General features: G+C 66.3%; 45 protein-coding genes, 1 tRNA gene and 3 pseudogenes (1 of these 49 only partly in view). 27 read left to right on the forward strand and 22 right to left on the reverse strand.

What is annotated here, in order from left to right; translation table 11 throughout:
- The 7 genes and pseudogenes from BWR19_05755 to BWR19_05785 all read right to left on the reverse strand — a co-directional run.
- On the reverse strand, positions 1–835 hold the 5' portion of the coding sequence (locus BWR19_05755) for a hypothetical protein (protein ID APX94914.1). It extends 815 nt beyond the left edge of the window; the window shows 835 of its 1,650 coding nt (coding positions 1–835); it begins with the start codon at positions 833–835; the stop codon falls past the left edge of the window.
- 18 nt (positions 836–853) lie between these two features.
- Positions 854–1,228: pseudogene (locus BWR19_05760) on the reverse strand (hypothetical protein).
- Between the two features lie 885 nt (positions 1,229–2,113).
- Positions 2,114–2,467: pseudogene (locus BWR19_05765) on the reverse strand (hypothetical protein).
- Positions 2,468–2,515: 48 nt separating this feature from the next.
- Positions 2,516–2,836: pseudogene (locus BWR19_05770) on the reverse strand (hypothetical protein).
- Positions 2,837–2,962: 126 nt separating this feature from the next.
- Positions 2,963–4,648 carry a hypothetical protein gene (locus BWR19_05775; GenBank protein APX92487.1) on the reverse strand — a complete coding sequence of 562 codons (1,686 nt, stop codon included), beginning with the start codon at positions 4,646–4,648 and terminating at the stop codon, positions 2,963–2,965.
- A gap of 594 nt (positions 4,649–5,242) precedes the next feature.
- Positions 5,243–5,319 (reverse strand) — tRNA-Arg (locus BWR19_05780).
- A gap of 49 nt (positions 5,320–5,368) precedes the next feature.
- Positions 5,369–7,444 carry a hypothetical protein gene (locus BWR19_05785; GenBank protein ID APX92488.1) on the reverse strand — a complete coding sequence of 692 codons (2,076 nt, stop codon included), beginning with the start codon at positions 7,442–7,444 and terminating at the stop codon, positions 5,369–5,371.
- A gap of 163 nt (positions 7,445–7,607) precedes the next feature.
- Here BWR19_05785 and BWR19_05790 point away from each other — a divergent pair, with 163 nt between their 5' ends.
- The 5 genes from BWR19_05790 to BWR19_05810 all read left to right on the forward strand — a co-directional run bounded on the left by BWR19_05790 (position 7,608) and on the right by BWR19_05810 (position 13,483).
- Positions 7,608–9,143 carry an amidase gene (locus BWR19_05790; GenBank protein ID APX92489.1) on the forward strand — a complete coding sequence of 512 codons (1,536 nt, stop codon included), beginning with the start codon at positions 7,608–7,610 and terminating at the stop codon, positions 9,141–9,143.
- A gap of 33 nt (positions 9,144–9,176) precedes the next feature.
- Complete coding sequence (locus BWR19_05795) at positions 9,177–10,001, forward strand: SAM-dependent methyltransferase (GenBank protein ID APX92490.1); 825 nt, start codon at positions 9,177–9,179, stop codon at positions 9,999–10,001.
- Positions 9,998–10,990, forward strand: coding sequence for a 16S rRNA methyltransferase (locus BWR19_05800; protein APX92491.1), 993 nt, complete (start codon positions 9,998–10,000; stop codon positions 10,988–10,990). The genes BWR19_05795 and BWR19_05800 overlap by 4 nt, the downstream gene beginning before the upstream one ends.
- Before the next feature lie 197 nt (positions 10,991–11,187).
- A complete protein-coding gene (locus BWR19_05805) occupies positions 11,188–12,033 on the forward strand; it encodes a hypothetical protein (GenBank protein APX92492.1) in 846 nt (281 codons plus the stop codon).
- Between the two features lie 43 nt (positions 12,034–12,076).
- Positions 12,077–13,483 (forward strand): hypothetical protein, encoded by a 1,407-nt coding sequence (locus tag BWR19_05810; protein APX92493.1) that lies wholly within the window; start codon positions 12,077–12,079, stop codon positions 13,481–13,483.
- A 12-nt stretch (positions 13,484–13,495) separates the two neighbouring features.
- Here the strand turns inward: BWR19_05810 and BWR19_05815 are convergent, their stop codons facing one another.
- The 4 genes from BWR19_05815 to BWR19_05830 are packed head-to-tail and all read right to left on the reverse strand — an operon-like array spanning position 13,496 to position 16,981.
- The gene (locus BWR19_05815; protein ID APX92494.1) at positions 13,496–14,908 is read right to left on the reverse strand and encodes a hypothetical protein; all 1,413 of its coding nucleotides are present in this window, start codon (positions 14,906–14,908) and stop codon (positions 13,496–13,498) included.
- Positions 14,905–15,132, reverse strand: coding sequence for a hypothetical protein (locus BWR19_05820; protein ID APX92495.1), 228 nt, complete (start codon positions 15,130–15,132; stop codon positions 14,905–14,907). The genes BWR19_05815 and BWR19_05820 overlap by 4 nt, the downstream gene beginning before the upstream one ends.
- 10 nt (positions 15,133–15,142) lie before the next feature.
- Complete coding sequence (locus tag BWR19_05825; protein ID APX92496.1) at positions 15,143–16,612, reverse strand: hypothetical protein; 1,470 nt, start codon at positions 16,610–16,612, stop codon at positions 15,143–15,145.
- Between the two features lie 21 nt (positions 16,613–16,633).
- Complete coding sequence (locus BWR19_05830; protein ID APX92497.1) at positions 16,634–16,981, reverse strand: hypothetical protein; 348 nt, start codon at positions 16,979–16,981, stop codon at positions 16,634–16,636.
- Positions 16,982–17,223: 242 nt separating this feature from the next.
- Between BWR19_05830 and BWR19_05835 the strand changes: the two genes are divergently transcribed.
- Genes BWR19_05835 through BWR19_05855 form a run of 5 tightly spaced genes read left to right on the forward strand, consistent with a single transcriptional unit; the run spans position 17,224 to position 23,304 of the window.
- Positions 17,224–19,032: a peroxidase gene (locus tag BWR19_05835; protein APX92498.1), complete on the forward strand. Its 1,809-nt coding sequence runs from the start codon at positions 17,224–17,226 to the stop codon at positions 19,030–19,032.
- 36 nt (positions 19,033–19,068) lie between these two features.
- Positions 19,069–19,977, forward strand: coding sequence for a hypothetical protein (locus tag BWR19_05840; protein ID APX92499.1), 909 nt, complete (start codon positions 19,069–19,071; stop codon positions 19,975–19,977).
- Positions 19,974–21,329, forward strand: a complete 1,356-nt coding sequence (locus tag BWR19_05845; GenBank protein APX92500.1) for an FMN reductase — start codon at positions 19,974–19,976, stop codon at positions 21,327–21,329. Before BWR19_05840 ends, BWR19_05845 begins: the two co-directional genes overlap by 4 nt.
- A 7-nt stretch (positions 21,330–21,336) precedes the next feature.
- Positions 21,337–22,887, forward strand: coding sequence for a hypothetical protein (locus tag BWR19_05850; GenBank protein APX92501.1), 1,551 nt, complete (start codon positions 21,337–21,339; stop codon positions 22,885–22,887).
- Positions 22,888–22,911: 24 nt separating this feature from the next.
- Positions 22,912–23,304 carry a hypothetical protein gene (locus tag BWR19_05855; protein APX92502.1) on the forward strand — a complete coding sequence of 131 codons (393 nt, stop codon included), beginning with the start codon at positions 22,912–22,914 and terminating at the stop codon, positions 23,302–23,304.
- A gap of 19 nt (positions 23,305–23,323) precedes the next feature.
- Here BWR19_05855 and BWR19_05860 read toward each other — a convergent pair whose 3' ends face one another.
- Positions 23,324–23,869: a transcription elongation factor GreB gene (locus tag BWR19_05860; protein APX92503.1), complete on the reverse strand. Its 546-nt coding sequence runs from the start codon at positions 23,867–23,869 to the stop codon at positions 23,324–23,326.
- A gap of 187 nt (positions 23,870–24,056) precedes the next feature.
- Between BWR19_05860 and BWR19_05865 the strand changes: the two genes are divergently transcribed.
- The 8 genes from BWR19_05865 to BWR19_05900 all read left to right on the forward strand — a co-directional run bounded on the left by BWR19_05865 (position 24,057) and on the right by BWR19_05900 (position 31,261).
- Complete coding sequence (locus tag BWR19_05865) at positions 24,057–24,698, forward strand: hypothetical protein (protein ID APX92504.1); 642 nt, start codon at positions 24,057–24,059, stop codon at positions 24,696–24,698.
- A gap of 78 nt (positions 24,699–24,776) precedes the next feature.
- Complete coding sequence (nudF, locus tag BWR19_05870; GenBank protein ID APX92505.1) at positions 24,777–25,433, forward strand: ADP-ribose diphosphatase; 657 nt, start codon at positions 24,777–24,779, stop codon at positions 25,431–25,433.
- Positions 25,434–25,437: 4 nt separating this feature from the next.
- Positions 25,438–25,884, forward strand: a complete 447-nt coding sequence (locus BWR19_05875) for a hypothetical protein (protein APX92506.1) — start codon at positions 25,438–25,440, stop codon at positions 25,882–25,884.
- Positions 25,885–25,914: 30 nt separating this feature from the next.
- On the forward strand, positions 25,915–26,655 hold the full coding sequence (locus BWR19_05880) for a metallophosphoesterase (protein ID APX92507.1): 741 nt from the start codon (positions 25,915–25,917) through the stop codon (positions 26,653–26,655).
- 141 nt (positions 26,656–26,796) lie between these two features.
- Positions 26,797–27,708: a sulfate adenylyltransferase small subunit gene (locus tag BWR19_05885; protein ID APX92508.1), complete on the forward strand. Its 912-nt coding sequence runs from the start codon at positions 26,797–26,799 to the stop codon at positions 27,706–27,708.
- A gap of 165 nt (positions 27,709–27,873) precedes the next feature.
- The gene (locus tag BWR19_05890) at positions 27,874–29,319 is read left to right on the forward strand and encodes a sulfate adenylyltransferase subunit CysN (protein APX92509.1); all 1,446 of its coding nucleotides are present in this window, start codon (positions 27,874–27,876) and stop codon (positions 29,317–29,319) included.
- A gap of 172 nt (positions 29,320–29,491) precedes the next feature.
- Positions 29,492–30,532, forward strand: coding sequence for a hypothetical protein (locus BWR19_05895; GenBank protein APX94915.1), 1,041 nt, complete (start codon positions 29,492–29,494; stop codon positions 30,530–30,532).
- Positions 30,533–30,586: 54 nt separating this feature from the next.
- Positions 30,587–31,261, forward strand: coding sequence for a peptidase (locus tag BWR19_05900; GenBank protein ID APX92510.1), 675 nt, complete (start codon positions 30,587–30,589; stop codon positions 31,259–31,261).
- Positions 31,262–31,505: 244 nt separating this feature from the next.
- Here the strand turns inward: BWR19_05900 and BWR19_05905 are convergent, their stop codons facing one another.
- From BWR19_05905 to BWR19_05915, 3 genes are read right to left on the reverse strand one after another with little or no spacing between them, the layout of a single operon-like run.
- Positions 31,506–32,492, reverse strand: a complete 987-nt coding sequence (locus tag BWR19_05905; GenBank protein APX92511.1) for a tRNA 5-methoxyuridine(34)/uridine 5-oxyacetic acid(34) synthase CmoB — start codon at positions 32,490–32,492, stop codon at positions 31,506–31,508.
- 23 nt (positions 32,493–32,515) lie between these two features.
- A complete protein-coding gene (locus BWR19_05910) occupies positions 32,516–33,946 on the reverse strand; it encodes a hypothetical protein (GenBank protein ID APX92512.1) in 1,431 nt (476 codons plus the stop codon).
- Positions 33,947–33,970: 24 nt separating this feature from the next.
- Positions 33,971–34,711: a carboxy-S-adenosyl-L-methionine synthase CmoA gene (locus tag BWR19_05915; protein ID APX92513.1), complete on the reverse strand. Its 741-nt coding sequence runs from the start codon at positions 34,709–34,711 to the stop codon at positions 33,971–33,973.
- Positions 34,712–34,816: 105 nt separating this feature from the next.
- Here BWR19_05915 and BWR19_05920 point away from each other — a divergent pair, with 105 nt between their 5' ends.
- The 9 genes from BWR19_05920 (at position 34,817) to BWR19_05960 (ending at position 47,860) form a co-directional block, all read left to right on the forward strand.
- A complete protein-coding gene (locus BWR19_05920) occupies positions 34,817–36,520 on the forward strand; it encodes a glucose-6-phosphate isomerase (GenBank protein ID APX92514.1) in 1,704 nt (567 codons plus the stop codon).
- A gap of 28 nt (positions 36,521–36,548) precedes the next feature.
- A complete protein-coding gene (locus BWR19_05925) occupies positions 36,549–37,169 on the forward strand; it encodes an esterase (GenBank protein ID APX92515.1) in 621 nt (206 codons plus the stop codon).
- A gap of 47 nt (positions 37,170–37,216) precedes the next feature.
- The gene (locus tag BWR19_05930; protein ID APX92516.1) at positions 37,217–39,097 is read left to right on the forward strand and encodes a DNA topoisomerase IV subunit B; all 1,881 of its coding nucleotides are present in this window, start codon (positions 37,217–37,219) and stop codon (positions 39,095–39,097) included.
- Positions 39,098–39,279: 182 nt separating this feature from the next.
- Positions 39,280–41,532, forward strand: a complete 2,253-nt coding sequence (locus tag BWR19_05935) for a DNA topoisomerase IV subunit A (GenBank protein ID APX92517.1) — start codon at positions 39,280–39,282, stop codon at positions 41,530–41,532.
- Positions 41,529–42,758 (forward strand): phosphoserine phosphatase SerB, encoded by a 1,230-nt coding sequence (locus tag BWR19_05940; GenBank protein APX92518.1) that lies wholly within the window; start codon positions 41,529–41,531, stop codon positions 42,756–42,758. Before BWR19_05935 ends, BWR19_05940 begins: the two co-directional genes overlap by 4 nt.
- 51 nt (positions 42,759–42,809) lie before the next feature.
- Complete coding sequence (locus tag BWR19_05945) at positions 42,810–43,058, forward strand: TIGR02647 family protein (protein ID APX92519.1); 249 nt, start codon at positions 42,810–42,812, stop codon at positions 43,056–43,058.
- A 108-nt stretch (positions 43,059–43,166) separates the two neighbouring features.
- Entirely contained in the window at positions 43,167–44,885 is a 1,719-nt protein-coding gene (locus tag BWR19_05950) for a hypothetical protein (protein APX92520.1), read from the forward strand.
- Between the two features lie 81 nt (positions 44,886–44,966).
- The gene (locus BWR19_05955) at positions 44,967–45,827 is read left to right on the forward strand and encodes a cation transporter (protein ID APX92521.1); all 861 of its coding nucleotides are present in this window, start codon (positions 44,967–44,969) and stop codon (positions 45,825–45,827) included.
- Between the two features lie 317 nt (positions 45,828–46,144).
- Positions 46,145–47,860: a 2-isopropylmalate synthase gene (locus BWR19_05960; GenBank protein APX92522.1), complete on the forward strand. Its 1,716-nt coding sequence runs from the start codon at positions 46,145–46,147 to the stop codon at positions 47,858–47,860.
- 80 nt (positions 47,861–47,940) lie between these two features.
- On the opposite strand, the gene BWR19_05965 is transcribed toward BWR19_05960, so the two are convergent.
- The 7 genes from BWR19_05965 to BWR19_05995 all read right to left on the reverse strand — a co-directional run bounded on the left by BWR19_05965 (position 47,941) and on the right by BWR19_05995 (position 57,602).
- A complete protein-coding gene (locus BWR19_05965; protein APX92523.1) occupies positions 47,941–49,752 on the reverse strand; it encodes an allophanate hydrolase in 1,812 nt (603 codons plus the stop codon).
- Positions 49,749–53,357 carry an urea carboxylase gene (locus BWR19_05970; protein APX92524.1) on the reverse strand — a complete coding sequence of 1,203 codons (3,609 nt, stop codon included), beginning with the start codon at positions 53,355–53,357 and terminating at the stop codon, positions 49,749–49,751. The genes BWR19_05965 and BWR19_05970 overlap by 4 nt, the downstream gene beginning before the upstream one ends.
- 87 nt (positions 53,358–53,444) lie before the next feature.
- Positions 53,445–54,083: an urea carboxylase gene (locus BWR19_05975; GenBank protein ID APX92525.1), complete on the reverse strand. Its 639-nt coding sequence runs from the start codon at positions 54,081–54,083 to the stop codon at positions 53,445–53,447.
- Between the two features lie 15 nt (positions 54,084–54,098).
- On the reverse strand, positions 54,099–54,836 hold the full coding sequence (locus BWR19_05980; protein APX92526.1) for an urea carboxylase: 738 nt from the start codon (positions 54,834–54,836) through the stop codon (positions 54,099–54,101).
- Positions 54,833–55,627, reverse strand: a complete 795-nt coding sequence (locus tag BWR19_05985) for a lauroyl acyltransferase (protein APX92527.1) — start codon at positions 55,625–55,627, stop codon at positions 54,833–54,835. Before BWR19_05985 ends, BWR19_05980 begins: the two co-directional genes overlap by 4 nt.
- Positions 55,624–56,451, reverse strand: a complete 828-nt coding sequence (locus BWR19_05990) for a lipid kinase (protein APX92528.1) — start codon at positions 56,449–56,451, stop codon at positions 55,624–55,626. The genes BWR19_05985 and BWR19_05990 overlap by 4 nt, the downstream gene beginning before the upstream one ends.
- A gap of 62 nt (positions 56,452–56,513) precedes the next feature.
- Complete coding sequence (locus BWR19_05995; protein APX92529.1) at positions 56,514–57,602, reverse strand: lipid kinase; 1,089 nt, start codon at positions 57,600–57,602, stop codon at positions 56,514–56,516.
- Positions 57,603–57,671: the final 69 nt, after the last annotated feature.

The following is a 57,671-nucleotide window of genomic DNA, read 5'->3' on the forward strand; positions in this document are numbered from 1 at the left end:
TCACTGCGTTGCGGCCGCGGTGCTTGACGTCATACAGAGCGAGGTCGAGACGCTTCATCACCTCTTCCGGGTGGTCGCCCCTCGGCTCCACCAGTGTGACGCCGATGCTGCAGGTACGCTGCATGCCAAGGTTCTCATCGGTGTAGGGCTCGCCGAGCATGGTGCGGACCCGGTCGGCAACACGCTGCAGCTCAAGAACGGCGTCTTCACGGGACGGGCCGAGATTCTGGATCAGCAGCGTGAACTCATCGCCTCCCAGGCGTGCGGCAAGCACCCCTTCTTCCTCTAGGGATTCTAGGCGACCGGCAACGGCTCGGAGCAGTTTGTCGCCTCGGCCATGACCCAGGGTGTCGTTCAGGACCTTGAAATGGTCGAGATCGATGAGCATCACCCCAGCGTATGTCAGGTGCTCTTTGCTGGCCTCAATGAGCTCGTCAAGGCGTTTCTGGAAGAGCCGTCTATTGGGGAGGTGCGTCAGGGAATCATGGTAGGCCAGGAACTCGATTTGATCGGCGCTTCTTTTTCGCTCTGTCACATCGCGGAAGTAGACAGCAAGGCCTTCATGGGACGGGTAGATGTGCATTTCAAACCAGGTGTCGAGAGACGCACAGAAGTACTCGAAGTGTCGAGTCGTGCGCTCGGCCATGGCCAGGCGATATTCTGCACCCGCGCTGGAGGCGATGGCTTCGGGAAACATCTTCCAGATGCTTTGCTCAAGGACAGTTTCTCTCGACTTGCGCAGCAGATGCTCCGCCTCGAGATTGAAATACCTGAAATGCCACTGCCGGTCCAGGGTAAAGAAACCGTCGGTGATGCTCTCCAGCGTCTGGCTCAGGGTTTTGGCCACCTGGGTAAGCTCTTCCTCCAATACCTTACGGTCCTGGATATCCAGCGCGCTGCCATACCATTTGTGTACCTGGCCTGCCTCATCGCGAACCGGCACGGCATTGGTGCGATACCAGCGGTAGTCGTTGTCGCGCTTATGATGTATTCGAAGGTCAATATCGTACGGTTGCTGACTGGCGACGGCATTACCCCATGTCTGCCTGCATCGATCGACGTCATCGGGATGCAGCGCCTTGATCCAGCCATCCTGAGGGAGCATATCATTGGTTATGCCGGTGACCTCGACAAAGCGTCGATTGGCATAGTCCAGTTGCCCCTGAGCGTCGGCCGTCCAGACGATAGTGGGCATGGCATCGGCGAGTTGCCGGAACTGCTCGTGACTATGAACCAGGCGCTGCTCGACGTTGCGCTGGACGGTGATGTCCTGAAAGGCGCCCTGAACCGTGAATGCCTCTCCGGGCGTTTCCTCGGCAGCGGCACCGATGACCCTGACCAGGCGGCGATTGCCTCTGGCAGTGAGTATCTCGGCTTCCTCGTCGAAGGGCGTGCCGGTGGTGGCGCAGGCGTCAACGCGTGACGCGATTCGCGCCCGATACTCAGGCAGATAGAAGGCAAGCCCCTCGTCGCCGGTCAATGCGTAGCCGGGAGGCAGTTCATGGATAGCGCAAACCTCGTCCGACCAGCGAACCTCCTTGCCCTGCGGGTCATAGCTCCAACTACCCAGGTGAGCCAGGCGTCCCGCGATTGAGCGCAGGTGAGCGTCATGCAGCCGCGCCCTGGCGTCATGCGCCTGACGGGTTGCAGAAGCCAAGGTATGGGCAAGGCTCGAAAGCCCTTGCAGCCACCCCTCACCGAGTGTCAGTTGGCCACATCGGAACACGTACAACAGGCCCCAGCAGCGGTCGGGTTCTTGTACTGGGACACACAGGGTCTGGATCGGTAACCCCTCGTGTTCCAGGGCTGCATGCAGCATGGGGGGGAACTCACCGATGACGATCTCTTTCGTCTCCACAGTACGTTCAGCCAGGGCGTCGCGACCCACCGGCAGGGAGTCGGGCCAGGCTATCTCCAGCGTGCTGCTGGTGGCGGCTACCACCTTACCTTGCTCGGGTGAGGGGAGCAGTTCGACCAACAAGCTCGCTTCGAAGCCGAAGGCCTCGATGGCAAGCGCCACGGTCTGTTGATAAAGCGTGTCAAGGGTCGCGCCCTGTAGTGCCGACTCCCCTATGGCTGCCAGACCGACCTGTAGTCGGGAGTGAAACGCCATTGCCTGTTCTGTTTGCTTACGCTCGCTGATGTCACTCACGGAGGCCAGAAAGTGTGTCACGCCCTCGATCACGACAGGGGCCAGGCCGACTTCCAGGGGAAATAGGCTGCCGTCCTGGCGCTTGCCTTGAAGTTCTCGTTCAGACCCCATTTGGCGGGTCGCTGGTGACTGTGCAAAGTCCCGTCGATGACGGGCGTGCGTCGCCCTCAGTTCGTCTGGCACCAGCGCGTCGATCGACTGTTCCCGGAGCTCACCCCGCGAGTAGCCGAAGATCTGCTCGGCGACGCAATTGGCGGTTTCGATGATGCCGCCGGGGCCCACCAGCATGATGCCTACCGGTGCTGCTTCGAGTATCGCTTGCATGTGTCGCAGGCGAGCCGAGTCCTGGTTGACGACGCGCTGGACGGAGACCAAGAGAACGGTGTCGCCGGCGTCATCCTTCACATGGGAGATGCTCCACTCGACCTGATACGGCGTGCCGTCCTTGCGATAATTGATGGTGGAACCGATAAAGGGCTCCTGACGCACGAGTGACTCGCGCATCGCTTGCAGGACGTTCGAGTCGGTATCTGGGCCCTGCAGAAGTCGAGGTGACTGCCCGAGAAGTTCCCCCTCGCGGTAGCCGGTCATGTTACAAAAAGCGGGATTGGCAAAGAGGATGCGTGGACCGGGCAGGTCCAGCTCGGCGGTGGTCACGATCACCGCATCGGGCGAGTCGCGCATGGCAGCTTCGAATAGCGAATTGCGACACGCATGGAGGGCAGGATCAACGGATATGTTCACGACAATTCCCTATGGGCTAAGAGAGCGGCGTGGCCAGCGTCGAAAACAAGGCCCGTGACAGACATATCAGCACTTCTCGTTAGTCGTAAAAGAGGACCACTCACCTGCGGCAGCGGAGGGCGCTGAGTGTGCCCGCAACGCCGGGTGTGACGTGGCCGAGGAGAGGTCGATTTCTGCTGACAGTTCCCTGCCGGATGGTTTGGTGCGGAACGCGCGTATCGCATTGACGAGCTGAATCGTTTGGCTTTCTAATGCTTGAGTTGCAGTGTTGGTTGACTGTAATTGCAGCGCATTGTGCTGAAGGCTCTGCTCCATCTGGTTGATGGCATCACCGATCTGTGAGATGCCATGGCTTTGTTCACGCGAGGCGGACGTGATCTCTTCCATGATGTCGTTGACCTGACGGCTTGCCGTCACCACTCGGTTGATGGCGGTCTCGGTTTCAGCCACTACCTTGGACCCTTTCTCGATCTCTTGATTGGATATGTTGATGAGCCGATGCACCTCCTTGGCCGCCTCTGAGGACCGGCTTGCCAGGTTCCGCACTTCGCCAGCGACGACGGCGAAACCGCGGCCTTGCTCTCCGGCACGGGCGGCCTCGACCGAGGCGTTAAGTGCGAGAATGTTAGTCTGAAAGGCAATGGCGTCTATCACCGACACCATGTCGGCCATCTGCTTGGCGCTAGCGGTAATCGCTGACATACGTTGAACGACGTGATTCATGGCCTCGCCCGCGGACTCGACCTCCTGGACATTGGAGAGTGACAGGCCACTGGCTTGATGCGCATTATCAGAATTTTGCCTCACGGTTGCCGTCAGTTCTTCGCTGCTGGCAGCGGTCTGCTGAACGGATGCCGCCAGGTCATCACTTCGCCTGCCGATTTCCTCGTTGCTGATTCGAATATCCGATACTGCTGGCCGCACCCTGTCGATACCGGCATTCACGTCATCGACGATGCCACCCAGCCCCTTTTTCATGGCAGACAGCGCCTCCATCAACTCACCGATGGCGTCATGATCATGATCAGGCACCTTTACCGTGAGGTTGCCGGCAGCCACTTGCAGCACGAAACGCCGCGACTCGCTCATGGCCTTCGACACCCGTCGTTGCTGGGTAACACCGAGCAAAATGACGCCAATGATCGCCATGCCGGCCAGGGCGCGGATAGCAAGTTCGTACTCTTGCAAGCCATGTGGGATGGCCAGGGCCATAATGCTGGCGACGGAAAACGCGAGCAGCCAATAGATATGGGCCTTGGTAGACCCCCAGTTGACACGCCAGATGGCGGGCAGTAGGCCTCGACGCAGTATGTGGCCGCGTTGAAGCCTATACCGCTTACCGGCTCCCTCACGCCATTCCCTATATACACGTTCCGCCTGTTCTACTTCCCGACGCTCTGGGCGAGCCCTGAGGGAGGCGTAGCCAATAACTTTCCCATCCTCTTGGATAGGCACTACATTGGCGCGCACCCAGTAATGGTCGCCGTTCTTGCAACGGTTCTTGACCAGTCCATTCCAAACCCGACCCTGTTTGATGGTGCTCCAGAAATCCGCGAAGGCGGCAGGGGGCATGTCGGGATGGCGAACCAGGTTGTGGTCGGCATTGATCAACTCATCCAAAGTGAAACCACTTATCCTAACAAAGGCTGGATTGGCATAAGTAATCTTGCCTTGAAGATTGGTTCGCGAAATAAGTAAGTCAGAGTCGCTCAGTTGTAGTTCTTTCTGCGTGACGGGGAGGTTGTTTCTCATATCAGACCCTTACTTTTTAGCTGCATATTCTAAAGGGATGGTTTTTGGTTTTTTAAGTCATGTAATACTTTCAGGTGAGACGCCTAGCCAATCTACTTTGTAGATAAGCATTAAAGCTTGTCCTGGGTCAAGAAAATAGAATATTAACGACTCATGTTTCAAATGGGCTGAATGTAAGGTGGGCTTTGTCACATGCGAATATGAGCTGACACGTAGTCGTCGTATTTGTATTGTAATAGTACATATGGCCTTTGAATTGCAGTATTTACCATGTCCGGGGCCTTCTGTTGGCCCACATGGGTCATGATTCACAAACTGTCCAGGTGAGAAATAACCTAATATTCAATGAATTAGCCATAAGGGCGGCTGCTTTGGATGTCGATGTCGCCTTGTGGCCCAGGAATCAAAAAATTGGTCTTGGCGAATGACTTGCAGGTGAGCTTAACAGGTATTGTTAGGGCGTATGAAGAATGGCTGTGAGGGTAGGCGAGTGTGTGTCGGACGCGATTTGGATCGAAGATGTAACCTGTTGAGTTTTACAACATATTGTAAAAATCTATGAGGCTGGAATTAAAGCCAAATTTGAGAAATAACTGGCGCCCCCTTCAGGATTCGAACCTGAGACCTATCCCTTAGGAGGGGATTGCTCTATCCAGCTGAGCTAAGGGGGCGTGGACGCGCATTATAAGCCTCTGATGCTGCAAGATAAACCCATGCCGTTCAGCGCTTGAGGGAAAACGTCGGCGATGCGGGCTCATCGAGGTAGCGGGCGTACATCGCCGCCTCGTCCATGGGCCTGCCGATATGGAAGCCTTGACCGAGGTCGCAGCCCATGGCGCTCAAGGCCTCGAGCTGGGTCTGGCTCTCGATGCCTTCGGCCAGCACGCTGCGCTGCATGGCGTGCCCCATGTGGATGATGCCGCTGATGAACTGCTGGCGGTCCTGGCGGACCTCGACGTGGCGGGTGGCCATGCGGTCGATCTTGATGGTGGTCAGCGGCAGCTGGCTGGCGTAGGTGATCGATGAGATACCGGTGCCGAAATCGTCGAGGGCGATCTTGGCGCCCATCCCGCGGGCTTCCTGCAGCAGGCTACTGGCCAGTTCCAGTTCGTGGAACTGGGTCGACTCGAGCACCTCGGCGACCAGGAAGGGCTCATCGAGGGCATACTTGGCGCGGGCCGCCGACAGCGCCTCGAGAAAGGCCCCGGTCTCGATCTGGTCCTGTGACAGGTTGACGGCGATCATCACCCGATGGCCGGCATCGCGGAAACGCCGCGCGACGCGTCCGGCCTGGTCGACCAGCCAGCGGCCGAAAGGCAGGCTCAGCGACGACTGGGTGATCACATCGATGAAGTGCTCGGGGCCGAGCACGCCCTTGACGGGATGCTGCCAGCGCGCCAGTGCCTCGAAGCCGACGATCTCGAGGCGCTTCAGGTCGAGTATCGGCTGGAAGTGGAGCACGATCTCGTCGGCCTCGAACGCCGCCTTGACCCGCGAATAGGCATCCTGAGTGGTGTGGATGCTGTCGACGCTCTCGGCGAAGGCGATGCGGTTCTTGCCCAGCTGCTTGGCGTCGTACATGGCGGCGTCGGCCGCGTCGAGCAGAGCGCTGCAGCTCAACTGATGATCGGTGGTGAAGGCGATGCCGATCGAGGCCGAGATCTCGACCCGCTGGCCGTTGTCGAGTTCGAATACCTGGGTCAGGTCGTCGAGCACTTTTTCCGCCACCTTGCCGGCCTTGGCCTGGGTGCCGAGCCCGCCCAGCGCAATCACGAACTCGTCGCCGCCGAAGCGCGCGGTGAGGTCGTTGGCACGCATCAGGCGCTTCAGGCGTCGGCTGATCTCTACCAGCAGCTCGTCGCCGCTTGCGTGGCCGAAGGTGTCGTTGATCGGCTTGAAGTCGTCGAGGTCGAGGAACAGCACCGCCAGGCCGCTCTGGGTGAACTCCAGGCTGGCCAGCTGACGCTCGAGTAGCGTATTGAAGTGCTCGCGGTTGAACAGGCCGGTGAGCGGGTCGTAGCTGGCCATGCGCTCGAGCCGAGCCTGATTGAGCCGCCGCTGGGTGATGTCGCGAAACACGCCGATGTAGTTGACGATCTCGCCGCTCTCGTCGCGGATCGCCGAGATCGTGGTGTTCTCGATCAGCTGGCTGCCATCCTTGCGGGTGTTCCAGATATCGCCGGTCCAGTAGCCGCGCTCTGCCACGGCGGCGAACATGCTCTGATAGAACCCCGAGTCGTGCTTGCCCGACGACAGCAGGTTGGGCTTCTTGCCCAGCACCTCCTCCTGACGGTAGCCGGTCAGCTCGCTGAACGCGGGGTTGGTGTCGATGATGCGCTTGTCGGCATCGGTGACCAGGATGCCGTCATGGGTATTGCGAAACACCGCATCGGCGAGCTTCATGCGCCGATGCGCGTGCTCACGCTCGGTGACGTCGCGCTGAATGCCGACCAGATAGCGGCGCCCGCCCTGGCTGAACAGCGGCGCTAGGCTGAGCTCGTTCCAGAACGCCGTGCCGTCCTTGCGACGATTCTCGACGGTCACCGTCACCGGCCGATCCTCGTCCATGGCGCGGCGAATCGCGGCGAGTGCCGCGGGGTCGGTACTATGGCTCTGCAGCATGCGGCACGACTGGCCGATGACCTCTTCGTAGCGATAGCCGGTGAGGCGTTCGAACTCGCGATTGACGAACAGTAGCGGGCATTCGCGACGTTCGCCGTCGGCGATGGAGATGGCCAGCCCCGGGATATCGAGCAGACTGGCAAGAGAGGCAGGCAAGGCGGCAGGGTGGCCCAATAGTGTGTCCTAGTCCAAGCGTAAGTAATTGTAGTGAGTTCTTATGTAATCAGGGTGTTGCGCGCCGCGCATGGTAAAACATTACGGCCGTTGGATGAAGGCGTTGCCCCGCTGTATATGATCCATGTCATGCTTTGGCATTGCGGCAGCATCGGGAGGAGCTATGCAACAGGACGACTACCAGCGCTACGACGCCACCGGCTTGAGTGAGCTGATTCGCCGCAGAGAGGTTAGCCGCGAGGAGGTGATCTCGGCCGCCAGCACGCTGATCGAGGCCGCCAACCCGAGCCTTGGTGCAGTGGTGCGCACGCGCTTCGACAAGGCCCGCGAAGAGCTTGCGCGGGTTCCCGTCGAGGCGCCGTTTGCCGGCGTGCCGCTGTTCACCAAGGATCTGCTGATGGCGATCCAGGGCGAACCCATGGCCTGCGGCTCCGCGGCACTGCGCGAGTGGCGCGCCGCCGAGGATTCGACCCTGGTCAGCCGGCTGCGTCAGGCGGGGTTTGCCATCCTCGGTCAGACCGCGACCCCGGAGCTGGGCCTGATGGGCATTACCGAGCCCAAGGCCTTCCCCCATCCGCGCAATCCCTGGGATCCCGAGCGCTCGCCGGGCGGCTCCAGCGGCGGGGCTGCCGCCGCGGTGGCCGCCGGGCTGGTGCCGCTGGCCATGGCCGGCGACGGCGGCGGTTCGATCCGCATTCCGGCCAGCTACTGCGGCCTGTTCGGCTTCAAACCGTCGCGCGGGCGCGTGCCGCTGGGGCCGATGTACGCCGAGGTGTGGGAGGGCGCGGTGGTTGAGCACGCCGTGACCCGCAGCGTGCGCGACAGCGCTGCGCTGCTCGATCATATCAACGGCATGGACAGCGGGGCGCCCATGCCGCTGGTGCATGAGTCGGGGTTTCTCGACGCGACCCGTCGGCCACCCGCACGCTTGCGTATTGCGGTCTCGCTGGGTGAGCCGCTGGGTCGCTCGTTGGGCAGCGTGCTCGATCCTCAGGTCAGGCAGGCCATCGAGGCCACTGCCGAACGACTCGAGGGGCTCGGCCACCACGTCGAGTGGTGCGACCCGCCGGTGGATGGCGAGGCGCTGGCCGACAGCTACCTGACCCTTTATCTCGGCCATCTGGCGGCGGACCTGGCCTGGATCGCTGAGCAGACCGGCGTGGCGGTGGGCAAGCTCGATATCGAGCCCTCGACCCGCGCCGTTGGCCGCCTGGGGCGCCAGCTCAAGGCTCGCGACTATGTGCTCGGCAAGCGCCACTGGAACCGCGTTGCACGGGACATGGGCGACTTCCACCAGCGCTATGACCTGCTGCTGATGCCGGTGGCCGCGGGTACGGCGCCGCGTCTCGGCGAGCTCTATCCCACGCCAGATCGCGAGCGGGTGATGTCGCTGCTGGCCCTGCCGGGCGTGCCCCAGTTGGCGCTCAAGCTCGGTCTGCTCAAGCGCCTGGCCAGCGATGCCCTGCGCCATACGCCCTATACCCAGCTCGCCAATCTCACCGGCCAGCCGGCGATGTCGCTGCCGCTACACGTCACCCCCGGTGGCCTGCCAGTCGGCGTGCAGGTGCTGGGCGCGATGGGCGACGACCGTCGCCTGCTGCAGCTGGCGGCGCAGCTCGAGGGTGAGGTTCGCTGGGCCGAGCGGCTGCCGCGGCCGTGGCCGCCTGGCGCGGATGACCCAGCCCCGGCGGAGGGCTAGAATGCGCTCTCCACGCCTCTACCCGGACCTTTGATGGCCTCTCGACTCACCGGCCCCGCGCCTGCGCCGCTCTCCGCCCACGGCGACCGCCACTTCGACGGCCTGGCCGAGAAGTTCGCCGCCAGCCTCTATGGCCATCCGCGGGGCGAGCTGCGCCTGACGCTGCTCGATCATCTGCTGCCCGAGCTGCTGGATCTGGAGCGGCAGCCGGTGCTCGACGTCGGCGCCGGGCTCGGCCAGATGGGCGCCTGGTTCGCGCGCCGCGGCCACGCCGTGACGCTCAGCGAGCCAGCCACCGAGATGCTCGACGCGGCGCGCCGGCTGCTGGGTGAAGAGACGCTTGCCCCGGCCCCACGGTTTATGGCGCTGCCGCTGCAGGCACTGCCCGAGCAGGCCCCTGGGCCCTGGCCGCTGATCGTCTGCCACGCGGTACTCGAGTGGCTGGGCGACCCGCGCCGGGCGCTGCATACCCTGAGCGGTCTGCTGGCGCCGGGCGGTCAACTCAGCCTGATGGTGTTCAATCGCGATGCGCTGCGGCTGTCGAACATCGTCAAGGGCAATCTCGACAAGGCGCTGGCCGACCGGCTGGCCGGTACCGGTCAGCGCCAGCGGCTGACGCCGATCTCGCCCATCGCCCACGCTGAGGTGGTCGAGTGGGCGGGGGAGTGCGGCCTCGACGTCGAAGGCACCGCCGGAATTCGCGTCTTCCACGATTATCTGCGCCAGCGCGACCCCGATCCCGAGACGCTGGCCAAGCTCACCGCCCTGGAGCTGCGCCACTGCCGTGATGACGCCTACTGGCGGCTGGGGCGCTATCTGCTCTACACCCTGCGTAAGCCCGAGGAGCCCACTGCATGACCGCCGAGACCCCCGTCTGCCAGCTGCTGGCACGCCAGGATCACGACTACCGCGACTGGCTGTGGGTGGCGCCGCCGCGTGACGCCTGGCTGGAGAGCGGCAGCGGCCGGCTGCTCTCCGCCGACCACGGCGTGCTGGCCGCCTGGCGAACACAGGGGCGACCGGCCTGTGGCCCCTTCGACGCCTGGGGTGAGCCGCCGGGCGCGGTGCTGTTCTGGCCCAAGAGCCACGCGCTGGGCGAGTGGTGGCTGCTGGCGCTGTGCCAGCAGCTGCCGGCGGGCACGCCGCTGCAGGTGGTGGGCGAGAACAGTGGCGGCGTGAAGCGTGCCCTCAAGGTGCTGGCGGCGCTGGGCCTGGGCTGCCGCAAGCGCGACAGTGCGCGGCGCTGCACCCTGTTCGAAACCCGCCTGGGGGCTGTCTCGCTGGACCCCGAGCTCGCCTGGCAGCGTTTCGCGGCGGCGGGGCTCACCCTGGTCAGCCACCCCGGGGTGTTTGGCCACGGCAAGCTCGACGACGGCACCCGGCTGCTGCTCGAGGTTCTCGAGCAGCAGCCCGACTGGGCCGCCCGGCGAGTCCTCGACGTGGGCTGCGGCGACGGCATTCTCGCCGCCTGGCTGGCCAGCCGCGGCGCCGAGGTGCGCGCGGTGGATATCAATGCCTTCGCGGTGGAGGCCGCGCGTCGCTCCCTGGCCGCCAACCAACTGATCGGTGAGGTCATCGGCAGCGACGTCTACGATGCCCTGCCCGACACTTCGCGCTTCGATGCGATCGTCAGCAACCCGCCGTTTCATCAGGAGCGCGACATCGACTATGGCCCGGCGGCGCGGCTGATCGGCGAGGCCCCGGTGCGCCTCACGGCGGGCGGCAGCCTGACCCTGGTGGCCAACGCTTTCCTGCCCTATCCGGCGCTTCTCGAACGGGCCTTCGGCAGCTTCGAGATCCTCGCCGATGATCGACGCTTTCGGGTCTATCGGGCTACCCAACGCTAGGGAAATACGTCATCAGGGATGTCTGGGACAGGCCCATGAGGAGGTTTCGAAGCCGAATCGTTGGCATCTCTGTATGCTGACCCATAGACAGCATTCCTGCCGCCGGGATGAGGTTTCTGGTCTACGCTGATCAGTGCGACCCGACAGGCTCCTGGGCGAGTGGATATTGTCAATGGGGCCTCTGATTGGAGGCTGTCATGTCGATTCGACTAACCGACTCCCTGCGCCGCGAGTACGAGCAGCTTTTCGAGAGTTGCGAGATCCTTGCCAAGCGCCAGGCCGAGGTAGAGCGCTGCGTCGACCGGCTGCTATCCCACCGCGACCGCTACCGGGCGGTGACCGAGCGGCGCGGGGTGCCCTGGCACTTCGTGGCGCTGGTGCATAGCATGGAATCCGACAGCAGTTTTCGCTGCCATCTGCACAACGGTGACCCGCTCACAGCGCGCACCGTTCGGGTGCCCGCTGGCCGGCCGAAACGCGGTAGCCCGCCTTTTGAGTGGGAGGTGAGCGCCGCCGATGCCATGGCCCTGAAGCGTCTGGATGGCGACACCGACTGGAGCCTGGCCGGCACCCTCTACCAGCTCGAGCGCTACAACGGCTGGGGCTATCGGCTCTACCACCCGCATGTGCTGTCGCCCTACCTGTGGAGTTTCTCGACGCACTACACCAGCGGCCGCTACGTGGCCGATGGTCGCTGGTCCGACAGTGCCGTCTCGCGGCAGTGCGGTGCCGCGGTGATGCTGCGGCGACTGGTCGAGCGTGGCGAGACGGACCTGGCCGACCAGCCGGCGGCGACGCTTTACGCCGAGCTGGACGCCAAGCCAGCCACTGACAAGGGCAGCCAGCGCCCCCTGGTGTCTCGCCACCGCATGCGGCGCAGCCGCCGCGACGCCGAGACCGAGAAGGCTCAGCGGCTGCAGCGCTGGCTGACCAGCTTCCCAGGCATCTTCCTCAAGGCCGATGGGATCCCCGGGGATCGCACCTCCGACGCCTACTGCCTGGTGACCGGGCACTACTTGCCCGGCGATCCGCGCGCTGAGTGAGTCGCCGGATCGCGCCGAAATACAAAAATAGTGAGGCCGTGTCATGAGCCATCGTCCCCTGGTACTGCTGCATGGCTGGAACGACGAGGGCAGTTCCTTCGAAAGGCTGGTCGGGCATCTGCGCAAGCGGCTGGGTCCCGGGCGTATTCGACGCATCGCCATCGGTGATTATCTCTCCAAGGATGACGCCCTGCGCTTCGATGATCTGCAGGCGGCTCTGGATCGCGCCTGGACCGCCCATGGCCTGCCGCGGGACGTGGCCAGCGTTGACCTCATCGTACACTCCACCGGGGGGCTGGTGATCCGTGACTGGCTGGTGCGTCACTTCGCCCCCGATGCCGTCCCGGTCAAGCATCTGGTGATGCTCGCGCCGGCCAACTTCGGCTCGCCGCTGGCCCACATGGGCCGTTCGATGCTGGGGCGTATCACCAATGGCTTCTTCAGCCGTCAGGCGGGGCAGGCGGTGTTGGAGACCGGGGCCAATATCCTGCGCGGCCTGGAGCTGGCCAGCCCCTTCAGCTGGGCATTGGCCATGCAGGATCGTTTCGCCGAGGGCGAGGGCATGTATGTCCCCGGTCGGATCCTGTGCACCGTGCTGTGCGGCAATACCGGCTACGGCGGCATCCGCTCATTGGCCAACGAGGAGGGCGGCGACGGCACCGTCCGGCTGGCCACGGCGAACCTCAACTGCGGTCATATGCAAATCGCCTTCCGCGAAAAGCAGCGCGACAGTGGCCGAGTCACCGTGCCCGAGGTGGTCGACTACCGGCCGTCCAGCGGACGCTGTGCCTTTCGGATTCTCGATGGCCTGGATCACTCGGCGATCAAGCTCGACGCCGCCGAAAGCCGACTGAGCGGTGGCCAGAAGGAGACTCTGGCGCTGATCGAGCGCGCCCTGACCATCGATGACGATGCCTTCGACGCCTTCTGTGATGAGTGCGAGGCGGCCAACCAGCAGCTGACCCGCCAGCCGGGGGACAGGCGCGGCAAACCGGGCTTCCAGAATACCGTGGTTCGCGTGCGCGACCAGTTCGACGTGCCGGTGGTGGACTATCTGATCGAGTTCTACGACCCTCGCCGCCCCGACGGCGGCGGGCTGGCGCGAACCATTCACGAGTCGGCGATTCGCAAGGTGCACAACTACCGGGCAGACCCCTCGCTGCGTAGCCTGTATATCGACACAAACCGACTGTGTGAGACCGTCGAGCGAGCCGATACTCGGCTGGGCATGTCGATCACCGCCGAGCCGATGCTGGATGAGGACGAGCACAATGCCCGTTACACCCCGGTGGGGTTTCGCACCCTGGCCGACGAGGACATCGAAGATCTCTGCCTGGACGTCGACCAGCTGAGAGCACTGTTCCAGCCTCATCGCACTCTGCTGGTGGATATCTGCCTACACCGTTCCCAGGCCGACAACGTGTTCCGACTGAACGATCCGCAAGACTGACTGGCTGGGGCTTCAATGGCTACAGAGGCGCCCGCCTGAGCCCTCTCGCTGGCCCACCAGCTGCTGGAAGCAGGGCGACTGCTCCAGCAGCTCGGCGCCGATTTGGCGCAGCGCATCCACCTCCTCGCTGGGTAGCCGGAAACGGGTGGGGATGCGCTGGAAGCGCTCCCGTGTGGCGTCGTCGGTCAACTGATCGAAGCCCACGTAGATATAGTAGAGATCGATCTGGTGCATCCCGGTGCCGGCGTCCAGGGATAGACGCTGGGCGTCCTCGCGGTCGCGCAGCGCCTCCCTGAGCAGCTCGACCGTATCGAAGGAGTAGTTGGCCAGCGGCGTGGTGGAGATGGTGTTGATCACCTGCCTGGGGCCGGGAGAGTGGGGCGAGGTGTCGAAGTCTGCCGCCAGGTCTTCCGACTTGGCGTCGACCACGATCACCACCAGCTTGTCGACGATTTCCCGGTTCATCTTGTTCAGCACGCTCCACTCCACTTCCTGCAGGGTAGGGGCGCGCAGGGCATCGAGGGCCGGGCGCAGGCCGATATTATCCGAGACACCACCGTCGAGGAGGTGCACGTAGTCGCGCTCGGGCTCCTGGTAGCGCTGCCAGTGGCGGGCGCGATAGTAGCGGCGCGGGTTGGTATTCAGGCCTTCCAGGGCATTGGCCACCCAGGGCGGCTCCTGGTAGCCGCAGCGTCCGGGATAGCTGTTGAGCGTCAGCGGCGTGAAGGCGATGGGAAAGTTGGAGGAGGCCGCCACGGCGCGGGACACTGGGATGCTGTCGAGATCGACGCACATCGGGTCCAGCTGCGACTGCACGAAGGTGAACTGGGATCCCTTGTCCATGTCGGTGGCATTGATCAGCAAGAATGGCTTGCGGCCGTCGTCCGCCAGGTCGGCGAAGCTGGCCTGGCCGAACAGCCGCTCCTGGTAGACCTCCTCGGCGAGCTCGATGCGCCCGAAGGTGGGCGAGGCCAGCCTGACCCAGTTGAAAGGGCTCAGCAGCCGGCGCTTGAGGTCCGACTCGACGTTGCGGTAGAGGAACTCGCGCTGGAATCTGCCGCCCTCCTCGAAGATGGCGTCGCGCCGCAGCCCGTAGTAGGCCGCCGTAAAGCTGCCGCCGGAGACCGACGAGATGACGTCCACCTCGTCCAGCAGGTTGCGCGACTCCCCGTCCATCTCTACCCAGCTGTCGCGCAGCTTCTCAAGCACGCCGTAGGCAAGGGCGGCGGCCCGGGTGCCGCCACCGGAGAAGCTGAGGATCACGAACAGCTCCTCGCTGTTTTCCGCACCCTCGAGGTTGGCATAGCGGTAGCCGCTGCTGGTATCGACCTGATCCAGGGGCTGGGCCTCGGGGAACGCCGCGCAGCCGGCCAGCAGCGCCAGCGCCGTGAGCGGGCCGATCAGCCGTCCGGCGACGGAGCTCACCGACCCGACTCCTTGAGGGTGAACTCGACCACCAGCGGCGCCGAGGGCAGGGTATCGACGATCTCTACCCGCTGGCTCTCGGGGGCGAAGTCCTGCGGTGGGGCCAGCGTCAGCGTGTACCAGCCGGCGTCGACCTGGCACACCGACTGGGTCCAGGCGGCGGGCTCGCCGTCGATCCAGACTTCGCGGCGCTGGGGGAAGACGACCTTCAGATACTCGGCCATGGTATGTCTCCTATAGCGTTTTGAGGTATTCGATCAGCGCCGCCTTGTCATCGTCGTCGAGCTGGGTGCCGAAGGCTGCGCCGTCGTGCCCCTGGTTGCTATTGCCCGGCTCGGCGGTGTCGTACAGGAAGCCGTGGCGCTCGGCGGCCTCGCCGTCATGGATGAAGCCCAGGCGCTCGGGGTGGTAGACGTCGTAGCCGCGGTAGAAGCGCTCGGGGCGCTGCTCGGCGGGCTGCAGCAGGTCTTCAAGGGTGGGGACCGAGCCGTTGTGCAGGTAGGGCGCGCGCAGCCAGATACCGGTGAGCGGCTTGGCCACATAGCCGTCTGTCTTGACGAAGGCGTTGAAGTCCCAGGGGTACTCCTCGGCGTAGGCGTTGTAGCGCTCGGCGGCCTCGGCGGTCCACATCGCCAGGCGGTGGGGGTCGGTGCCGACCTCCGGCTGGGGGATTACCGTGCCGATGCGCGCACCCTCTAGGCCGTGGCAGCCAGCGCAGGTCTGCTGGAACACCGCTTCGCCCTCGGCGGCCAGCGCGGCGTCGAGATCGTCGAGGAAGGGGTAGGGCGGCGGACGCTTGGTCAGCAGGTACGCTTCCAGGTCGGCGAGGTCTTCCATGGGTAGTGAATCGGGGCGGGCACCGTCGCCGATGGCACCGCTCAGCACCACCTCGGTCAAGGAGTCGTTGAGGCCGTCCCAGTGCAGGGCGAAGCCCGCCTGCTCGTCCATCGCCCACAGCGGCATGATGTCGGAGTTGCCGATGGTGTCGTCCTCGGCGGGGTCGAGTGCCAGCAGGTCGGGGTGAAACTTGACCGGGTTGAAAGGGTCGATGCGCCCCGGCCCCCACCGCGGGCGCTCGTCGGTCCAGGTGAAGCGGGCGGCCTGCTCCTGGAGCCCGTCCCGGGTTCGCGGAATGATCAGGAAGCGGTAGAGCAAGCGGTCGAGCCAGGAGAGGTCGGTCTCCTCCTCGATGGCCGAGAGCAGGGTGGTGGCGGTGAAGTCCGGGTCATTGGCGGCATTCCCCAGGAAGGTCAGGTAGGCCTGGGGATCGAAGGTCTGGTGGGGGCCGGTGGGGACGATCTGACGTTCGGCGTCTTCAGCGATGCGATAGCTGGCGGTGTGGCAGGCCGCGCAGTTGATGGCGATGCGCGGAAAGCCGATGGTCTTCTTGGAAAAGCCGGCCGGCGTCGACTCGCCCTCCTCCCAGAGCATGCCAAGGCTGGCATAGCCGTCTTCCCCGGGCAGGTGCTGGGGGAAGACATCCGGCAGCACGCGCCAGATCCAGTAGGGAATGCCCTCTTCCTGCTCGGCGCCGATGGAGCCGTACAGGTAATAAGCCTCGACGCTATCGAAGCGCTGCGGCTCCTCGCGGAACAGCTGGTACCAGCCAACGACGGCAATCGCCCCGCCGGCGATCAGCAGCAGGAGCAGCCATGCCCACCAGCGCCGCGAGGTCCTTGAAGTGTCTCGGTGTGTGGATGCCATGGCTGTCTCTCCTCGAGTGCGTTATGCCGTCCTTTCGGCGCGGCGGAGCAGCAACAGCAGCGCGCCCTGGGTCACGCCGAAGAACAGATCCATCAGGGCGAACAGCGGAAACTGCGGATGCAGCAGGGTGAAGAACACCACCCCGGCGAAACGCGCCAGAACGGCCAGGATGGCGATGGCCCGGAAGTGAAAGGGATCGAATGCCGCCGGCAGGTAGAACAGGCTGAGCAGGATAAGCAGCCAGGCGGCGAAGGCAGGCCACACCGGTTCGGCAACCGGGTCGCCCCCGACCAGGCTGATGACCGCGTTGGGGGCAAAGACCGCAGGCAGGGCGAAGAGGAGGTTGGCCACCACCCCCAGCAGTACCATGGCGCGAAATCCCGCTGCATAGCCGCCCATCGCCCGATGCCCCCTGCCCTCGACGAGACTAGTCGGTCTCCATTCGTTTTCTGGTGGGAAGTCAAACCCTGTGCTAGAGGTTAGTAGTCAAGTTCGGTTAGGTCACGCTGTACCCGCGGGATTAGAACCTCTGGCTTAGGGGAGCCCGAGGCGGTTGGGCAGCATCGACTTGTTGGGTTGGCAAGGGCGGCATTGTTCAGGGGAGGCGTGCCATGTTCGGTCAGCGTGGAAGCGGTCTGCTCGGTCGTGCCTTTCGGCGGATCAATCGGCGCCGTCAGTGGTATCGATTTCCCTTCCTCATCGCCGTTCTCAATCTCGTCGCTCTGCGCCGCAACCTGCGCTGGCATAACCTCTACTCCACCGAACGGGAGCGTCCGCAGGATCCCGAGCGGGAAAACATCGACGTCCGCCAGTTCCGCACCGCCGACGGCAGCTACAACGACCTGGCGGAACCCGCCATGGGCAAGGCGTATACCCGCTTCGGGCGCAACGTGCCGCCCGCCGAGACCTTCGGCGAGACCGGCGAGAGGCTGATGACACCGAGTCCCCGGGTGATCAGTCGACGCCTGATGACCCGCAATGCCTTCGTGCCCGCGACCAGCCTCAACGTGCTGGTGCCGGCCTGGCTGCAGTTCATGGTCCACGACTGGTTCAGCCACGGTAGCAACGACACCGAGGCCGAGCGCTACGAGGTGCCCCTGGACGAGGACGATGACTGGCCCTGGGAGCGCATGACGGTGCTGCGCAGCCGGCGCGACACCACCCGCTCCGCCGCCGACGAGGGGCATCCCGACACCTTCCTCAACACCGAGACCCAGTGGTGGGACGCCTCGCAGATCTACGGCAGCAATCTACGCCGACAGCGCCTGGTGCGCACCGACCCCGACAGCGGCGAACTGCTCTCCGACGGCAAGCTCTACCTGCGGCCCGATGGCCATCTGCCGCTGGATGAACACGGCATCGAACTGGCGGGCGCCAACGGCAACTGGTGGATAGGACTGTCGCTGATGCACACCCTGTTCGCCATGGAGCACAACGCCATCGTCGACCGGCTGCGCATCGAGCACCCCGACCGCGACGGCGAGTGGCTGTTCCAGAAGGCGCGGCTGGTGAATGCGGCGCTGATCGCCAAGATCCATACCGTCGAGTGGACGCCGGCGCTGCTCGACACCCCGGAGCTGCGCCTGGGCATGCGATCCAACTGGTGGGGCGTGCTCGACGAGCACTTCTACCGCAGCCGGGGACGTGTCAGCGACAGTGAACTGTTCAGCGGTATCGTCGGCTCGCCAGTGGATCACCATGCCGCACCCTATGCTATCACCGAGGAGTTCAGTGCCGTTTATCGCATGCACCCGCTGATTCCCGACGATTTCAGCTTCCGGCGTCTGGACGACGACACCCTGATCAAGGAGTGCGGCCTCACCGAGGTGGCCGGCTCTCTGACCCAGGCGCTGTATAAAGAGATGTCGCTCAGCGATGCGCTCTACTCGCTGGGCACCAGCCATCCCGGCGCCCTGGTGCTGCACAATTTCCCGAGTCACCTGCAGCAGCACGAGAAGCAGGCGCCCCATCATCGAATGATCGACCTGGCCACGGTGGATGTGCTTCGCGACCGCGAGCGCGGGGTGCCGCGCTACTGCCGCTTCCGCCGCTTGATCGACATGCCGGCCCCGGCGAGCTTTGCCGAGCTGACCGACAACCCCGAGTGGCAGCGCGAGCTGGAGGCGGTCTACGGCGACATCGAGGAGGTCGACCTGCTGATCGGCTGCCTGGCCGAGACCCCGCCGCCCGGCTTCGCCTTCAGCGATACCGCCTTCCGGATCTTCATCCTGATGGCCTCGCGACGCCTCAAGAGCGACCGCTTCTTCACCGACGACTACACCCCCGAGGTCTACACCCGGGCGGGGATGGAGTGGATCGACAATAACCATATGGCGTCGGTCATCGCACGCCACTTCCCCGAACTGGCGCCGCGGCTGGAGGGCGTACGCAATGCCTTCTTCCCGTGGAACCGTGGTTAACGCAGATAGATCTCGGATAGCGGACAGGGAGGCAGCATGGCCAGGCGCCTGCACATCCCCGGGCTGATCAACGTTCTGGAGGTCACCGACCCCGGTGAGATTCGCCTGCTCGACGGCGACTCACGCCTCGACCGCTCCTTGGCACCCAGCGGCGGCGTGATCAATCGACTGCGCCTGGCGCGCCTGCGAGACGCTTTCGTCTTCGATGGCGAGCCGCTACCGGCCCTGCAGGGCCGCGAGGCCGAGGGGCGCGAGTCACGCCACGCCGAGCTGGGGCGGCGCCTGGACGAGGGCGCCGAGGCAGCGGCCTGGCGCCAGGATCCGGCCTTCAAGACCCTGCTGGAGGGGGTCGCCGGCCAGGCCGACGTCGAGGCGTTGGGCCCCGCCGCCCAGGGGCTGCTGGGGCGGCGGTTCCACGACGATTACCGGGCCGACGAGGCGACCTTTGCGGCGGCCCGTCGGCTCAATGACTATCCGCGCACCCAGGCGTTACGTGCCCTTCTCCAGCGCCTAAGCGGCCAACTCCGCCGCGACCGCCAACTGCTGCATGACAGCGCCCAAGGGGATGCCATGACCCTGCATGCCACCAGCGTGGCGGTGCATAACCTGGTGGGGGCGCTGGAGGCGATGCGCGCCCTGGCCGGCACGTCGGGCGCCGCGTCGCTGCCCCAGGCGGCGGTGCTGGCACGCTGCCTCAGCGTACCGGAAACGCTGCTGCGCCAGGTGCTGGCGCCGCTCTCGACACCGTGTTCCCCGCGGCGCCTGGTGCCCGGCGATCTGGTACTGCTGCGACTCGCCGAGGGCGTTCGCAGCAGCGGCGACCGGGAGTTGGCCTTTATGAGCGATAGCTGGGCGCGCTGTCCGGCCCAGCGTTTCATCCTGGCGCTGCTGGCCGATACCTGGGTGCAGGCCGTGGCAATCCGCTCAGGGGAGGGCGGGCGATGAGCGAGGATGTCATCTTCTCGCCGCTGGCGTGGCGCAACCTGCAGGTCAAGAACCGCCTGTTCCGCTCGAACATTTCCGGGCGATTCGACAACGAGGACGGCAGCCTGACCCAGACCCGCATCAACTGGGAGTGCCAGTTTGCCCGGGGCGGCGTCGGCGCGATCGTCTCCTCCTTCGTGCCGGTGCAGATGGAGGGGCGCATCATCGCCGGCTATGCCACCATCCATCGCGACGACTTCATCCCACTATGGCAGCGCCTCGGCGAGGCGGTGCACCGCTTCGACTGCAAGTACATCCTGCAGCTCAGCCACTCCGGCCGACAGATGGATCTCCCCGGGGTCCACAATCAGCATCGCCGGTCGCTCAGCTCCACCGACCACCAGGAGTCTCTGCACGGCTTCCTGTGCCGGGCGATGAGCGAGCATGAGATCGAGCGCACCGTCCAGGCCTTCGCCGACGGGGCCTGGCGGGCCCGGGAGGCCGGGCTCGACGGGGTGGAGCTGCATGCCGCCAACGGCTACCTGTTCACCCAGTTCCTGAGTTCCGCCATCAATGACCGACGCGACCGCTACGGCGGCTCGCTGGCCAACCGCGCACGCTTCCTGCTGGAGGTGATCCGCGCCATTCGCGAGCGGGTGGGGCCGGACTTCCACCTGCAGGTCAAGATCAGCGCCGTGGACCACAACGACATCCTGCCCTGGGAGCGTAAGGGCAATACCCTGGCGGAGAGCCTGCAGGTGTGTCGCTGGGTCGAGACGGCGGGGGCCGACGCCCTTCACGTGTCGGTGGGCAGCCTGTTCCCCCACCCCCTGAACCCGCCGGGGGACTTCGCCTTCGACACCATCGCCAGCACCTACGACGCCATGCTCTCCGCTGGCACCAACACCTTCCGCAACTACCTGCTGTTTCGCTATTCATCGTTGCGCTGGATCTTTCGCTGGCTGTGGTCGCGTCACCAGCGCGGCCATGCCGTAGAAGGGGTGAGTCTCGATGAGGCCCGCGCGGTACGCCAGGCGGTGGACATTCCGGTGATCAGCACCGGCGGCTATCAGCGCGCCTCACTGGTGCGCGAGGCCATCGCCAGCGGGGCCTGTGACGCGGTCTCCAGCGCCCGCGCGCTGATCGCCAACCCCGATCTGCCCAAGCAGTGGCAGGTCGGGCAGGACGAACCGGCACGCCCTTGCACCTTCTGCAACAAGTGTTTGCTCAACGCGCCCAAGAACCCGCTGGGCTGCTACGAACTGTCGCGCTTCGACGGCGACCATGAGCGCATGATCGCGACCCTGATGAGCATCTACGACACCCGCCCCGAGCTGCGCCTGCCCTCGGTGCCGCCAGCGCAGAATCCGTGAGGCTGCCATGAGATCACAGGAGCCACCCGTCACCGCCGTACAACAGGAGGCCCGCCGCCGGCGCTGGCGGCGTCTGCCGCTGAGCCTGCTCGCCCTGGCCGTGGTGTTGGCCGGCCTGTTGGCCCTGGCGATCGGCGTGCCGACCCTGTGGCGCTATAGCGGCGAGTCGGTGCGTCACTACGCCGACCCGGAGACCCACTTCCTGCATGGCTCCATCGGCAGCGAGGTCAGCGGCCTCCCGGTGCGACTGTGGCGGGTACTGCCGGACCTGTTCCCGGACGCCTTCGACGACCAGCACTATGAGGCGTTCGGCTTCCTCTACGCGGCGGGCGATGAGGCCAGCCGTGGGGACCTGCCCATCGGCCTCGGGGCCCGCGAGGTGCGCGGGGTGGAGATCGCCTGGTTCAACTGTGCGCTGTGCCACGTGGGGACGGTCCGCGAGTCGCCGGATGCCGCGCCGCGACAGATCGCCGGCATGCCGTCCAACAACCTGGACCTCTACGCCTTCATCGGCTTTTTGCTGGAGATCGCCGATGACCCGCGGCTGGCGCCGGACAGCGTGCTGGCGGCCATGGACGAGCAGGGGCAGTCGCTGGGCATGATCGAGCGGCAGGTATGGCGCTATGCGGTCTTGCCCCAGGTGCGCGAGGGGCTGCTGGAGACCCGCGCTACGCTCGCGCCGCTGCTGGCCGAGCAGCCGCCATGGGGGCCAGGGCGCGTGGATACCTTCAACCCCTACAAGCTGCTGCAGTTCGGCATGAGCGCGGCAGACTTGGATGCGTCGGAGCGGATCGGCACCAGCGACTTCCCGGCCATCTTCCACCAGCGCCCCCGGCAGGGCATGGATCTGCACTGGGATGGCAATAACGCCTCGCTGCAGGAGCGCAACCTGAGCGCCGCCATCGGCGCCGGGGTGACCGAGGAGAGCGTCGACCACGTCGGCATCGAGCGAGTGGCCGACTGGCTGCTGGACCTCGAGCCGCCGCCTAGCCCCTATCGCCCCGATCCCGACGCGGTGGCCGCCGGCAAGCCGCTCTACATGCGCCACTGCGCCGACTGCCACGGCTACCAGCAGGGCGAGCGCTACGTCTTCGAGGGCGAGCGCCTCGGCCAGGTGCTGCCCAACGATCTGCTCGGCGGCGATCCGGCCCGGCTCGACAGCTACACCGAGACCCTGCAGCGCTATCAGCTGACCCTGTTCGAGGACGACGAGCGCTACCGCTTCCGGCACTTCCGTAAGACCGACGGCTACGCCAACCTGCCCCTCGACGGACTCTGGCTGCGCGCGCCCTACCTGCACAACGGCGCCGTGCCGACCCTGTACGACCTGCTGCTGCCGCCGGCAGATCGTCCGCAGGCCTTCGTGCGTGGGCTGGACGTGCTGGATGAGGAGAAGGGCGGTTTCGTGGCGCCGGACTGCACGCCCGGCGAGCCCCTGGCGGAAGGCTTCTGCTTCGATACCAGCCAGCCCGGCAACGGCCGCCAGGGGCATGATTACGGCAGCGAGCTGACGACGCAGGAGCGCTCGGATCTGCTCGATTACCTACTGACCTTTTGAGACTACCGGCCCGGGAGCACTGATATGCAGACCTCAAACGATGTGTTCGCGACCTATCGGCGGGTGATGCAGGTGGGGATCGCCCTCAATGTGCTGCTGGGCCTGTGGCTGTGGCTCTGGCCGGTCAGCCTGCTGGGGGTGATGGGCGCCGACCTGCCGTACCCGCTGACCTGGGTGCGCTACGCCGGCCTGGCCATGATCGTGGTTGGACTGCTCTACCTGCCGGCCGCCCTGGAACCGCTGCATAATCGACTGGTGGCGCTGCTGTCGATCCTGTTTCGTGGCCTTTTCGCGCTGTTCTTCCTGTTCGCCACCGGCCTTCTATGGCTGCCGGCGCTGTTCGAGGCGCTGTTTGCCGTACTCCAGGGCGTGACCTTCTGGCGGGCCTGGCGTGGCGACCTGATGGCCAAGCCCTGACGCCACGTCTGCGGCACTATCAGGACTTGGCGCTGGGGTCGCGGTAGCCGATGTCGGTGATGATATAGGTCGTCTCGCCGCCCGGCGCGGCTACCGTGACCTCGTCGTCCAGCGCCTTGCCGAGCAGTGCCTTGGCCAGCGGTGCATCGACGCTGATCCAGTGCTTGCCGGTGTCGGTTTCGTCGTGGCCGACGATGCGGATGCCGAGCTCCTCGCCGTCGTCGTCCTCGAGGGTAACGAAGGCGCCGAAGTAGACCCGGCCGGTATCGGCGGGTAGCCGGTCCACCACCTGCAGTTCGTCGAGGCGCTTGCCGAGGTAGCGGATGCGCGCAATGACGCGGTTGAGCTCCTTCTTGTTGTAGGTGTAGTCGGCGTTCTCGCTGCGGTCGCCGAGTGCCGCCGCCTCGCCGACCTTGGTCGAGAGCTGCGGCCGCTTGACCCGCGACAGGTGCTCATGGATGCCCTTCAGCCGGGCGAAGCCTTCGGCGGTGATCAGGTTGCTCTTGGGTTCCTGGCGCGGATCCTTGGCGGGATCGCGCCAGCGGGTCATGTTGCGGCCTTTCATCGGCTCTCCTCCTGCGGCTTGTCGCTACCATACGCAAGGTGGGGAAAACGGCAAAGTCGACGGCAGTCCTTGAATGGCTGGGCAGTCAGGCGGATATGCGACGGAAGTCTGCCTAGGCGTTAATTCAAACGTTCGTTACATTGCTTGGGTGACCCAGTTCAATAACAACGTGCAAGGAGTATTCGCCATGATCCGTCGTTCTCCGTGGTGGGCCGCCGCTGCGCTGGCGGGCCTGATGGCCCTGTCGAGCGGGCCGCTGCTGGGCTATCAGAGCGAGGTCGAGTCGCTCAAGAGCGAGTGGGAGAGTGCCACCACCGAACTGCGCGGCAGCGAGCGTCGTGATGCGCTGTCGCGGCTTGCCGACCAGGCCGAGGCGCTGGCCGCTCGTCACGCCGACCAAGCTAACGTGCTGGTGTGGCAGGGTATCATCCTGGCCTCCTACGCCCGCGAGCGCAGCGGGCTCGGCGCGCTGGGCAGTGCGCGGGATGCCCGCGACGCCCTGGAGCGGGCGGTGGAGCTCGACCCGGATGGCAGCAACGGCTCTGCCTACGTGACCCTGGGCGCGCTCTACGACCGCGCGCCGGGGCGGCCGCTGGGCTTCGGCAACAGCAACACCGCCGAGCAGATGTTCCAGCGCGCGCTGGAAATCCGACCCGACGGCATCGACGTCAACTACTACTATGCCGCCTTCCTGCACGAGGAGGGGCGCCTCGACGAGGCCCGCGAGCACGCCCAGCGTGCCGTGGAGGGCGAGGCGCGGCCCGACCGCGAGGCCTCCGATGAGGCGCTTAGAATCGAGGCCAGGACGCTGCTGTCGCGACTGACTTGACAAGCGGCAGCGCCACGGGCGGTTGGCAGCGGGGGGCGAGGTCGTGATAATGGCTCATTCACTCGAGCCGGAGCCACGATGCCTGATTCGCCCGCAGCGCCACACGGCCACGCCGCACCCAGCGTCGATACGCCGCGTTTCCACGCCGACGACGTCGAGCGCCAGCACGACGAGTGCCTGTTCCAGGGCTTCTTTCGCCTGGAGCGGCGCACCCTGCGCCACCGCCTGTTCCAGGGCGGTTGGAGCGCGCCGGTGGTGCGCGAAGTGCATGTGCGCCGCGACGCGGTGGGAGTGTTGCTCTACGACGCTAGCTGCGATGCGGTGGTACTGGTCGAGCAGATCCGCGCCGGCGCCCTGGATGACCCGCTGAGCCCCTGGAAACTCGAGCCGGTGGCCGGCCTGATCGAGACCGGCGAGGACCCCGCCGAGGTGGCGCGGCGCGAGGCCATCGAGGAGGCCGGCTGCGAGATCGACGAGCTGATCGAGCTGCACACCTACTACCCCAGCCCCGGTGCCTGCAGCGAGCGGGTCACGCTATACTGCGGACTGGTCGACAGTCGCGGGGTGGGCGGCGTCCATGGCCTGGATGAAGAGCACGAGGATATTCAGGTCCACGTGCTGCCGTTTCTCAAGGCTTGGGAACTCCTCGAGGCCGGCCGACTCGACAATGCCATGTGCCTGATTGCCTTCCACTGGTTGGCGCGCGAGCGGGCCTCACTGCGTGCAAGGAGGTAAGCCTGTGGCCAGAACCGCCTATGTCACCGATCTCAAGACCCTGCAGGGCGAATGCACGGCCAACTATCTGCGTCTGACCCGGCTGCTGGGTGAGCTGGAGGCTGGCGAGGTGCGCGAAATCGCCCTGCAGGGGCGTGATGCGCGCTTCGGTTCGCTGTGGCTCGAGGTGCTCGAACGCGCCCCCTATACCACCATCCTGCGGGTTTCCCAGAGCGGGGTGCTGGACGCCTTCATCGACCCGCCGCGGATGCAGGTGCACCTCTACCACGACGTGCGCATGGCCGAAGTGACCGATTTCCAGCGTCAGCGCCATTTTCGCGGTCGCTATCGCTATCCCAATGCGCGCATGCACCAGCCTGACGAGAAGCTGCAGCTCAACCGTTTCCTGGGTGAGTGGCTGGAACACGGCCTGGCCCACGGGCACTCCCTCGACCTGCCGATCATGCGCTGATTCCTCTTCCTACCCAAGGAGCCCTGCCGCATGCGGCTGGTCCAGATCACCGATTGTCATCTCAACGCCGACCCGCTGGCGCGTTCCCGCGCCGGTTTCCCGCTGCGCCAACTGCAGGCGGTGGTAGAGCACGCGCGGCGCCGGCGGCCCGATGTCGTGCTGGTCAGCGGCGATGTCAGCCAGGACGGCACGCCGGCGTCCTATCGCCAGGCGCTGGACGTTTTCGCCGCACTCGACTGCCCGTGGTACTGGCTGCCCGGCAACCATGACCACCTGGCGCACATGGCCGATGCCCGGACGCTCCACGATCGGGTCGATCTCGGCGACTGGCGGCTGCTGCTGCTGAATACCCAGGTGGCGGGAGAGCCCCACGGCGAGGTGGGCGAGGCTCGCTGCCAGTGGTTAGGCGAGCAGTTGGCCGCGGATCCCCGGCCGACCCTGATCGCCATGCATCATCAGCCGCTACCGGTCGGCGCCGAGTGGATGGACGCCATCGGCCTGCAGGACCGCGAGCGCTTCTGGGCCTCACTGGAAGGGCATGCACAGGTCAAGGCGGTACTCTGCGGGCATATCCATCAGGCCTTTGCCGGGCGTCGTGAGCTGCCGGAGAATGCCGGCGAGGTAGCGATCTACGGTGCGCCGGCGACGGCCGACCAGTTCCTGCCCGGTGCCGAGACGTTCAGCATCGATCAGGCCTCGCGTCCCGGCTATCGCGTCGTGGATCTCGCCCCTCATGACCTGACGACCTGGGTAGAACGGGTAACGCTCTGACGCGTTATTCCTTTGCGCATTATTCCATTATGCGATAAAAAGATATTTCTTGATTCTTTGACGTTATGGTTGGCCCCTCGTTACCCTAGCCGCATCGTGTCGCGTCTGCGATCCAGTGCCTAATGAAGAGGTTGCCAGCTGATGCTGTCCCCCGAACGTCAAACCCACCTCAAGCAGCTCGAGGCGGAATCGATCCACATCATCCGCGAGGTTGCCGCCGAGTTCCGCCACCCGGTGATGATGTACTCCATCGGCAAGGACTCCTCGGTGATGCTGCACCTGGCGCGCAAGGCCTTCTACCCGGGCACGCCGCCGTTCCCCTTGATGCACATCGACACCACCTGGAAATTCAAGGAGATGATCGCCTTCCGTAACCGCATGGCGGCGGAGGCGGGCATGGAACTGATCGTGCACACCAACGAGGAGGGGCGGGCGGCCAACATCAACCCCTTCGACCACGGCAGCGCCAAGTACACCGACGTGATGAAGACCCAGGCGCTCAAGCAGGCGCTGAGTCACCACGGCTTCGATGCCGCCTTCGGCGGCGCGCGCCGCGACGAGGAGGCCAGCCGCGCCAAGGAGCGGGTCTACTCGTTCCGCGACAAGTACCACCGCTGGGACCCCAAGAACCAGCGTCCCGAGCTGTGGAGCATCTACAACGCCAAGGTCAACAAGGGCGAATCGATCCGCGTCTTCCCGCTCTCCAACTGGACCGAGCTGGACATCTGGCAGTACATCTACCTCGAGCAGATCCCCATCGTGCCGCTCTACTACGCCGCGCCGCGGCCGATCGTTACGCGCGACGGCATGCAGATCATGGTCGACGACGAGCGCCTGCCGCTGGAGGAAGGCGAGGTCCCCGAGGAGAAGTGGGTGCGCTTTCGCACCCTGGGCTGCTACCCGCTCACCGGCGCGGTGGAGTCCAAGGCCGCGACCCTGCCCGAGATCATCCAGGAGATGCTGCTGACCAAGACCAGCGAGCGCAGCGGCCGCGCCATCGACCACGACCAGGCCGGCTCCATGGAAAAGAAGAAGCGCGAGGGATATTTCTAGCCGCAGGCGAAAACTCGCTGTGCTCGGCCATACGGCGTTAAACATCGACTTAATATGCTCATTTACTAAAGTAAACTCCGCTATTTCGTCGCTGTTTGCCTTGTCTGGCCATCGCTCGCTGACTTTTCGCTCAGCGTCTGACCAAAGCTTATCGGGATCTCACACATGTCACACCAGTCAGCACTGATCGCCGAGGATATCGAGTCCTACCTCAAGGAACACGAGAACAAGGACCTGCTGCGCTTCATCACCTGCGGCAGCGTCGACGACGGCAAGTCGACCCTGATCGGGCGGCTGCTGCACGACTCCAAGATGATCTACGAGGACCAGCTGGCGGCGATCACCCAGGCCTCCAAGACCAGCGGCACCACCGGCGACGCCGTCGACCTGGCGTTGCTGGTCGACGGCCTGCAGTCGGAGCGCGAGCAGGGCATCACCATCGATGTCGCCTACCGCTTCTTCTCCACCGACAAGCGCAAGTTCATCATCGCCGACACCCCGGGCCACGAGCAGTACACCCGCAACATGGCCACCGGTGCCTCCACGGCGAGCCTGGCGGTGATCCTCATCGACGCCCGCTACGGCGTGCAGACCCAGACCCGCCGGCACAGCTTCATCGCCGACCTGCTGGGCATCCAGCACCTGGTGATCGCGGTCAACAAGATGGACCTGGTCGAGTTCTCCGAGGCGCGCTTCAACGAGATCGTCGCCGACTATCGCGCCTTTGCCAGCAACCTGCAGGCGCCGGATATCCGCTTCGTGCCGATGTCGGCGCTGGAGGGCGACAACGTCGTCAACCGCAGTGAGCGCATGCCCTGGTACCGCGACGCCAGCGGCGATGCCGGGCCGGCCATGCTCGAGCTGCTCGAGAGCGTCGAGATCAGCCGCGACCAGAATCTCTCCGACCTGCGCTTCCCGGTGCAGTACGTCAACCGCCCCAATCTCGACTTTCGCGGCTACTGCGGCACCCTGGCCGCCGGCATCCTGCGCCCCGGACAGCGGATCAAGGCGCTGCCCTCGGGCAAGACCAGCGCGGTCGAGCGTATCGTGACCTTCGACGGTGACCTCGAGGCGGCCTATCCCGGCCAGGCGATCACCGTGACGCTCGAGGACGAGATCGATATCTCCCGCGGCGACTGGATCGTCGCCGAGGACGCCGAGGTGCCGCACTCCAACGCCTTCGAGGCGGATATCGTGTGGATGCATGAAGACGCGCTGACGCCGGGCAAGCTCTACGACATCAAGCTGGCGACCCGTGACCTGTCCGGTGAGGTGCGCTCGATCGACTACCAGATCGACGTCAACTCCCTCGAACACCGCGCCGCCGAACGGCTCGAGCTCAACGCCATTGCGCGCTGCCAGCTGGAGCTGACCAGCGCGGTACCGGTCGACGACTACCGCAACAGCCCCGGCACCGGCAGCTTCATCGTCGTCGACCGGCTGAGCAACGTCACCGTCGGCGCCGGCATGATTCGCGGCACGGCCGAAGCCGGTGTGGCCGGGGTCGGCAAGACCGACTGGCAGGCCTTCGAGCTGGAGCTCAATGCGCTGGTCCGCAAGCACTTCCCGCACTGGGGTGCCAAGGACCTGCGCGACCTGCTGGGCCGCTGATCGCCGCTTGACCTCGGCGCAGGTTGGCGCACACTGGTGACGTCTCTCCACCGGGCTGCCTGGCTGCCCGGTGGTACTTGTGCCTATCGGGATACGGAGGTCTCGAGTGAGCCAGCCACCATCGCCAAGGCCGCACTTCGTGCGCCGCCTGCTGCATATCCTGGCCAAGCCGATGAAGCGCGACCGTGGCCGCGGTGGGGTGGTCGTGCAACCCTATCGGGGCTATGGCTCGCAGCGTGAGGCCTTCATGATGGGCCGAGTGTTTCGCCAGTCGGCGCTGAGTCGCGTGATTCCGCACCATGGCATGCTGCGCGATGTCGCCGATATCGTACGCCGCATCGAGCGACGCGGCATGGCCGGCGCCGAGGTGGAGGTCCAGCTGGGCGCCAACCGGATGGTGGTGGCCACCGACCGCGACGGCTACTTCGACGTCCATCTGCCCCTCAAGACGCCGCTGCCCGAGGGGTTGTCGTGGCACGTGGCCGACCTCAGCGTGAGCCACGCCGGCGAGTCCGTGCACTGCCGTACCGGGGTCTATGTGGCGCCACCGGGTACCGACCTGCTGGTGATCAGCGATATCGACGACACCGTGATGTACACCGGCGTGGCCGACAAGCTGCGCATGCTGCATCGGCTGTTCGTCCAGCAGGCCGAGCGGCGTACCGCCTTCCCCGGCGTAGCCAGTCTCTATCAGGCCCTGCACCGCGGCGCGAGCGGCGAGGCCAAACGCCCGATTCTCTACGTGTCGCGCGGTCCCTGGTGCATCTACGAGATGCTCGAGGCGTTCTTCCAGCTCAATCGTATCCCGGTGGGGCCGATCCTGTTTCTGCGCGAATGGGGCATCAGCTGGCGGCGGCCCTGGCCGCGGCGCGCCGAGGACCACAAGCACGACCTGATCAGCCGCATGCTGACGCTGATGAACGATATGCCCTGCGTGCTGATCGGCGACAGCGGCCAGCACGACCCCGAGGTCTATACCCGCATCGTCAAGGAGCACCCCGGCCGCGTGAAGGCGATCTATATCCGTCGTGTCGATCGCAAGCCTGACCGCGAGCGGGCCATCCAGCGCTTGCGCGACGAAATCGCCGACAGCGACTGTCAGCTCGTGCTGGCCGCCGACAGCGCCACCATTGCCGCCCACGCCCACCAGCATGGCTTGATCTCCCAGACCGACTTGGTGGAAGTCCGTGAAGCTTCGCGAGCAGATGGCTGAGGGCTGTTGTCATAACCGTCATACTGCAAAGAATCGACGACCACCGAGGCTGCCATGCTTGTCGTAGCACTGGGATTGCTGTTGCTGATCTTCATCCTGCCCAACTACTGGGCCAAGTGGGTGTTGAACCGCCACGCCCGGCAGCGCAGCGACTACCCTGGCAGCGGCGGCGAGCTGGCCAGGCACCTGCTCGAGCGACTGGGCATCGAGGGGGTGGAAGTGGAGGTCACCGAGTATGGCGATCACTACGACCCTGCCGCGCGGCGGGTGCGGCTGTCGCCGGAACACTATGAGGGGCGCTCGCTGACCGCGGTGACGGTGGCCGCCCATGAGGTGGGGCATGCCATCCAGCACGCCCGCGGCTATACGCCGCTGCTGGCGCGCACGCGGCTGGTGGGGGTTGCCCAGCAGGCCGAGAAGCTCGGCGCGGTGCTGATGATGGCCGCACCCTTCCTGTTCATCCTCACCCGCCTGCCCGGCGGCATGCTGATCGTGGTGCTGGCCGCCGTGATCAGCTTCGGCACCGCGGCGCTGGTGCATCTGATCACGCTGCCGGTGGAGTTCGACGCCAGCTTTCAGCGCGCGCTGCCGCTGCTCAAGCAGTACATCCCACCCTACGACATGCCTGCTGCTCGCCACGTGCTGACCGCCTGCGCCTTCACCTACGTGGCGGCCTCATTGGCCAGCATTCTCAATTTGGGCAGATGGCTGGTGATCCTTAGACGCTAGCCTTCCCTCTCCCACTTTGCTCCCGTACTTGCGTTGAGCGAGGGGCGCCGGCGGCAGGCCGACATGGAGGTTTTGCGCCATGGGTGAGGAGGATTCCTCCGAACGGGCTGGCCATGGATGGCCAGCCCTGGTCCTGCAAGTGAAGCAGGATGCGAGAGCGCAGCAGGGCGCAAGTAGTGCCCAGGGATGGTTTACAGCGCCTCCTAGTCGGTCTGCCGACGGATCAGCCTCGAGCGATGCTGTTCTACTGCGGCCGGTTGGCGATCAACACCGCGCGGCGCGGCGCCGGGTAGCCCTCGCGGGTGCGGCTGGGGTCGTCGGGGTCGAGGAAGTCGGCTAGCGACTGAAAGGTCATCCAGTCGGTCGAGCGCTGCTCGTCGGTGGTGGTGACGACCTCGTCGACCACGCGCACGTTAGTGAAGCCGCAGCGCTCGAGCCACTGGCAGAGGGCCGCGGAGGAGGGCAGGAAATAGACGTTGGGCATCGCCGCATAGCGCTCGCCGGGCAGCAGCACGGTGGTGGCGTCGCCCTCCACCACCAGGGTCTCCAGCACCAGCTCGCCGCCGGGGCGCAGGGCCTCCTTCAGCTGTTGCAAGTGCTCCAGCGGGGCGGGCCGATGGTAGAGCACCCCCATCGAAAACAGCGTATCGAAGAACGCCAGGCGTTCGGGCACCTCCTCGATGCCGACCGGCAAGAAGTGAGTGCGCCCGCCGTCGGCGTCGCCGACGAAGTGACGCAGCGCCTGGAACTGGTAGAAGAAGCGCGGCGAGGGGTCGATCACCAGCACGAAGGCTGCCCCGGCGCCGGCCATGCGCCAGGCGTGGTAGCCGCTGCCACCGCCGACGTCGAGCACGCGGCGGCCGCGCAGGTCGGCAAGGTGCGGCACGAGGCGCTGCCACTTCCAGTCCGAGCGCCACTCGGTATCGATGTGAATGCCGCCCAGCCGATAGGGGCCCTTGCGCCACGGCATCAGCTTGCGCAGCAGGTTCTCGCACTGGCGGCGCTGGCTGTCGCTGAGGGTGAGCTCGACGCTGACCATATCGGCATCCAGCGTCACCTGGCGCGCCGCGGGCAGCGGCGGAAGCTTGGCGACGGCCTTTTCCCAGGCCGGCAGGTCGCCGTAGCGCTGGCGGTCGAGGCCGCTTGCCAACTGCTCGGGCAGGCGTGCCAGCCAGGTGTCCAGGCCCTGGTCGACGAAGGCGTGGTAGAGCTCGCGGTGGGGGTGGGGCATGGCTCTCTCAGAATCGCGGATGACTAGAAGGTGCACCAGCCGCTGGCTTCCATCAGCCGGTACTTCCAGTAGCGGCGTCGCGAGGCGTCGAGGTATGCCTCCGGGCCGGTACTGTAGTGTTCGCTCGCGGTGTTGTGCCAGTGGCGTTCGAAGGCCTCGCGGGCCGCTGCAATCAGCGGATCGTCGGCGTTGGCGACCAGCTCGAGATCGGCCTCGAAGTTGAGGTCGTCGAGGCTGCGTCGGGTGTAGTTGGCCGAGCCCAGCAGCAGCCGCGCCGGGCGCTCGCCGGCGTGGCGCAGCAGCACTTTGCTGTGCGCCTGCTCGCCGTGGGTATCGCTCCAGCGCAGCTGGATGCCGGCGGCCAGCAGGTCGCTGGCCGCCTGGCGGTTGGGAATGCCGCTGCCCGAGACGCCGAAGGCGTGATGGTTGGGGTCGAGCAGCACGCGGACCTCAACGCCCCGCGCGACGGCCCGGGCCAGCGCCGCGATCACGCCGCGGTGGGAGAGGTACAGCACCTCGATATCGAGCCGTTCGCCGGCGTGGGCGTCATCGATGATCGCCAGCAGGGCGCGCTTGATGGCGCCCTCGCTGAGCAGCCGCAGGCGCGGGGTATGGCGACTTGCGTCGGAGTCGGCGACCGTCGGCTGGGCGTGGTCGATGGTGACGCCGCTGCGAGCGGCGATCTCGCGCTCGGAGGCGAGCAGGTCGAGGGCCACGCCGCCGGAGACGCGCAGTGCCACGTCTCGGTAGTCGCTGCTGCCGTCGTCGGCGTTGGCCGAGCTGACCATGGCGGTCCAGCGCTCCCCTTCGTCGACCACCAGCGTCTTGCGGTGATTGGCGTTGAGGTTGAGCAGTGTGAAGTAGCTGCGCAGGGTGACCTTACCCGGGCCCAGCGGATTGGGCAGCCAGCCGCCGCGGGGCGAGTTGCCCAGCCAGCGCAGGCCCAGGCGCCACAGCGCAGTCCAACTCGGGTTGGGATCGCGGCCGATGCTTCGCTCGGTCGTCGCCACGCGGATGCCGGCCGCTTCTAGTTGCCGATGATGGCTCAGCTCGCGCCCACCGTAGACGGCGTTGATGGGGTCGGTGATGACCACCATCTCGACCTCGGGACACGCCCGCTTGCGTGCCAGCAGGGCATCGCGCAGCGCCACCGATACCTGCCGATGGCAGTCGTGGCGGTCGTCGCTGGGGTCGTTGAACTGGAAGATATCCAGCACCACCAGCTTTTCGGCCTGGCCGATCAGGCGAAACATCTCGTCGAAGATCTGCTGGCGGCAGTGACGTTGGCCGTCGGCGTCGACAAAGGTCTCGTCGAGCAGCAGCTGTGGGTCGACCGGTTCACGCCACGGCGCCTCGACGCCGAGACCGGGGGGCAGCGGCTTGCGCGAGTGCCACCAGGCCGTGGCGAGATAGAGCGTCAGCGCGATAGCCGCCAGCCAGATCCAGGCACTCATGACATACCTCTCATGGCCAGCTCCTCACGGCTTGAAGGCGATCAGCGAGGCGAAGTTGAGGTACTGGAACCACACCTGGCTGCGTGCGAAGCCGGCGCGGGCCAGGCGTGCCTGGTGAGCGTCGAGGGTGTCGGGGACCAGCACGTTCTCCAGGGCGTTGCGCTTCTGGCTGATCTCCAGGTCGCTGTAGCCGTTGGCACGCTTGAAGTCGTGGTAACGCTCCACCAGCCAGGCGTTGTCCTGCTCGTCCGCGGCGACGATCTTCTCCGACAGCACCAGCACGCCGCCGGGCTCCAGGGCATCATAGAGCGCCTTGATGACGGCGTCGCGATCGCCGGGGGCGAGGAACTGCAGGGTGAAGTTGAGCACCACCATGCCCGACGGCCGATAGTCGAGGTGGCGGATATCGCCCTCGACGACCTCGATGCAGTGCTCGGGAGACTCGCTGGCAAAGGTCTCACGGGCACGGTCGACCATTGCCGGTGACAGGTCGACCCCGGTAAGCCGGAAGGCCTCGGGGGGCAGGCGTCCGGCGAGGGCCAGGCCCACCGCGCCCAGCGAGCAGCCCAGGTCGTAGACGTGGGCGCCGTGGCGCAGGTGGCGCTCGGCGATCACGCCCAGCATGCCGAGGATCTGGCCGTAGCCCGGCACCGAGCGGCGGATCATGTCGGGAAAACAGGCCACCACCCGTTCGTCGAAGGAGAAGCGCGCCACCCGATCCAGGGGTGTCGAAAAGATGGCGTCACGGTAAGATGCATCACTCATGGCGTCGCTGCGGGTCCGGACAAAGGTTCGAGCATTTTACGCGTCGCGGCGCCAGGCTGCACGAATCCACGGCGCCGTGCGCGGCAACGATCAGGGAGAGAGACGATGAATCAGGAAGATCGCATCGACCAGGGCGACGCCTGGCAGGCGCTGGAGCGCCACGCCGGGCAGATGCGCGAGGTGCATCTGCGCGAGCTGTTTGCCACTCGGGGGCGCTTTGCGCGCTTCAGTCGCGAGGCGGCGGGGCTGACCCTGGATCTTTCCAAGCAGCGCTGGAGTGACGAGACCCATGCGCTGCTGCTGGCGCTGGCCCGCGAGGCCGGGGTGCCCCAAGCCATCACCCGGCTGCTCGATGGCGAGCGCGTCAACCGCTCCGAGGACCGCCCGGCGCTGCACACCGCGCTGCGTCTGCCGGAGAGCGCGCGTCTCGAGGTCGAGGGCGAAGACCTGGTGCCGGCGGTGCACGCCACCCTGGCGCAGATGCAGCGCATGGTCGATAAGCTGCATGCCGGCCAGTGGCGCGGCGCCACCGGCAAGGCGATCAGCGACGTGGTCAACCTCGGCGTCGGCGGCTCGGACCTGGGCCCCTTGATGGTCACCCACGCGCTGGCCGACTACCACCCCGAGGGCGTGCACGAGGTGCAGGTGCACTTCGCGTCGACCATGGACGGCTCCCAGCTCGCCGACTACCTGACCCGGCTCAACCCCGAGACCACGCTGTTCGTGCTGTCGTCGAAGTCGTTCACCACCATCGATACGCTATCCAATGCGCGCACCGCCCGCGACTGGCTCTACGCCCGGCTGGTGTGCAGTCGGCATGACGCCGGCAACGGCGCGGCGGCCGAGATCGACCGTGCGCTGGTGATGCGCCAGCACTTCATCGGCGTTTCGGCGAGCCCCGACAAGATGAGCGAGTGGGGCATCGCCGAGGCCAACCAGCTGGAGTTCTGGGAGTGGGTCGGCGGTCGCTACTCGCTGTGGGGGGCCATCGGCCTGCCCATCGCACTGGTGGTGGGCATGGCCAACTTCCGCGAGCTGCTCGCAGGGGCGCATGCCATGGATCAGCACTTCCGCGAGGCGCCGCTGGAGGACAACCTGCCGGTGCTGCTGGCGCTGGCGGGGATCTGGAACGTCAATTTCCTGGATATCCGCGCCCACTCGATCCTGCCCTACGACGGCCGCCTGGAGTACTTCGCCGCCTATCTCGAGCAGTTGGAGATGGAGTCCAACGGCAAGTCGGTGACCGACGACGGCCAGGTCACGCCCTACTCTACCTGTCCGGTACTCTGGGGCCAGTTGGGCCCCAACGCCCAGCACGCCTTCTACCAGCTGCTGCACCAGGGCACCCAGCCGGTGGAGTGCGACTTCATCGCACCGATGCGGCGCTACGATCGGGTCGAGGACGACGCCACCCGCGCCCACCTCAAGGCCCAGCATCGCCTGACCCTGGCCAACTGCTTTGCCCAGTCGCGCCTGCTGATGCTCGGCGACGACGCCATCGACGATGATGGCCCGCGACCCAGCCACAAGCGCTACCGCGGCAATCAGCCGTCGACCACCCTGCTGCTCGAACGACTGTCGCCGGCGACGCTGGGCGCGCTGATCGCCCTCTACGAGCACAAGGTCTTCGTCCAGGCGACGATCTGGGGTATCAACCCCTTCGACCAGTGGGGCGTCGAACTCGGCAAGGTGATCGCCGGCGAGACCGAGCAGATCCTGACCAGCCACGAGGGCCTGGAGCGCATGGACGATTCCAGCCGCGGGCTGATCGAGGCGCTGTGGGCGGCGGAGCGCAAGGCGGGATTGTGATACTGTTGTTTCGTACAGGAGTTGCGGTATGCTGAGCCCCCCGGCTGCCACATCGGCGGCGAGTGGCGTACTCTACCTGCACGGCTTCAATAGCGGCAGCGCCTCGCCCAAGGCGCGCCTGGTGGCACGCGGCTGTGAGCGGCTGGACGCCGGACCGCTACCCTGCGCCACGCCGCAGCTGCCGCACCGCCCGGAGTCGGCCCTGGCGCTCGCCGAGTCGCTGCTCGCGACCCTCGGGCCTCAACCGCTGCTGGTGGGCAGCTCGATGGGCGGCTTTTTGGCCAGCTGCCTGGCCGAGCGCCATGACCTGCGCGCGGTGGTGATCAACCCGGCGGTGCGCCCGGCTGGCCTGGTCGAGGGCTGGCTGGGTGAGGCCTTCGTCAACGAATACACCGGTGAGCGCTTCACCATCGCGGGCGCGCATCGCGACGAGCTGGCCGAGCTGACCCCGGCACGGCTCGACCCGCGCCGCTACCTGGTGCTGCTGGGCACGGCCGACGAGACCCTGGACCCCGGCGACGGCGCTGCCGCCTACCGTGGCGCGGCGATGATCCTGCGCCCGGGGGAGGATCACGGCTTCGGCTCCCTGGGCGAGTATCTGCCGGCGCTGTTTGCCCACGGCGGTCACCGCCTGGCTCCGGGGAAATGAGCCGATAACGCCTGGACGACGACTCTCACTCATAGCCTGGACGACGCATGACGCAATACAGTGCAAGTTCGATCGAGGTGCTCTCAGGCCTCGAACCGGTGCGCAAGCGCCCCGGCATGTATACCGATACCAGCCGGCCCAACCACCTGGCCCAGGAAGTCATCGACAATAGCGTCGACGAGGCGCTCGCCGAGCACGCCGGTGAGATCCGCGTGCGGCTGCTCGACGACGGCGGCATCGAAGTCAGCGATGACGGGCGCGGCATGCCCATCGACGTGCACCCTGAGTACGGCGTCACCGGTATCGAGCTGATCCTCACCAAGCTGCACTCCGGGGGCAAGTTCTCGTCGACCAGCTATCGGTTTTCCGGCGGGCTGCACGGGGTCGGGGTGTCGGTGGTCAATGCGCTGTCGACGCGCCTCGAGGTCGAGGTGATGCGCGATGGGAGTCGCCACTTCATGGCCTTCGAGCACGGCGACAAGGTGACCGAGCTGAGTGTGATCGGCAGCTGTGCCAAGCGTCTTACCGGGACAGTGGTGCGTTTCTGGCCCGACGTTAGCTACTTCGACAGCCCCAAGCTGTCGCTGCCGCGCTTGAAGCACCTGCTGCGCGCCAAGGCGGTGCTCTGCCCAGGGCTCAAAGTAACCCTGGTAGATGCCGACGGTGCCGAGGATGAGTGGCAATACGAGGATGGCCTGCGCGACTACCTCGCCCAGACCACCGACGGCTATGAGGTGCTGCCGAGCTCGCCCTTCGTGGGCCACTACAGCGATGACGAGCAGGGCGTCGACTGGGCGATCCAGTGGCTCCCCGAGGGCGGCGAGCAGCTCGCCGAGAGCTACGTCAACCTGATTCCCACGCCGCTCGGCGGCACCCACGTCAACGGCCTGCGCTCGGGGCTGCTCGAGGCGCTGCGCGAGTTCTGCGACTACCGCAGCCTGCTGCCGCGCGGCGTCAAGCTGACCGCCGACGACCTCTGGGAACGGGTTGCCTTCGTGCTCTCGGTGAAGATGCTCGATCCTCAGTTCGCCGGCCAGACCAAGGAGCGGCTGTCGTCGCGCACCGTGGCGGCGTTCGTCTCCGGGGTGGTCAAGGACGCTTTCTCGCTGTGGCTCAACCACCACGTCGATCAGGCCGAGGCGCTGGCCGAGCTGGTGATCAGCGCCGCCCAGCGCCGCCAGAAGAGTGCCAAGAAGGTGGCGCGCAAGAAGGTCACCTCCGGCCCGGCACTGCCCGGCAAGCTGGCCGACTGCTCCGGCCAGGACCCGGTGGCCGGCGAGCTGTTCCTGGTCGAGGGCGACTCCGCCGGCGGCAGCGCCAAGCAGGCCCGCGACCGCGAGACCCAGGCGATCCTGCCGCTGCGCGGCAAGATCCTCAACACCTGGGAGGTCGAGTCCCACGATATCTACGGCTCCCAGGAGGTCCACGACATCGCCGTGGCCATCGGCATCGATCCGGTCAGCGAGGATCTTTCCAAGCTGCGCTACCACAAGATCTGCATCCTCGCCGACGCCGACTCCGACGGGCTGCACATCGCCACCCTGCTGTGTGCACTGTTCGTACGCCACTTCCCGGCGCTGGTGGATGCCGGCCACGTGTTCGTCGCCATGCCGCCGCTGTACCGTATCGATCTGGGCAAGGAGGTCTTCTACGCCCTCGACGAGAGCGAGAAGACCGCCACCCTCAAGCGCCTCGAAGGCAAGCGCGGTACGCCCAACGTGCAGCGCTTCAAGGGCCTCGGCGAGATGAGCCCATTGCAGCTGCGCGAAACCACCATGGCCCGCGATACCCGGCGCCTGGTGCAGCTCACCCGCGAGGTCGGCGACGGCACCATGGAGATGATGGACATGCTGCTGGCCAAGAAACGTGCGGGCGATCGCAAGAGCTGGCTCGAAGATTACGGCAACTTGGCCGATATCGAGGTGTAGCGCCGAGCTGAAAGCGCCAAACTTAGCGGCGCCGGGGACAGCTCAAAGAGGAGGTTCTGCGCCATGGATGGCGCAGGTAGCGCCCAGGGACGGGTTTACAGCGCCTCCTTGGCGAGCTGTCGCCGGTAGCGCCGCGGGTCGAGCAGAAGATGATTCTTGAACCCTGACCAGGGGCTTATCGAATGACCATGGATATCCACGTGGCGGAGGGTGACGTCGAACGTCTCTCACTGCGCGAATACACCGAGAAGGCCTACCTCGACTACTCGATGTACGTGATTCTCGACCGCGCCTTGCCGCATATCGGCGACGGCATGAAGCCCGTGCAGCGGCGCATCATCTACGCCATGCGCGAGCTTTCGCTCAACGCCAGCGCCAAGTACAAGAAGTCGGCGCGTACCGTCGGCGACGTGCTCGGCAAGTTCCACCCCCACGGCGACAGCGCCTGCTACGAAGCGATGGTGCTGATGGCCCAGTCGTTCAGCTATCGCTATCCGCTGGTCGACGGCCAGGGCAACTGGGGTAGCCCCGACGATCCCAAGTCGTTCGCCGCCATGCGCTATACCGAGGCGCGGCTGTCGAAGTTCGCCGAGGTGCTGCTCGCCGAGCTCGGCCAGGGCACCGTCGATTGGACGCCCAACTTCGACGGCACCATGAACGAGCCGGTGGTGCTCCCCGCGCGCTTGCCCCACGTGCTGCTCAACGGCGGCACTGGCATCGCGGTGGGCATGGCCACCGATATACCGCCCCACAACGTCAGTGAGGTGGTCGAGGCGACCTGCCATCTGCTGCGCCACCCCGAGGCCACCACCGCCGAGCTGATGCAGTACCTGCCGGCGCCGGACTTCCCCTCGGCGGCGGAGATCATCACCCCCCGCGACGACCTGGCCAAGCTCTACGAGAGCGGCCGCGGCTCGGTCAAGCTGCGCGCCCGCTACGTGATGGAAGAGAGCAGCATCGTGATCACCGCGCTGCCCTACCAGGTCAGCGGTTCCAAGGTGCTGGAGCAGATCGCCGCGCAGATGCAGGCCAAGAAACTGCCGATGGTCGCCGATCTGCGCGACGAGTCGACCCACGAGGAGCCGACCCGGCTGGTGATCGAACCGCGCTCCAACCGGGTCGACATCGAATCGCTGATGGCGCACCTGTTTGCCACCACCGACCTCGAGAAGAACATTCGCGTCAACATGAACGTGATCGGCCTCGACGGGCGGCCACGGGTGCTGGCGCTGCCCGCGCTGCTCGGCGAGTGGTTGCGCTTCCGGCGTAGCACGGTGCGGCGCCGCCTCGAGCACCGCCTGGGCAAGGTAGAGGATCGCCTGCACCTCCTCGAGGGCCTGCTCGTCGCCTACCTCAATATCGACGAGGTGATCCGCATCATTCGCGAGGAGGACGCCCCCAAGCCGGCGCTGATGGAAGCCTTCGGGCTCAGCGATCGCCAGGCCGAGGCGATCCTCGAGCTGCGCCTGCGCCACCTGGCCAAGCTCGAGGAGTTCAAGATCCGCGGCGAGCAGGACGAGCTGCTGGCCGAGCGCGAGCGTCTGCAGGAACTGCTCGGCAACGATGCCGCCCTGACCGACCTGATCGAGGAGGAGATCCGCGAGGCGGGGCGCGAGCACGGCGATGCGCGGCGCGCGCCGCTGGTCGAGCGCGAGGACGCCAAGGCGCTCTCCGAAGTCGAGCTGCTGGGCGCCGACCCGATTACCGTGGTGCTCTCCGAGAAGGGCTGGATCCGAGCGGCCCGCGGCCATGAGATCGATCCGGAGGGGCTCTCCTACAAGTCCGGCGACCGCTTCGCCCTGGCCGCGCGGGGCAAGACCAACCAGCCGCTGGTGCTGCTCGACGACACCGGCCGCGCCTACACCCTGGCCGCCCACAACCTGCCCAGCGCCCGCAGCCAGGGTGAGCCGGTCACCGGCCGGGTCAACGTGGTGGCCGGTGCGCACATGGCAGGACTGATGCTGGCGCCGCCCGACACGCGCTACCTGCTGGCCTCCGACGGCGGCTATGGCTTCATCGCCTGCCTGGAGGACCTCACCGGCAAGAACAAGGCCGGCAAGGCGGTACTCAGCCTGCCCAAGGGCTGTAATGTGCTGCCGCCGCAGCTGCTGCCGGCCACCGAGGGCGGCCTGGTAGCGGCGGTCTCCAACGAAGGTCGGCTGCTGGTCTTCGACCTCGACAGCCTGCCGCAGATGGCCAAGGGCAAGGGCAACAAGATGATCGACATTCCCGGCGCGCGCGCCGCACGCCGCGAGGAGTTCGTGCGTGACCTGGTGGTGCTTGGCGAAGGCGCTGCGCTGGTGATCCACGCCGGCAAGCGCAAGTTGACCCTCAAGGCCGATGATCTGGCCTACTATCGCGGTGAACGTGGCCGCCGTGGCAGCAAGCTGCCGCGGGGCTTTCAGAAGGTCGATGCACTGGAGGTCTCGGCATGACCCAACGACTGCTGATTCGTGCCACGGGCGCCGCGCAGCCCGGGCAGCTGGCGGGCCTCGGCAAGGCGCTGGCCAAGAGCGGTGCGCGACTGCTCGACATCAACCAGAGCGTGACCTTCGGGATTGTTTCGCTGGAAGCCCTGGTGGGTATCGAGCGCGACGGCAATCTCGAGGCGCTGCTGGCCGAGAGCGGCGCCGCGCTGGGCCTGGATGTGCAGGCCATCCAGGTGGCAGCCGAGGACTACCAGCGCTGGAGCAGCGAGGCCAGCCAGCCGAGGCTGATCCTGACGCTGCTGGCGCCGCACCTGCCTGCGGGGATTCTCGCCGAGGTCGGGGCGCTGACCGCCGAACACGGCTTGACCGTGGAGTTGATCCATCGTCTCTCCGGCCGCGAGCCGCTGGACGGCGGCGTGCCCCGCGAGCGTGACAGCATCCGGGGCGCCTGCGTCGAGTGCTGGCTGCGCGGCGAGGAGATCGACCTCGACGCACTGCGCGAGAAGGCCCTGGCGCTGGGGGCCATGCACGGCGTCGATATTGCCATTCAGGAGGACTCGATCTGGCGTCGTCATCGCCGGCTGGTGTGCTTCGACATGGACTCGACGCTGATCCAGACCGAGGTGATCGACGAGTTGGCGCGTCGCCACGGCGTCGGCGACGAGGTTGCCGAGGTCACCGAGCGCGCCATGCGCGGCGAGCTCGACTTCCAGCAGAGCTTTCGCGAGCGCATGGCCAAGCTCAAGGGGCTCGACGAGTCGGTGCTCGCCGAGATTGCCGCCGAGCTGCCGCTGATGGAGGGCGTGGAGCGGCTGATGGCCCAGCTCAAGCGGCTCGGGTACCGCACCGCGATTCTCTCCGGCGGCTTCACCTACTTCGCCGACTACCTGCAACAGCGGCTGGGCTTTGACGAGGTGCATGCCAACGAATTGCTGATCGAGAATGGCAAGGTCACCGGGGAGGTGCGCGAGCCGATCCTCGACGCCGATCGCAAGGCGCTATTGCTGCGCGAGATCGCCGCCCGCGAGGGGCTGGCCATGGAGCAGACCATCGCCGTCGGCGATGGGGCCAACGACCTCAAGATGCTGGCCGCCGCCGGGTTGGGGATTGCCTTCCGAGCCAAGCCGCTGGTGCGTCGCCAGGCGCGTCAGTCGATCTCGACCCTGGGACTGGATGCGGTGCTCTACCTGATCGGCTATCGACAGATCGATCTGGAAGACGGACACTCCTAGACGCCAGCCTACGTTCGCGCCGGCGGACGATAATCACAACACGAGGCCGCCATGACGTACACCACCGAACTGCTCGAAGAACTGAAAATCCTCAGCCTGTTCAATTTGTCCACCACCCAGGAGGGCATCAAGGTGCACTCCAGCGCCGAGCCGGAGGCCATTGCGGCGACCCGGCGGCTATACGACAAGGGCCTGGTGACCCAGGAAGACGGGGGTTATCTGACGACCCTGGGCCACGATGCCGCCCAGCACGCCCAGGATCTGCTGACCATCCTCAGCGGGCCGATCACGGTGGGTTGACGCCGTCGCATAATGTAACCCTAAAGTAATCGCGGCGCCGGCCGATATGCCTGTATCGGACCGGCGCCGCTGCGTTGGTGATACCCAGGACAACAGACGAGAGACCGCATGGCGCCGAGTGATAACCATCTGGTGGTCGAGCATTCCAGTGAGATCAATAGCTTGCTGGAGGGGCTCAGCGAGCCAGGCGGCGCCTCGCTGGCTTTCGGCGAGCCGGCGGGCGAACCGATCCCGGCACTGCTGATGGCGGTGGATGAAGGGCGCTCGCTGCTGATCGATATCAGCGCAGTGCGCGAGATCGCCGATGAGATCGGCGGTGTCAAACCGCTGCGGCTGATGGGTCAGGCCAGCGGGGCGATGTTGACCACGCCGCCGCTGGTCTTCCAAGGCTGGGAGCAGGCGCCGGGTCGGCTGCAGTTTCGCTGTGATTATCCCGAGCAGCTGTGGATCATGCACCGTCGCGAGGTGTTCCGCGCCGAACTGCGACCCGACATGCAGGTGGCGGCGTCCCTGGTCGTCGACGATGGTCAGGACGCCTTGCAGCTGGCCGGGCAGCTGAGGAATCTATCGCTCGGCGGCTGCCTGCTGGAAGTGCCGTTGAGCAGCGCGGTACGCCTGCGCCCCGGGCAGTCCGTCGAGGCGCTGGAGCTGCGCTTCCCCAACCAGCAGCAGCTGACCGCGCGTGCCTATGTGCGGCATATCCAGACCGACGGCGAGCAGCAGGTGCGGCTGGGCTGCGAGTTTGCCAAGGTGGATGCCGAACTTGAACGTCGGCTTTGGTACTTCGTGCGTGAAATCGAGCGAGAAGGGGCGCGCAATGCCCATGACGGTAATCGCGACCTGTCGCCTTCATCGCTGTTCGACCAGACGCCCAGACCCCCCGCGGCAGCCGTGCGCAGCCACGGTGCCGACTACGCCACGCCGATGGCGCGGCGGCTGGCCAAGGTCGCGGCCTACCTGGATGGCCAGCTGCTGCAGCTGATCGAAGGACAGGCGGTCGATGCCGGGCTGCTGTCCCGCTACAGCGATATGCTGTTGGGGTTGCACGAGGAGGACCGCGAAGCACTGCTGTTTGCCAGGGTATGCCTGGTGGACGACCCCCCCCTGATCCAGCACGGCCTGGGCGTGGCGATCATGCTGGCGGATCTGGCGTTGGCTCAGAGCCTGCCGCGGGATGTGCGCAAGGCGCTGGTGGCCAGCGCCATGCTGCACGATCTGGGCAAGGCGCTGCTGCCGCAGGAACTGCGCCAGGCGCAGCGCCGGTCGCCTGGCCTGAGCGATGCCCAGCGTGACGCCATGCGCGAGCACGTTGCCCTGCTCGAGGGGCGTCTGGATGGCTGCCGCTGGCTGTCCCGCGACGTGTGCAACGCCGTGGTGTGGGGCATCAATGAGCGCCTCGACGGCAGTGGCTACCCTGCCGGGCGCCAAGGCGAGCAGCTCGAGGCGCTGGCGAGGATGGCCGCGGTGGTCGATGTGGCGGACGCCATGGGACGGCCGCGGGCGGATCGTCCGGCGCGCAGCCCGAGTGAGATCTATCGTCACTTGCTGGGGCAGCCCGCTGCCTTCGACCGCCAGTGGGTGCAGCGCTTTATTCGCCGCTTCGGGATCACTCCCATCGGCAGTCTGGCGCGTTTCGCCGGCGGCGAGCTGGGTTGGGTGCAGCGACTCGACCGTCAAGGCCAGCTGCGTCAGATACAGCTCACGCCGCGGGCCGTGCAGCCGGGCAGCGAACTCGGCGAGGTACTGCGCGATGCCCAGTTGGCGCGACTCGGCAAACCCGAGGCGCTGGTGGTGCCGCGCCCGGCGAGTCAGGTCACCCCAGGCTGACTGCGGGCGTCTTCCAGAAACGGCGATTGTGCTATCATGTCGCGCCGTTTCGGCGTCAGTGAGCGACCCGGGTGCCATCCCATGAGCCAAGCTTTCAGCATCTGGCAGGCGCGCTTCGAGCGCCTGCGCAGCAACAAGATTTTTGAAACCTGCGTCATCGCCATCATCATCGTCTCGGCGCTGCTGGTAGGGGCCAAGACCTATGAAGAGGCCAACCGCTTCGAGCAGGTGATGCGCGTCTTCGACATGGCGGTCACCGGTTTCTTCCTGGTCGAGATATTGATCCGCATGGCCGCGGAGAAGCGCCTGCGCGACTTCTTCAAGAAAGGCTGGAACGTCTTCGACTTCCTGATCGTCACCGCCAGCCTGATCCCGCTGGAGGATTCGGAGATGGTACTGCTGGCGCGCCTGCTGCGGATCTTCCGCGTGCTGCGCCTGGTATCGATGATCCCCGAGCTGCGCATGCTGGTCTCGGCGCTGTTCAAGTCGATCCCGCGGATGGGCTATGTGGCGCTGTTGATGTTCATCATCTTCTACATCTACGCCGCCATCGGCAGTTTCCTGTTCCACGACGTCGACGAGAGCCTGTGGGGCAATATCTCGCTGGCGATGCTGACGCTGTTTCAGGTGGCGACCTTCGAGAGCTGGGCCACGGCGGTGCTCTATCCGACCATGGAGCACTACGGCTACAGCTGGATCTATTTCCTGTCGTTCATTTTTCTCAACGCCTTCATCTTCCTCAACATGATGATCGGTATCGTGCTCGACGTGATGCAGAAGGAGAATACCCTGATGGAGCTCGAGAGTGGGGAAGGAGAGGCGGCTGAGCTGCATGGCCTGCGCAGCGATGTGCGCGAGCTGCGTGACCAGTTGACGCGCATGGAGCAGCTGCTGATACAGCGTGACGGTGACCACGCAGTTGACAAGCCGCTGCGGGACTGATTTGCTATGGTCATGAACACGACATTTCTTCGCCTACGCCTAGCCCTACGACTACTAGCCGGCCGCTGATCGCGCCGGGCGATGCTGCGCATCGCATCTTCTAGTCACGCTACGCCGAGGGTCGAAATGTCTCACTACCGCTTTACTGCTGATGCAGCCACCATTACCGCATACGTCGAATGCCGTGCCATTCGTCGTCATGTCGCTGCCGCCACCCAGTGCTGCAGCGATCCTGCTGTCTACGCCCCGACGCGCCCGCTGCGCTCGGGGCGTTTTGGTTTCTCGATGCCTCGCCCCCATGCCCTGGAGATCACGCCATGATGCTCACCGACCCGTCCGTCAAGTACCGCCCCTTCGTTGCCGTCGACCTGCCCGACCGGCAGTGGCCCAGCCAGCGCATCGAGTCGCCGCCGATCTGGTGCAGCGTCGACATGCGCGACGGCAACCAGGCGCTGATCGACCCCATGGACATGGAGCGCAAGCGGCGCTTCTTCTCGATGCTGGTGGAGCTGGGCTTCAAGCAGATCGAGGTCGGGTTTCCGTCGGCGTCGCAGATCGACTTCGACTATGTGCGTGAGCTGATCGAGCAGGACCTGGTGCCGGACGATGTGACCATCCAGGTGCTGACCCAGGCGCGTCCGCATCTCATCGAGCGCACCTTCGAGGCGCTGCAGGGCGCCAAGAACGCCATCGTGCACGTCTACAATGCCACCGACCCGATGTTCCGCCGCGTGGTGTTCAACGTCGACAAGCCCGAGTGCATCAAGATCGCCACCGATGCCACCGCCCAGATTCGCGACCTGATGGCGGCGCGCCCCGAGACGAACTGGACCTTCCAGTACTCGCCGGAGCTGTTCACCTCCACCGAGATGGACTTCGCGGTGGAGATCGTCGAGGCGGTGATGGCGACCTATGGCGCCACCGCCGAGAAGCCGATGATCGTCAATCTGCCGGCCACGGTGGAGGTTGCCACACCCAATAACTACGCCGACCAGATCGAGTGGTTCTGCCGCAATGTCAATCACCGCGACCGGCTGATCGTCAGCGTCCACCCGCACAACGACCGCGGTACCGGCGTCGCCGCCGCCGAGCTGGCCGTGATGGCCGGCGCCGACCGCGTCGAGGGCACGCTGTTCGGCAACGGCGAGCGCACCGGCAACGTGGATATCGTGACCCTGGCCATGAACCTGTATACCCAGGGCGTGCACCCGGGCCTCGATTTCTCCAACATCACACCGATCATGCGCGAGGTGGAGTACTGCAACCAGCTGCCGGTCCACCCGCGCCACCCCTACGTCGGCGACCTGGTATTCACCGCCTTCTCCGGCTCCCACCAGGACGCTATCAAGAAGGGCATGTCCGAGCGCCGCAACCACCCCGAGGCGGTGTGGGACGTGCCTTACCTGCCCATCGACCCGCTCGACGTGGGCCGCAGCTACGAGGCGGTGATCCGCGTCAACAGCCAGTCGGGCAAGGGCGGGGTCTCCTACCTGCTCGAGGAGGAGCACGGCATCGAGCTGCCGCGCCGGCTCTCCATCGAGTTCAGCCACGTGGTACAGGACGTCGCCGAGCGCACCGGCAAGGAGATCACCTCGCAGATGATCTTCCAGGCCTTCTCTGACGAGTACCTCGATCAGACCTCGCCGCTGGCGCTGATCAACCATCGTCTCTCCTCCGAGGCGGACAGCCCGAAGGTAACGCTGGAAGCCGCCATCGACCAGGACGGCCAGCGCCACACCATCGCCGGTGCCGGCAACGGGCCGCTGGCGGCCTTTATCAAGGCGCTGGCCGCCCACGGCGTGGATGCCGAGATCATCGACTACCACGAGCACTCCCGGGGCCAGGGCTCGGATGCCGAGGCGGTGGCCTATGTCGAGGTGCGTCTCGGCGAGGACGCAGTGTTTGGCGTGGGTATCGACGAGAGCATCACCAGCGCCTCGATGAAGGCGGTGATCAGCGCCGTCAATCGCCATCGCTCGACCCAGGCGCCGGCGGCCAACGTGACGGCCGATAGCCTGGCCGAGGTGAAGTAGCTGCACTCCAGCCACCCCGCACCCCTACGACGACAAAGGCCCCACCGAAGTGGGGCCTTTTGGTTAGCCGAATACGCCGGCTAGCGCTGCTGCAGCCACTTGCGCCAGCCGCCATAGGCGGTCACGTCGGTCGCTTCGCCGCTCTCATTCAGTGCCCCGGCGCTGCAGATGAAACCACTCTTCCACTCGCCGTTGGCGAGCTCCACCTGGCCCAGTCCCAGCGGCGCGGGAATCCGGGCGAGGAAACTCCCCACGCTCTCTATCGGCAGGCGCCACACCTCCACCTCGATGGCGGCGCCGCTGGCGGCGTCGCGGGTCATCGCTGGGCGCGCCGGTGGCCCGCCGGCCAGCGCATAGAGACGGTAGCGCGGGGCGCTGGTGGTCGCCTCGACCAGCACACCGCCGCGCTCGGTGAGCTGATGATTGAGCGGCAGGCCGTCGAGGTGCGCGCCGCACACTACCAGCTCCAGGGTGCCGTCCCGAGCCGGGGAGAGTGGCGGCAGTGCCGGGCGCGCCAGGCCGGTGGCGCCCAACGGCAGGTCGAGCTGGGCCTCGAGGGCGCGGCCCAGGCTGAGTAGGCGCAGGTCATCGAACGCCTGAGCGAACAGCGTCACCCCGACGGGCAGACCGCTGTCAGTGAAGCCGATCGGCACCGCCAGCGCGCTGTAGTCGAGCAGGTTCATGAAGTTGGTCCAGGTGCCCAGCCGCGAGTTGACGCCGATGGGGTCGGCGGCCACCTCGGCCTTGCTGGGGTGGGTCACGGTAGTCGGGGAGAGCATCACATCGACCTGGGCAATCAGCGCATCCGCCTGGCGCCGGTACTCGGCCAACTGGTAGCGGGCGTCGAAGGCGTCCACCGCCAGCGGCGTCGCGCCGCCCAGGGTGATCTCGCGGGTCACCGGGTGCACCGCCTCGGGGTGGCCCTCGAGCAGGTCGCGTATGGCATGGTAGCGCTCGGCCACCCAGGGCCCCTCGTAGAGCAGGCGCGCCGCGGCCAGCAGCGGGCTGCAGTCGAGTTCGACCTTCTCGCCGCCCAGCGCCTCCAGTTGGGCAATCGCGGCGTGCATGCCGACGCTGTAGGCGGCATCGGTGTGCCACTGGCTCGCATATGGCACCCCGAAACGGAAACGCGCCGGGGCCTGGCCGTAGCCCTTACCGTGGATCGCAAAGTCGTGGCGACGCGACCACGCGCAGTGGGGATCGAAGGCCGCGGTTGCGTCGAGCACCGCCTGGGCGTCGTCGGCGGTCAGAGTGAACAGGCTGATGGTGTCGAGGGTGGCACAGGCCGGTACCACGCCGCGGGTGCTGAGCAGCCCGAGGCTCGGCTTGACGCCGAACAGGTTGTGGAAGCAGGCCGGCACCCGGCCTGAGCCGGCGGTATCGGTGCCCAGCGCAAAGCTCACCTGGCCGGCGGCGGTGGTCACCGCCGAGCCGCTGCTGGAGCCGCCGGGAATGTAGTCGGCGTCAAAGGCGTTGGCCGGCACCCCATACTCCGCCGGGGCGCGCTCGCCGACCAGGCCGGTGGCGAACTGGTCGAGGTTGGTCTTGCCCAGCGGAATCGCGCCGGCGTCGATCAGCCGCTGCACCACGAAGGCGCTCTCTGCGGGGGTATAGGCGAAGGCCGGGCAGCCGGCCGTGGTCGGCACCCCGGCCAGGTCGATATTGTCCTTGATGGCGAAGGGGATGCCGAACAGCGGCAGGCTATCCGGGGACTCCCCCTCGAGGCGCGCCAGGTAGGGCTCGAGCTGCCCGCGGTCGAGGCGGCTGATCCAGGCGGGATCATGGCCGCGGGCGGCGGCTGCGTCGAGCAGCTGCTCGACCAGCGCGCGGGGGGTCAGCTCGCCTTGGCGATAGGCGGCATGCAGCTGGGCAATGGTAAGAGCGGTGGTCATGCCGGCTTGTCCTCTGTGGGTTGCAGAATCACGATGGGCTGTCCCGGGGCCACCGACGCCCCCTCCTTGAGGGGCATGCGCGTCACACGTCCCGCCTCGGTGGCGCTGATCTCGACTTCCATCTTCATCGACTCTACCAGGGCCACGGCCTGGCCGGCCTCGACCCGGTCGCCTTCGGCGACCAACAGCTTCCAGAGACTGCCGGTCACCGGGCTGTCGACGCCGACTTCATGCTCGTCGAGTTCGGCGGCGTCGGCCGCCTGCGGGGCCTGGTCTTCGAAGGTGAACTGGCCGTTGGCGCGCCATTCGGCCATCTCCGCCTGGAAGGCGGCCTCGCGGCGCTCGCGGAAGCGGGCAATGGCCGCCGCCTGGCGCTCCAGCTCGGCCTGGTAGTCGGCGAGCTTGAAGCGGGTGGTCTCGACCTCGAGGGGATAGCGGCCGTGGGGGAAGTCGCGCCGGATCTGGTCGAGCTCGTCATGGCTGACCTCGAAGAAGCTCAGCTGGTCGAAGAAGCGTAGCAGCCAGGGCTGCGCGAAATGCTCGGTGGCCCGATAGCGGTTCCACATCTGCAGGGTGCGGCCGACGAACTGGTAGCCGCCGGGCCCCTCCATGCCGTAGACGCAGAGGTAGGCGCCACCGATGCCCACCGAGTTCTCGGCGGTCCAGGTGCGCGCCGGGTTGTACTTGGTGGTAACCAGGCGCTGGCGCGGGTCCAGCGGGGTGGCCACCGGCGCGCCCAGATAGACGTCGCCGAGTCCCATGACCAGGTAGCGGGCGTCGAAGACGATATCGCGCACCTCACGCTCGCTCTCCAGGCCGTTGATGCGGCGGATGAAGTCCAGGTTGCTGGGGCACCAGGGGGCGTCCGGGCGCACCGAGCGCTGGTACTTGTCGATGGCCTCATGGCAGGCCGGATCGTCCCAGGAGAGCGGCAGGTGCACGACCCGCGACTCGACCTCCAGGGTCTCGACGTCGCGCAGCTCGCGCTCGGCCTGGGTCAGGTGGGTGAGCAGGTCGTCGAGGGCCAGCTCGCGGGGCTCGTAGTGCACCTGCAGCGAGCGGATGCCGGGGGTGAGCTCGCGCAGCCCTGGCAGTGGGTGCTCGTCGAGCCACAGCATCCAGGCATGGACCCGAAAGCGCAGGGCGATATCCAGCTCCATGGCACCGAACTCGATGAGCAGGAAATCGTCCCCGGCACGGCGATAGAGGATGCGCTCACCGGCCGCTTCGGCCGAAACGTCGCGCAGCAGCGGCGTGTCGCGCTGCTCGGCAAGGACAGCGGCTGGCTGCACCGTCAAGTCCTCGAGTTCGGCCAGTTGGCGTGCCTCGAGCTCCCGCGCAGTCGCCAGGCTGACCGGCACGAAGCGCACCTTGTCGCCTGCGGCCAGCTGGCCGAGCTTCCAGCGCTCGGCGCGGACCACCGTGGCCGGGCAGACGAAGCCGCCCAGCGACGGGCCGTCCGGGCCGAGGATCACCGGCATATCGCCGGTGAAATCGATGGTGCCGAAGGCGTAGGCGTTGTCGTGGATGTTGGAGGGGTGCAACCCCGCCTCGCCGCCGTCGGCCCGGGCCCACTCGGGGCGCGGGCCGATCAGCCGCACCCCGGTGCGGCTGGAGTTGTAGTGGACCTCCCAGTCGTGGGCGAAGAAGGCATCGATATCGCCCTCGGTGAAGAAGTCCGGGGCGCCGTGGGGGCCGTAGAGCACGGCGATCTGCCAGGTCTGCCCCTGCTTGCCCAGGGCGGGTATCAGTTGCCGATCCAGGCACCGCGGCTGGGTGGGGGCGAGCGCAGGCAGGTCGAGCATATCGCCGCTGCGCAGGGCGCGCCCGCCGTGGCCGCCGAACTGACCCAGGGTGAAGGTACTGCGCGAGCCCAGATAGCGCGGGCAGTCGATGCCGCCGCGCACCAGCAGATAGGCGCGGGCGCCGGCGGCGGCCTTGCCGAGCTTGAGGGTGGCGCCGGCGGGGATATCGAGGACCTGCCAGAAGTCCAGCGGCTCGCCGTCGAGGGTGGCGGGCAGTTCGGCGCCGGCGAGTACCACCTGGGTGGCGCGATGAAAGCGCAGCGCGGGGCCGGTAAGGGTGATCTCCAGGCCGGCGGCCTCGGCGGGGTTGTCGAGCAGGCGGTTGCCGAGCCGGAATGACCAGTCGTCAAAGGGCCCCGAAGGGGGGACGCCCACGTCCCAGTGGCCCTGGCGGCCGGGATGATCCTGAATCGTGGTCATGGTCCCTGGGGCGAGGACTTCGATCACCGGCGGCGCCCAGTCGAGGTCGGCCAGCCAGCGGGTGTGGATCTCGGCGCGCTGGAAGCGCGGGTCGCGCAGCACATGCGAGAGCCAGCGGCGGTTGGTGGCGATACCGTAGACGCTGGCGGCATCCAGCGCCTCGGCCAACTGCGCGCAGGCCGACGCCCGGTCCTCGGCGTGGACGATGACCTTGGCCAGCATCGGGTCGAACAGCGCCGAGACCTCGAGGCCCGCCTCGATGGCGGCGTCTACGCGCAGGCCCTCCCCGCTGGGGAAGCTCACCTCGGTGAGCAGGCCGGCGCTGGGGCGGAAATCGTGCAGCGGGTCCTCGGCGTAGAGCCGCGCCTGAACGGCGTGACCGCGGGGCGCCAGGTCGCGGCTCAGCGCCAGCAGGTCGGGCAGCTCGCCGGCGCCGAGGCGCACCATCCACTCGACGATATCCACGCCCCATACCTCCTCGGTAACACCGTGCTCCACCTGCAGCCGGGTGTTGACCTCGAGGAAGTAGAAGGTCTGGCGCTGCGCATCGTAGATAAACTCCACGGTGCCGGCGCTGCGGTAGGCCACCGCTTCGCCGAGGCGAACGGCGGTGGCGTGGAGCTCGTGGCGCACGCTGTCGGGCAGGTCGGGGGCGGGGCACTCCTCGAGCACCTTCTGGTGGCGACGCTGGGTCGAGCAGTCGCGCTCGCCGAGGGCCACTACCCGGCCCTGGCCGTCGCCGAACAGCTGGACTTCCAGATGACGGGCGCGGGGGATATAGGCCTCGACGAAGACGCCGCCGTCGCCGAAGTTGCGCTCGCCGAGGCCGCGCACCGAGTCGAAGGCGCGGGCCAGCTCGTCGCCATCCTGGCATACCTGCATGCCGATCCCGCCGCCGCCGGCGGTGGACTTGAGCATCACCGGATAGCCGATGCGCTGGGCCTCGGCGAGGGCCGCCTCGGCGCCGTCGAGCAGCCCGGACCCGGGTACCAGCGGCACCTCGGCGCGCTCGGCGAGCAGGCGGGCCTCATGCTTGAGGCCGAAGCCGCGGATCTGCTCGGCCGTCGGTCCGAGGAACACCAGTCCGGCGGCCTCGCAGGCGTCGATGAAGCGGGTGTTCTCGGAGAGGAAGCCGTAGCCGGGATGCACCGCCTGGGCACCGCTGTCGCGGGCGATGGCGATCAGTTTGTCGATATCCAGGTAGGTGTCGGCGGCCGCTCCGTCGCCCAGCGAGTAGGCTTCATCGGCCTGGTAGACGTAGGGCGCGTCGCGATCGGCCTCGGCGTAGACCACTACCGAGCCGACGCCGAGCCGCTTGAGGGTGCGCAGGATGCGCGCGGCGATGGCGCCGCGATTGGCAATCAGAACCTTGCTAAACATATTGCCTTGTCCGTCAACGGTGCGGGTCGTCCCGCGTCCGAGAAAATAGCCGCCGGGGTCGTCCCCGGGGTCAGCGCCAGCAGGTGCCTAGTCCCACACCAGCAACTCAACGGGGGTCGGGTTGTAGCCGTTGCAGGGATTGTTGAGCTGCGGGCAGTTGGAGAGCAGCACGATCACGTCCATCTCGGCGACCATCTCCACGTACTTGCCGGGGGCCGAGATGCCGTCCTCGAAGGTCAGTCCGCCCTCGGCGGTCACCGGCACGTTCATGAAGAAGTTGATGTTGTGGGTGATGTCGCGCTTGGTCAGGCCGTACGCCGGATGGTCGGCGATGGCCTGCATCCAGTTGTCGCGACACGAGTGCATGTGTCGCTTCTCGAGGTCGTAGCGCACGGTATTGCTCTCGCTGGCGCAGGCGCCGCCCAGGGTGTCGTGGCGGCCACAGGTGTCGGCGGTGATGGTCAGCATCGGCCGGCCTTCGCTGGAGAGCAGCGTCGAGCCGGCGCTGAGATAGACCGCGCCCTGCTCGCGCAGCGTGTCCATGGCGCTGTAGCGCTCGCTGGTGTCATGCGCGTTGTAGAACAGGGTATCGGCGGCTTGATTACCCTCCAGATCGAGGATGCGCAGGGTCTGGCCGGCCTTCAGGGTGCCGATGTAGTGATCGCCGGCGTCCACCGTGATGCGACTCACGGCGTTGTCGGGGCGTAGGGTGCTTACGATGATCATGCGGTGCATCCTCCCTCAGAGGCCCAGATGGTAGAGGCGGTTGTTCTCGAAGCCGCGGGCGTTCTCGGGCCGCGAGCGGTAGCAGGCGTCGTTTGCGTCCGGCGGCGCTGCGACGCCCAGGCGGATATCCACGCCGCGCCGCGGGTAGTCGGGGTTGGGGTCAAGCGGATGGGGGCAGGTGTGCAGCAGCACCAGGGTGTCCATCTCGAAGCGCAGCGTGACGCTGTCGCCGGCCTGGCAGTGGTCCGGCACGTAGCGCAGCTGGCCGTTGGCGTCGCTCTCCACCCGCGAGAAGAGGTTGAGGTTGGCGGCCAGGTCGCGGCGGCCCAGCCCGTACTTGGCCAGCTCCACCAGAAAGGCGTCGTGGCCGCTGCGGGTCCAGTCGTTGTGGGCCTGCTGGTAGCTCACCGGCTGCCAGCCCTTGGCGACCAGATGGTGGCGCATCAGGTTGCCGCCGACGCTGTCGTGCCAGCCCAGGTCGTCGTGGGTGATCGAGGCGAAGATGCGCCCCATGTCGGAGTAGAGGCAGTGGCCCTGGGTCAGCTTGAAGGTGTGCTGGCACTTCAGGGTGTCGGGCAGGTTGAGACGCTCGAGCAGATTCTCGGGGTTGTAGCAGAGCAGGCCGACATTGGCATTTGCCGCGCTGGCGCTAAGCGTCAGGGTGGTGCCGCGACGCAGGCGCAGCGACCAATGGTGGCCGCCGGGCAAGTGGGTGGTATAGAGCGCGTCGCCGTGTTCAGCGGTGCGTGTCATAGCAGCGTCTCCTGGGTCAGGGTCTTGAGGCCGCGCTCGGAGAGGCGGGCCGACAGGTCCGCCGGCGGCTGGCGCTCGCCGATCGGCAGGTCATAGGTGATGGTGGCGCCGAACGCCTCCGGGGCCTGGGGATCGTGGCGCAGCTTGTCGAACACCCACAGCCGGGTGCCCAGCGCGAAGGCCTCCTTGAGGTCGTGGGTGATCATGAAGATGGTCAACTGCTGCTCCTTCCACAGCGTCAGGATCAGCTCATGCATATCCTGGCGAATGCCCGGATCCAGCGCGCCGAACGGCTCATCGAGCAGCAGGATGCGCGGACGCATCATCAGCGCCTGGGCAATGGCCAGGCGCTGCTGCATGCCGCCGGAGAGCTCGTGGGGGTACTTGCCGAGGGCATTGGCCAGGCCGACCTCCTCGATGCGCGCCATGGCCTTGTCCCGGGCCTGGCGCCGAGCGGCACCGAAACTCTTGCCCAGCCAGCGTGACTGGTTGAGCTCCTCGGCGATCATCACGTTGCCGAGCACGGTCAGGTGGGGAAACACCGAGTACTTCTGGAACACCACGCCGCGGTCCGGGCCCGGCTCTTCGGGGATCGGTCGCTCGTCGAGGGTGAGCGACCCGCGGGAGATGCGTTCGGTGCCCAGCAGCATCTTGAGGAAGGTGGTCTTGCCACACCCCGAGGCCCCCACCAGGGTGACGAATTCGCCGGCCTCGACGCGGAAATCGAGGCGCTCGAGCACGACGTGGTCGCCGTAGTGCTTCTCCAGGCGCTTGGCTTCGAGCAGGCTCATGGGTTGTCTCCCTCTTCGGCGTGGTACCAGGGGAAGGCGAGTCGCGAGGTCCGCGCCAGCAGCTGGTCGAGCAGGAAGGCCAGCAGGGTGATCCAGGCCACGTAGGGCAGGATCACGTCCATCGACAGGTAGCGGCGCACCAGGAAGATGCGATAGCCCAGGCCCTCCTGGGCGGCGATGGCCTCGGCGGCGATCAGGAACAGCCAAGCCGTGCCCAGCGCCAGCCGGGTGGCGTTGAGCAGTCGCGGCGTCAGCTGTGGCAGGAGGACCCGAACCAGCACCTGCCAGGAGTTTCCGCCCAGGGTCTGGGCCTTGATCAGCTGTTCGTCCGGCAGGCGCAGGGCGTGGCCCTGGAGGTCGCGAATCAGGAAGGGCGTCACCCCGATCACGATCAGCGCGATCTTGGCGGCCTCCCCGGTGCCGAAGGCGATGAACAGGATCGGCAGGATGGCCATGGGGGGAATCAGCGAGATCACCGTCACCAGCGGCGAGAACTTGGCGCGGACCAGCGGCAGGCCGCCGTTGATGAGCCCCACGCTGAGGCCGATCAGCGCACTGATGGCGACTCCGATCAGCAGCCGCTCGAGGCTGGCGAAGGTATCCGCCCAGAGAACGATCTGGCCGGTACGCTGATTCTCTTCGCTGGCCATGGTGTAGAAGGTGTTGGCCATGGTCGCCGGGGCCGGCAGCAGCCGATCATTGGGATTATCGGCGAGCCGCGCATTGGAGAGGCTCAGGTAGACCATCGCCACGACCAGGAAGGGCAGCAGGCCCAGCAGCCAGCGTCCGCCGCGGGAGGGAGTGAGATTGATCAGGCGTTTCATGAAGGCTCCACGTCAGGTGAGGGGGTAAGCGCGTTGGTGGCAACGCGCTCCTGACGGCTGGCTTATTGTTGTGCGTCGATATAGGCCTGGGTGAAGCTCGGGTCGAAGCGCAGCTTGATGTTGCCCTCGTCGCCGAACACGCCCTGCGGGGTCTCGATACCCACCACGCCGGGATCGGGCGCCATGTCGCCGAGCAGGCCGTGTTCGAAGCTGAACTCCGCGACCCGCTGCATGGTCTCGAGCAGGTCGTCACTCTCGATCAGCGCGAGGGCCTCGGCAGGGTCGGTATAGAGGTAGGTGGCGTCGAGCTGGGCGCGATAGCCCTCCAGGTCGGTGCCGGCGGCCTCGGCCATCTGCGACAGCGCCTCTTCATCCTCGTCGGCCATCAGTGCCATGGTCTCGTACCAGGCGCCCACCAGGGCGTGGCCGAGTTCAGGGTAGTCGGCCAGGGTCTGGGTATTGACCACCATCAGGTCGAGGATCTCGCCGGGAATCTCGCTCGAGTCGAAGGCCAGGGTGCTGCCTTCCAGATCCGTCACGGTGGAGAGCTGCGGGTTCCAGGTCACCACCGCATCGATACTGTCGCGGCTGGCGAACAGTCCGGCGATATCGGCGTCGCCGGTATTGACGGTGGAGACGTCGCGCTCGCTCATGCCTACGCTGTCGAGGGCGCGGGCCAGGAGGTAGTGGGAGACGCTGAACTGCACCAGGTTGACGTCACGCCCGGCGATGTCTTCGAGGCTCTCGGCATTCTTCAGCACCACGCCGTCGTTGCCATCGGAGTAGTCGCCGACGATCAGCGCGGTGGAGTCGACGCCGCTGGCAGCGGGGATGGTCAGCGCGTCCATGTTGGTCATGGCGCAGCCGTCGACGTTACCGGAGGTGAACTGGTTGATCGACTCGACGTAGTCATTGACCTGAACGACATCGATCTCGATACCGTACTCCTCGGCCCAGCGATCGACGATGCCGGCTTCGTCGGCATAGCCCCAGGGCATCCAGCCGGCATAGATCGACCAGCAGACGCTGAACTGGTCGCGCTCTTGAGCCTGAAGCGGGGCGGCGGTCAGTGCGGATACCATCAGCGCGGTGGTGATGGCGGCGGCGAGGGGGAGTCGCTTGGCGGTGAAGGGACGCAGTGGCTGAGACATGGTGGCCTCCAATGGGCTCGAGAAAATGTCGGGGGCATCGGCGCATCCAGCTGCACCTTATCCTCCCGG

This window comes from Halomonas sp. 1513, from assembly GCA_001971685.1.
Taxonomy (GTDB): Bacteria; Pseudomonadota; Gammaproteobacteria; order Pseudomonadales; family Halomonadaceae; genus Franzmannia.

What these genes read in the sequence shown, in the direction of transcription:
- BWR19_05775 (APX92487.1), bottom strand. Translation starts at nt 4,648, where the DNA reads ATGAGAAACAACCTCCCCGTCACGCAGAAAGAACTACAACTGAGCGAC.
- BWR19_05790 (APX92489.1), top strand. Translation starts at nt 7,608, where the DNA reads ATGCAACAGGACGACTACCAGCGCTACGACGCCACCGGCTTGAGTGAG.
- BWR19_05795 (APX92490.1), top strand. Translation starts at nt 9,177, where the DNA reads ATGGCCTCTCGACTCACCGGCCCCGCGCCTGCGCCGCTCTCCGCCCAC.
- BWR19_05800 (APX92491.1), top strand. Translation starts at nt 9,998, where the DNA reads ATGACCGCCGAGACCCCCGTCTGCCAGCTGCTGGCACGCCAGGATCAC.
- BWR19_05805 (APX92492.1), top strand. Translation starts at nt 11,188, where the DNA reads ATGTCGATTCGACTAACCGACTCCCTGCGCCGCGAGTACGAGCAGCTT.
- BWR19_05810 (APX92493.1), top strand. Translation starts at nt 12,077, where the DNA reads ATGAGCCATCGTCCCCTGGTACTGCTGCATGGCTGGAACGACGAGGGC.
- BWR19_05820 (APX92495.1), bottom strand. Translation starts at nt 15,132, where the DNA reads ATGGCCGAGTATCTGAAGGTCGTCTTCCCCCAGCGCCGCGAAGTCTGG.
- BWR19_05825 (APX92496.1), bottom strand. Translation starts at nt 16,612, where the DNA reads ATGGCATCCACACACCGAGACACTTCAAGGACCTCGCGGCGCTGGTGG.
- BWR19_05830 (APX92497.1), bottom strand. Translation starts at nt 16,981, where the DNA reads ATGGTACTGCTGGGGGTGGTGGCCAACCTCCTCTTCGCCCTGCCTGCG.
- BWR19_05835 (APX92498.1), top strand. Translation starts at nt 17,224, where the DNA reads ATGTTCGGTCAGCGTGGAAGCGGTCTGCTCGGTCGTGCCTTTCGGCGG.
- BWR19_05840 (APX92499.1), top strand. Translation starts at nt 19,069, where the DNA reads ATGGCCAGGCGCCTGCACATCCCCGGGCTGATCAACGTTCTGGAGGTC.
- BWR19_05845 (APX92500.1), top strand. Translation starts at nt 19,974, where the DNA reads ATGAGCGAGGATGTCATCTTCTCGCCGCTGGCGTGGCGCAACCTGCAG.
- BWR19_05850 (APX92501.1), top strand. Translation starts at nt 21,337, where the DNA reads ATGAGATCACAGGAGCCACCCGTCACCGCCGTACAACAGGAGGCCCGC.
- BWR19_05855 (APX92502.1), top strand. Translation starts at nt 22,912, where the DNA reads ATGCAGACCTCAAACGATGTGTTCGCGACCTATCGGCGGGTGATGCAG.
- BWR19_05860 (APX92503.1), bottom strand. Translation starts at nt 23,869, where the DNA reads ATGAAAGGCCGCAACATGACCCGCTGGCGCGATCCCGCCAAGGATCCG.
- BWR19_05865 (APX92504.1), top strand. Translation starts at nt 24,057, where the DNA reads ATGATCCGTCGTTCTCCGTGGTGGGCCGCCGCTGCGCTGGCGGGCCTG.
- nudF (APX92505.1), top strand. Translation starts at nt 24,777, where the DNA reads ATGCCTGATTCGCCCGCAGCGCCACACGGCCACGCCGCACCCAGCGTC.
- BWR19_05880 (APX92507.1), top strand. Translation starts at nt 25,915, where the DNA reads ATGCGGCTGGTCCAGATCACCGATTGTCATCTCAACGCCGACCCGCTG.
- BWR19_05885 (APX92508.1), top strand. Translation starts at nt 26,797, where the DNA reads ATGCTGTCCCCCGAACGTCAAACCCACCTCAAGCAGCTCGAGGCGGAA.
- BWR19_05890 (APX92509.1), top strand. Translation starts at nt 27,874, where the DNA reads ATGTCACACCAGTCAGCACTGATCGCCGAGGATATCGAGTCCTACCTC.
- BWR19_05895 (APX94915.1), top strand. Translation starts at nt 29,492, where the DNA reads ATGAAGCGCGACCGTGGCCGCGGTGGGGTGGTCGTGCAACCCTATCGG.
- BWR19_05900 (APX92510.1), top strand. Translation starts at nt 30,587, where the DNA reads ATGCTTGTCGTAGCACTGGGATTGCTGTTGCTGATCTTCATCCTGCCC.
- BWR19_05905 (APX92511.1), bottom strand. Translation starts at nt 32,492, where the DNA reads ATGCCCCACCCCCACCGCGAGCTCTACCACGCCTTCGTCGACCAGGGC.
- BWR19_05910 (APX92512.1), bottom strand. Translation starts at nt 33,946, where the DNA reads ATGAGTGCCTGGATCTGGCTGGCGGCTATCGCGCTGACGCTCTATCTC.
- BWR19_05915 (APX92513.1), bottom strand. Translation starts at nt 34,711, where the DNA reads ATGAGTGATGCATCTTACCGTGACGCCATCTTTTCGACACCCCTGGAT.
- BWR19_05920 (APX92514.1), top strand. Translation starts at nt 34,817, where the DNA reads ATGAATCAGGAAGATCGCATCGACCAGGGCGACGCCTGGCAGGCGCTG.
- BWR19_05925 (APX92515.1), top strand. Translation starts at nt 36,549, where the DNA reads ATGCTGAGCCCCCCGGCTGCCACATCGGCGGCGAGTGGCGTACTCTAC.
- BWR19_05930 (APX92516.1), top strand. Translation starts at nt 37,217, where the DNA reads ATGACGCAATACAGTGCAAGTTCGATCGAGGTGCTCTCAGGCCTCGAA.
- BWR19_05935 (APX92517.1), top strand. Translation starts at nt 39,280, where the DNA reads ATGACCATGGATATCCACGTGGCGGAGGGTGACGTCGAACGTCTCTCA.
- BWR19_05940 (APX92518.1), top strand. Translation starts at nt 41,529, where the DNA reads ATGACCCAACGACTGCTGATTCGTGCCACGGGCGCCGCGCAGCCCGGG.
- BWR19_05945 (APX92519.1), top strand. Translation starts at nt 42,810, where the DNA reads ATGACGTACACCACCGAACTGCTCGAAGAACTGAAAATCCTCAGCCTG.
- BWR19_05950 (APX92520.1), top strand. Translation starts at nt 43,167, where the DNA reads ATGGCGCCGAGTGATAACCATCTGGTGGTCGAGCATTCCAGTGAGATC.
- BWR19_05955 (APX92521.1), top strand. Translation starts at nt 44,967, where the DNA reads ATGAGCCAAGCTTTCAGCATCTGGCAGGCGCGCTTCGAGCGCCTGCGC.
- BWR19_05960 (APX92522.1), top strand. Translation starts at nt 46,145, where the DNA reads ATGATGCTCACCGACCCGTCCGTCAAGTACCGCCCCTTCGTTGCCGTC.
- BWR19_05965 (APX92523.1), bottom strand. Translation starts at nt 49,752, where the DNA reads ATGACCACCGCTCTTACCATTGCCCAGCTGCATGCCGCCTATCGCCAA.
- BWR19_05970 (APX92524.1), bottom strand. Translation starts at nt 53,357, where the DNA reads ATGTTTAGCAAGGTTCTGATTGCCAATCGCGGCGCCATCGCCGCGCGC.
- BWR19_05975 (APX92525.1), bottom strand. Translation starts at nt 54,083, where the DNA reads ATGATCATCGTAAGCACCCTACGCCCCGACAACGCCGTGAGTCGCATC.
- BWR19_05980 (APX92526.1), bottom strand. Translation starts at nt 54,836, where the DNA reads ATGACACGCACCGCTGAACACGGCGACGCGCTCTATACCACCCACTTG.
- BWR19_05985 (APX92527.1), bottom strand. Translation starts at nt 55,627, where the DNA reads ATGAGCCTGCTCGAAGCCAAGCGCCTGGAGAAGCACTACGGCGACCAC.
- BWR19_05990 (APX92528.1), bottom strand. Translation starts at nt 56,451, where the DNA reads ATGAAACGCCTGATCAATCTCACTCCCTCCCGCGGCGGACGCTGGCTG.
- BWR19_05995 (APX92529.1), bottom strand. Translation starts at nt 57,602, where the DNA reads ATGTCTCAGCCACTGCGTCCCTTCACCGCCAAGCGACTCCCCCTCGCC.